Source organism: Streptomyces antnestii, from assembly GCF_004005495.1.
Classification (GTDB): Bacteria; Actinomycetota; Actinomycetes; order Streptomycetales; family Streptomycetaceae; genus Streptomyces; species Streptomyces antnestii.
Genome location: NZ_RZYA01000031.1, coordinates 56,791 through 98,499 on the forward strand (window position 1 = coordinate 56,791; position 41,709 = coordinate 98,499).

Sequence of the window (41,709 nt, forward strand, 5' to 3'; positions counted from 1 at the left end):
CCCCCGTCGGTCTGTACCGCAAGCTGGCCGACGAACGCCCCGGCACGTTCCTCCTGGAGTCCGCGGAGAACGGCCGCTCGTGGTCTCGTTACTCCTTCGTCGGCGTCCGCTCCGCCGGCACCCTCACCACCCGCGACGGCGAGGCGCACTGGCTCGGCACGCCGCCCGTCGGCGTCCCCACGGACGGCGACCCGCTCGCCGCCCTGCGTGCCACCATCGACACCCTCCACACCCCGCGCTACGAGGGACTGCCCCCGTTCACCGGCGGCATGGTCGGCTACCTCGGCTACGACATCGTGCGCAGGCTCGAAAAGATCGGGCCCGGCGAGCGCGACGACCTCAAGCTCCCCGAGCTGACGATGCTGCTCACCAGCGACCTCGCCGTCCTCGACCACTGGGACGGCTCCGTCCTGCTGATCGCCAACGCGATCAACCACAACGACCTCGACACCGGCGTCGACGAGGCGTACGCCGATGCCGTGGCCCGCCTCGACGCGATGGAGGCCGACCTCTCCCGGCCCGTCGTCCAGCCGCCGGCCGCGCTGCCGCCCTCGGAACTCCCCGAGTTCACCGCTCTGTGGGGCGGCAAGGACTACCAGGACGCCGTCGAGGACATCAAGGAGCGCATCCGGGCGGGCGAGGCCTTCCAGGTCGTCCCCTCCCAGCGCTTCGAGACGCCGTGCACGGCCAGCGCGCTCGACGTCTACCGGGTCCTGCGCGCCACCAACCCGTCCCCGTACATGTACCTCTTCCGCTTCGAGGGCTTCGACGTCGTCGGCTCGTCGCCGGAGGCGCTGGTCAAGGTCGAGGACGGGCGCGCCATGGTGCACCCCATCGCCGGTACGCGGCCGCGCGGCGCGACGCCGCAGGAGGACCAGGCGCTCGCCGACGAGCTCATGGCCGACCCCAAGGAGCGCGCCGAGCACCTGATGCTCGTCGACCTCGGCCGCAACGACCTCGGCCGCGTCTGCGAACCGGGCTCCGTCGAGGTCGTCGACTTCATGTCCGTCGAGCGGTACTCGCACGTCATGCACATCGTGTCGACCGTCACCGGACGCGTCGCCGCGGGCACCACCGCGTACGACGTGCTCACCGCCTGCTTCCCCGCGGGCACCCTCTCCGGCGCGCCCAAGCCCCGCGCGATGCAGATCATCGACGAGCTCGAACCGTCGCGCCGCGGCCTGTACGGCGGCTGTGTCGGATATCTCGACTTCGCCGGCGACTCCGACACGGCCATCGCCATCCGCACCGCGCTGCTGCGCGAAGGCACCGCGTACGTGCAGGCCGGAGCGGGTGTCGTCGCCGACTCCGACCCCGTCGCGGAGGACACCGAGTGCCGTAACAAGGCGGCCGCGGTACTGCGCGCCGTGCACACCGCCAACCGGATGCACGACGCCTGACGGCGTGGGGGATAGTGGGGAGGTGACTTCCGCAGTGCCATCCCCCCGTACCGAAGCCCAGGCCGCGTCCCGGGAGGCGACCGCCGCGCGCAGCGGCCGCCGCAGCCTCGCCGCCGCGCTCCTGTCCGGCGCCCTCGGCGCGGCGGTGGCCCTGCTCTCCTCACGGCAGGAGTGGGCCTCCGGGTCCGCGACCGTGCCCGGCGGCAGCTTCCCCCTGACCGCCACGGGCAGTGACGTCACCGGGGTGCCCGCGGCCCTCGCCATAGTGGGCCTCGCGGCGCTCGTCGCCGTCTTCGCGGTCCGCCGCGCCGGGCGCACGCTCGTCGCCGGTCTCCTCGCGCTCAGCGGCGCGGGCACCGTCGCCGCCGCCGTGCTCGGCGCCGCCGACAGCGCCGCCCTCGACGAGAAGGCCGCCCAGGTCTCCGGCAACACCGCCGCCACCATCGGTGAGCTCGGCCACACCGTCTGGCCGTACGTCGGTGCCTTGGGCGGCGCGCTCATCCTGGTGGCCGGCCTGCTCGCCCTGCGCTACGGCGGCTCCTGGCCCTCGATGGGCGGACGCTACGAGCGCGACGGCACCCCGCGTCCCCGCAAGGCCCGCCCCGTCGACCCGGAGCGCCCCGAGGAGCTGTGGAAGGCCCTCGACCGCGGCGAGGACCCGACGCACGAGGACTGACCGCACCCCGGACGCGGGACCCACAGGGTGCCCGACCCCGGGTTCTTCGCTTTTCCGCGAGTGCGGGACAATGGGGGAGAGCGTCCGGCTCAGACCCGGCGCGGGGCCGCGCAGGGTACGGGGCCGAGCAACAGCCACGCATTGAGCAACGAGGAGCAACGCACAGTGGACAGCAGCCACGGACACACCCCGGCCGCCTGGACGGGTGTCATCATCGCCTTCATCGGTTTCTGCGTCGCGGGCGCCTTCATGGTGATGGCGAACCCGGTCGGTTTCTGGGCGGGTATGGCCCTGCTGGCGCTGTCCGCCGTCGTCGGCGGCGCCATGAGCGCGGCGGGCCTCGGCAAGCCGAAGGCGCAGTCGCTGCCGGCCGTCGCCCCGGAGGCCGTCGCCTCCGAGGTCTGAGCCTCGTCAGCCTCACCCACGTCGCGAAAGGCGGCCCCGGCACCTGGTGCCCGGGCCGCCTTTCGCGCGTTCCGGCCGACGGGCGCGGCCCGCGCCACCGGTGCACAATCCAAAGGTGAACGCCGAAACGGAACCGGCCGGCCTCAGCACCGGCACGCGCGGCGCCGCGCGGCGGCTCGCCGTCCCGCTCGGCGTCCTCGCGGCGGTCGCCGCGGCCTTCGCCTACGTCGGCTCGGTCGACCCGAACGAACCGGGCCACTACCCGGTGTGCCCGCTGCTCCACTACACGGGGATCTACTGCCCCGGCTGCGGCGGGCTGCGCAGCGCCCACGCCGTCGTGCACGGCGACCTCACGGCCGCCCTGGGCGACAACGCGCTCGCTGTCGCGGGCTATGTCGTCTTCGCCGCGCTGTGGGTCGTGTGGGCCGTACGGGTGGCACGCGGACAGCCGTTCCGGGTCGCTCTCGGACGGCCCCAGCTGCGGGCCCTTGGCGCCGCGGTCCTTGTCTTCACCGTTGTCCGGAACCTGCCCACCGGTGGCTGGCTCCATCCTTGATCAACAGTAAGTGTCCAGGTAGTGGGACCGGCGTCAACCGGATGCGGAGCCTGAGCCCTCCTCCGGATATCATCGCTGTGACCAGAGGATTGCCCGCTGTGGCAATCAGCTTCCACCGCTCCACCGTCAGGAAGGGGGCCGCTCGCGTGAGTGTGCTCGACGAGATCATCGACGGAGTCCGTGCCGACCTCGCGGAGCGGCAGGCGAACGTCAGCCTCGACGAGCTCAAGGAACGCGCGGCCAAGGCGCCGGCTGCCAAGGACGGCGTCGCCGCCCTGCGCGGCGACGGCGTCAAGGTGATCTGCGAGGTCAAGCGTTCGAGCCCGTCGAAGGGTGCGCTCGCCGCGATCGCCGACCCCGCGGGACTTGCCGCCGACTACGAGGCGGGCGGCGCCGCCGTCATCTCCGTACTGACCGAGCAGCGCCGTTTCGGCGGCTCGCTCGCCGACCTGGAGGCCGTGCGCGCCAAGGTCGACATCCCCATCCTGCGCAAGGACTTCATCGTCACCTCGTACCAGCTGTGGGAGGCGCGGGCCTACGGCGCCGACCTCGCCCTGCTGATCGTGGCCGCCCTGGAGCAGCCCGCCCTGGAGTCGCTCATCGAGCGCGCCCAGTCCATCGGGCTCACGCCGCTCGTCGAGGTGCACGACGAGGAAGAGGTCGAGCGTGCCGTCGATGCGGGCGCCCGCATCATCGGCGTGAACGCGCGCAACCTCAAGACGCTCAAGGTCGACCGCGACACGTTCCAGCAGGTCGCCCCCGAGATCCCCGACCACATCGTCAAGATCGCCGAGTCGGGCGTCCGGGGCCCCCACGACCTCATCGCGTACGCCAACGCGGGCGCGGACGCCGTGCTCGTCGGCGAGTCCCTGGTGACCGGCCGCGACCCGCGCACCGCGGTCTCCGACCTGGTCGCCGCGGGCGCCCACCCGGCCCTGCGACACGGCCGGAGCTGACCCACCCCATGCCCATCGCATCCCGCCTCGCACCCGGTTGCCGCCCCCGCGGCTGCCGGGCCCCGGCGCGACGCGTGCGGGGCAGGCGGGTGCGCTACCACATCGGTGCGGAGCCGGGTCAGATCCCTGGGATGCGATGGCAGGGGCGCCCTTCATAGGCGCCCGAGGTGAGAGCGCCCCGTAAGGGGCGCGGGGAACTGCGCGATCAGCCGCAATCTGCGGCGAGTCGCACACGTTCCGCACCACCTACGGCGCGTAGGCATACTCACCATCAGCCCACACGCCATCACCCGCGAGGTACATCCGCTATGCCCAGCGACTACTTCATCCCCGACCCCGAGGGTCAAATCCCCAGCGCCGAAGGCTACTTCGGCGCGTTCGGCGGCAAGTTCATCCCGGAGGCCCTCGTCGCGGCAGTCGACGAGGTCGCCGTCGAGTACGACAAGGCCAAGAGCGACCCGGCGTTCGCCGCCGAGCTCGACGACCTGCTCGTCAACTACACGGGACGCCCCAGCTCCCTCACCGAGGTGCCCCGGTTCGCCGAGCACGCCGGCGGCGCCCGGATCTTCCTCAAGCGGGAAGACCTGAACCACACCGGCTCGCACAAGATCAACAACGTGCTGGGCCAGGCGCTGCTCACCAAGCGCATGGGCAAGACCCGCGTGATCGCCGAGACCGGTGCGGGCCAGCACGGCGTCGCGACCGCCACCGCCTGCGCGCTCTTCGGCCTCGAATGCACCATCTACATGGGCGAGATCGACACCGAGCGCCAGGCGCTCAACGTCGCGCGCATGCGGATGCTCGGCGCCGAGGTCGTCGCCGTGAAGTCCGGCAGCCGCACCCTCAAGGACGCCATCAACGAGGCGTTCCGCGACTGGGTCGCCAACGTCGACCGCACGCACTACCTCTTCGGGACCGTCGCAGGCCCGCACCCCTTCCCGGCCATGGTGCGCGACTTCCACCGCGTCATCGGCGTCGAGGCCCGCCGCCAGATCCTGGAGCGCGCCGGACGCCTGCCCGACGCGGCCGTCGCGTGCGTGGGCGGTGGCTCGAACGCCATCGGCCTCTTCCACGCCTTCATCCCGGACAGCGGCGTACGCCTCATCGGCTGCGAGCCCGCCGGACACGGCATCGAGACCGGCGAGCACGCCGCGACGCTGACCGCGGGCGAGCCCGGCATCCTGCACGGCTCCCGCTCGTACGTCCTCCAGGACGACGAGGGCCAGATCACCGAGCCGTACTCGATCTCGGCGGGCCTCGACTACCCGGGCATCGGCCCCGAGCACGCCTACCTCAAGGACAGCGGCCGCGGCGAGTACCGCGCGGTCACCGACGACGCCGCCATGCAGGCCCTGCGCCTGCTCTCGCGCACCGAGGGCATCATCCCGGCCATCGAGAGCGCCCACGCGCTCGCCGGAGCCATCGAGGTCGGCAAGGAACTCGGCAAGGACGGGCTGATGATCGTCAACCTGTCGGGCCGTGGCGACAAGGACATGGACACGGCCGCACGTTACTTCGGCCTGTACGACACCGACGCCGCCGTCGCGGCGGACGAGGCCGGGACCGGCGCGGAGATCGAGGGGGACGTCAAGTGAGCGGCAACGTCGAGCTGTTGAACGAAACCCTCGCCGGGGCCCGCGCCGAGGGCCGGGCCGCCCTCGTCGCCTACCTGCCGGCCGGGTTCCCGACCGTGGACGGCGGCATCGAGGCGGTCAAGGCCGCCTTCGACGGCGGCGCCGACGTGGTCGAGGTGGGCCTGCCGCACTCCGACCCCGTCCTCGACGGCCCGGTCATCCAGACCGCCGACGACATCGCCCTGCGCGGCGGCGTCCGGATCAAGGACGTCATGCGCACGGTCCGCGAGGCCCACGCGGCGACCGGCAAGCCCGTCCTCGTCATGACGTACTGGAACCCCATCGACCGCTACGGCATCGAGCGGTTCACCGCCGAGCTCGCCGAGGCGGGCGGCGCGGGCTGCATCCTGCCCGACCTGCCCGTCCAGGAGTCGGCGGTCTGGCGCGAGCACGCCGACAAGCACGGTCTCGCGACCGTCTTCGTCGTCGCCCCCAGCAGCCAGGACGCGCGCCTCGCGACGATCACCGCGGCCGGCTCGGGCTTCGTGTACGCGGCCTCCCTCATGGGCGTCACCGGCACCCGTGAGTCGGTCGGCGAGCAGGCCCAGGACCTGGTGCGCCGCACCCGCGCCACCACGGACCTGCCGGTCTGCGTCGGCCTCGGCGTCTCGAACGCGAAGCAGGCCGCCGAGGTCGCCGGCTTCGCCGACGGCGTCATCGTCGGCTCGGCGTTCGTGAAGCTGATGCTCGACGCCGACGACGAGGCCGCCGGTCTCGCCGCCGTACGGGCCCTGGCGGGCGACCTCGCGGCCGGGGTGCGCGCCCACGTGTCATAACCCAGCGCTCCATCACCCTTATGGGTGGACCTGGGACCGGGGAGGCACGCTGGTGCCTCCCCGGTTCGTTTGGCGGGTGTGAGCGAGAAGAACCGTGACGGTAAGCGCAGTGCCCGCGAGCGGCTGGCCCAGGAGCGCGAGAAGCAGAGAGCCAAGGACCGGCGCCGCCGGGGCCTGATCGTGGGGGGCGCCGTCGTCGGCGTCCTCGCGCTTGCCGCCGTGATCGGGGTGATCGCAGCGAATTCCGGTGGCGAGAAGAACACGGCGTCGGGCCCGGTCACCGCCCCCCAGGGCGCGGTCGGCAAGGACAGCCTCGCGATCCCGGTCGGCAAGGACGGCGCGAAGTCGACGCTCACGGTGTGGGAGGACTTCCGCTGCCCCGCCTGCAAGGCCTTCGAGGACGGCTACCGCACGACCATCCACCAGCTGACCGCCTCGGGAAAGCTCAAGGTCGAGTACCACCTGGCCACCCTCATCGACAAGAACCTGCGCGGCAGCGGCTCCCTGCGCGCGGCGAACGCGGCGGCCTGCGCCCAGGACGCCGGGAAGTTCACGCCGTACCACGACGTCCTCTACGAGAACCAGCCGCCGGAGACGAACGACGCCTACGCGGACAACACCAAGCTGATCGCGCTGGCCGGCAAGGTGAGCGGCCTCGTCACACCCGGCTTCCGCACGTGTGTCAACGACGGAAGCCATGACAGCTGGGTCAAGAAGTCGAACGACGCGTTCCAGGCCGGCGGCTTCCAGGGCACCCCGACGGTGCTCCTGAACGGGAAGAACGTGTACGCGAACCAGAGCAACCCGCTGACCCCGGCGAAGCTGAAGCAGATGGTGGAGGCGGCCGGCACACAGTAGGCGCGGCAAGGGACGGGGGAGGCGCGGCATGGGACGGGGAGACGTGGCAAGGAACGGCAGAGACGTGGCAAGGGACGGGGGCGCCTCGTCGGGCGCCTCGTTATGGACCCGTAGCCGGGCTGATTGCCGCCTCCGCGGCCCGGCGCGGTAGCGTCGACCTTGCCATGACTCTTGCCTTCATCCCCAGCCCGTCGCACGGAGTGATCCACCTCGGAATCATCCCGCTGCGTTTCTACGCGTTCTGCATCATCATCGGCGTCTTCGTGGCCGTCTGGCTCGGCAACAAGCGCTGGATCGCCCGCGGTGGGCGCGCCGGCACGGTTGCCGACATCGCGGTCTGGGCCGTGCCGTTCGGCCTCGTCGGCGGCCGGCTCTACCACGTGATCACGGACTACGAGCTGTACTTCAGCGAGGGCCGTGACTGGGTGGACGCCTTCAAGATCTGGGAGGGCGGCCTCGGGATCTGGGGGGCCATCGCACTCGGCGCGGTGGGGGCGTGGATCGGCTGCCGCAGGCGCGGCATCCCGCTGCCCGCCTACGCCGACGCCATCGCGCCCGCCATCGCCTTCGCCCAGGCCATCGGCCGCTGGGGCAACTGGTTCAACCAGGAGCTGTACGGCAAGCCCACCGACCTGCCGTGGGCCCTGAAGATCACGTCGTCGGCGGACGGTCGCGTACCGGGCACCTACCACCCGACGTTCCTGTACGAGTCCCTGTGGTGCATCGGCGTCGCGCTGCTCGTCATCTGGGCCGACCGCAGGTTCAAGCTCGGGCACGGACGGGCGTTCGCCCTGTACGTCGCCGCGTACTGCGTGGGCCGCTTCTGGATCGAGTACATGCGGGTCGACGACGCGCACCACATCCTCGGTCTGCGGCTCAACGACTGGACCGCGATGGCTGTCTTCCTGCTCGCGGTGATCTACATCGTGATCTCGGCGAAGACGCGGCCCGGGCGCGAAGCGATCGTGGAGCCGGGCGCCGACGACGACACCGGCCCGACGGGCACGGACAAGGACAAGGCCGGGGACAAGGCCGGGGCCTCGGACGTCGAGGGCGCGACCGTGGGTGACTCCGGCGCCGAGAAGGCTGTCGAGCCCGAGGGCGCGGCCGGGGCCGGGGCCGGGGCCGATGAGGGTGCCGCAGGTCCCGGCGGGGCCGGGGACGCCGCCGGCGATGTCGGGGTCGAGGACGAGAGCAAGGACGAGGCTGGGGCGAAGAAGGCCGGTAAGAGCTAGTCGGCCTCGCCACGCGTACGCCGAAGGGGCGCCGGATCGATACGATCCGGCGCCCCTTCGCTGTGTCCCGCTCGCTCACGTCTCGCGGCGCGCCGCCAGGGCCAGGACCCGGCGCGCGTCGGAGACGATCGCCGCGTCGACGAAGCGGCCGTCGGGCAGAGCGAGGGCCCCGGCCTCCGTGGCGGCCGCTCCCACCACCTCCCGCGCCGCCTCCACCTCCGCCGCCGTCGGCAGGAACGCCGCCTCGATCACCCGGAGCTGGCGGGGGTGGATCGCCATGCGGCCGAAGAAGCCGAGCGCACGGCCCCGCGCACAGGAGTGGGCGAGGCCCGCCGTGTCGCGGACGTCCGGGTAGACCGACTGCGGTGGCGGAGGCAGCGCCGCGGCGCGCGCGGCTACCACCGCCCGCCCCCGTGGCCACGCGAGCCCCTCCTCGTTCGCCACGCCCAGCTCGGCCCGCAGATCGGCCTCCCCGAGCGCGATGCCCCGCACCCCGGGATGCCGGGCGATGTCGTACGCCCGCTCGAGGCCGAGTGCCGACTCCAGGAGCGCGTACAGGGGCGGCACCTCGACCGACCAGTCCGCGACACGGTCCAGGTCGGCGGGGCCGTGGACCTTGGGCAGGCGCAGGGCGCCGAGGCCGGGGAGCGGGGTGAGCCGCCCGACCTCGGACACGGCGAGCGGGGTGTTCAGCGCGTTGACCCGCACATGCACCGGCACCGGGTGCTTGTCGGCGAGGAGCTCGACGGTCGCGTCGAGGGCGTACGCCTTGCGGGCGGGGGCGACCGCGTCCTCCAGGTCGATCAGGACCACGTCCGCGCCCGAGTCCAGTGCCTTCGCCACCACCTCAGGGCGGTCACCGGGGACGTACAGCCAGGTCAGGAACGTCTCGTAGGACTGGGCCGTCACAGTGCGCCCGCCTCGCGCAGGGCCGTGATGTCGGACGGGGACAGGCCCAGATCCGTCAGGATCTCCTCGGTGTCGGCGCCGTGGGCGCGGCCCGCCCACCGGATGGCTCCAGGCGTCTCGGACAGGCGGAACAGGACGTTCTGCATCCTGACCGTGCCCAGGTCGGGGTCCGGCACCTCGGTGATCGAGCCGAGGGCCCGGTACTGCTCGTCCTCCATCACGTCCCGGATGTCGTAGACCGGGGCGATGGCCGCCTCCGCCTTCTCGAACGCCGCGAGGACGTCGTCCCGCGTGTGCCGGGCGATCCACGAGCCGACCGCCGCGTCCAGCTCGTCGGCGTGGCCCGCCCGGCCCGCACCCGTCGCGAACCACTCCTCGTCCACGACGTCCGCCCGGCCCACCAGGCACATCACGCGCTCCGCGATCGAGCGGGCGGACGTGGACACCGCCACCCACTTGCCGTCGCTCGTGCGGTACGTGTTGCGCGGGGCGTTGTTCGTGGAGCGGTTGCCCGTGCGCTCCTGTACGAAGCCGAGCTGGTCGTACCAGGTGGGCTGGGCGCCGAGGACCGTCAGCATCGGCTCGATGATCGCCATGTCGACGACCTGGCCCCGGCCCGTCCGCTCGCGGCCCTGGAGCGCGGCCATCACCGCGTACGAGGTCGAGAGCGCGGCGATCGAGTCGGCGAGGCCGAACGGCGGGAGGGTCGGCGGGCCCTCGGGCTCGCCCGTGATCGCCGCGAAGCCGCTCATGGCCTCGGCGAGCGTGCCGAACCCGGGGCGCCGCGAGTACGGTCCGAACTGGCCGAAGCCGGTCACGCGGGTGAGGACCAGGCGCGGGTTCGCGGCGCTCAGCTCCTCCCAGCCGAGGTTCCACTTCTCCAGGGTGCCGGGGCGGAAGTTCTCGATCAGGACGTCGGCGTCCGCGGCCAGGCGGAGGAGGATCTCGCGGCCGCCCGGCGTGGACAGATCGAGGGTGAGGGTCCGCTTGTTGCGGCCGAGGAGCTTCCACCACAGGCCGACGCCGTCCTTCGACGGGCCGTGACCCCGGGACGGGTCCGGCGTACGGGGGTGCTCCACCTTGATCACGTCGGCGCCGAAGTCGCCCAGCATGGTGGCGGCCAGCGGACCGGCGAAGAGGGTGGCCAGGTCCAGGACGCGCAGGCCCTCCAGGGGGCCCTTCGTGGGGGCGGCGAGGGGGGTGGTGAGGGGGGTGTCGAGGGGGGAGGGGGCGGGCTGGTGGTCGTGCCGAGGGGTCGTCATGTGCGGGCCTCCAGGGTGAGCCGGGCCAGGTCGTCGAAGCCGATTCCGTTGAAGTCGGCGACCGAGGTCGCGAGGCGGTTCTTGAGCGGGGCCGTCCAGCGGGCGTCGATCGCTTCCGGGGAGCCGGCGAGGAGTCCGGCGATCGAACCAGCCGTCGCGCCGTTCGAGTCGGTGTCCCAACCACCCGACACCGCACGGCAGATGGACCCCGTGAAGTCCCCGTCCGCGTGGGTGAGGGCGGCCGCGAGGAGCGCCGCGTTGGGCAGGACGTGCACCCAGTGGTGGTCGGGGGCGTAGCGGGCGTGGAGCGTGTCGACGACCGACGCGAAGCCTGCCGGGGTGCCGGTGGGCTCGGCGCGGGCCGTTTCGATGCCGAAGCGGATCGCCCGGGCGTAGCGGGAGTGGGGCGGGATGACGGAGAGGCCTGTTTGGAGGGCGGTGTGGATGGTGGGGGTGGGGGTGAGGTTGGGGGTGCTCGGGGTGGTCGGGGTGGGTGGGGGCGCCGCGGCTTGGGCGAGGGTGGCCGCGATGAACATCGCGCCGTAGACGCCGTTCGCCGTGTGCGTCAACCTCGCGTCCCTGTGGGCCAGTTCGGCCGCCCTCGCCGGGTCGCCCGGGTTCGTCCAGCCGTAGACGTCCGCCCGGATCTGGGCGCCGATCCACTCGCGGAACGGGTTGTGGCGCACGGCCGTCTCCGGAGGCTCGATCCCGTCGAGCAGATTGCGGTACGCGATGCGCTCCGCGGTGAATGTGCGGCCTGCCGGCAGCTCGTCCAGCCAGAGTCGCGCCACGTCGGCCGTGGTGAACGCGGTGCCGTGACGGCGGAGGAGGAGCAGGCCCAGGAGCGGGTAGTTGAGGTCGTCGTCCTCGGGCATGCCGTCGATGTTCTCGGCGAGCGACGTCGTGCGGGAACGGCGGTTCCACGGGTGGCGGGCCGCGACGTCGGGCGGCAGGCCGCGCTCCGTGAACCACGTGTGCAGGGGCCAGTTGCCGGTTGCACGGGCGATCTCTCTGATGCCGGTGAGGGGGATCTTCTCTACGGGTTTGCCCAGGAGGCAGCCGGCGGCTCTGCCCAGCCAGGATGCGTGCAGGGCGTTTGTGGCGCCTGGACGGGCTGGGTGGTGGGGGGACAGGGGTGTGGGGCGGCTTGGCGTGAGTTCTCTGATCTCGGGCAGGGAGGTTGGCTCAAGTGCTGTCAAAGAGCTGGGAGTTGTGGCCAGTTCGTCCAGCAGGCATCTCGCCAGTTCGCGCAGCTCAGGGTTCTGAAGTGGCGCCGACGCTCCCGCCAGGGGAGGGGGCGCGTGGCCGCCCGCCTTGCGCCAGCGGCGTGCCACCCCGCTCGTGTCCCGGCCGTCCAGGGTCGCCTGGCGCAGCTCGTGGCCGACCAGGTCCTCGGGCTGGACCCAGGTGAGTCGCAGCATCAGGTTCCCGCGTTCTCGGTCAAGCTCGCGTTCTCGGTCAGGGCCGCGAACGCTGATTCGTGGGACCGGCGGCGCGCCACGTCCAGGGCGAACACCTCACGGGTCACACGGGCCAGCGACGCCGCCGGTGTGTGCAGGTCGAGCCTGCTGGCCCGGGCCACCTCCGTGCTCCACTCCCGCGGCACCGCCGACTCGCCGTACAGCGCGCCCACGATCGCGCCGCTCATCGTCGCGATCGAGTCGCAGTCACGGCCGTAGTTGACCGCGCCCAGGACCGTGTGCCGGAAGTCGCCCCGGCCCACGAGCAGCATCCCGAGCGCGATCGGCAGCTCCTCGATGGCGTGCAGCCGGGACGGGCGGCGCGCCCCGAGCGACGGCCGGCGGTACTCCGGCCCGACCGTGTCGAAGGGTTCGACCGCCTCGCGGAGCGGTGCCAGCGCGTTCTCGAACTCCGTGTGTTTAGCGGCCACTTCGCAGACCGCCTCGATCGCCGACCTCGTGCCGTCCTTCGCGAGAGCGAGCGCTTCCTCGACCACCGACTCCGGCGTCGCGCCGGGCTTGAACGCCGCTGCCACCGCCGCCGCGAAGACGGCTGCCGCCTCTCTGCCGTACGAGGACTGGTGGGCGCCCGCCACGTCCAGCGCCTCCGCGTACGCCCTGCCCGGGTCGGCCGCGTTCACCGCTCCGACCGGAGCCATGTACATCGCCGCCCCGCAGTTCACGATGTTGCCCACGCCCGCCTCTCGCGGGTCGACATGGCCGTAGTGGATGCGTGCCACGATCCACTTCTCCGCGAGGAAGATCCGCTGGAGCGGGAGCGCCTCCTCCTCCAGCTCCGGGATCCAACGGGTGTTCGTCATCAGGTCCGGGACCATGTGGTCGGCGATCGCGTACGCGTCCAGGTGGTCCCGTACCCGCTCGTAGACCCGGACCAGCGCGTGCGTCATCAACGTGTCGTCGGTGACGTGGCCGTCGCCCTTGTGGTACGGAGCGATCGGACGCGCCGTACGCCAGTCGCCCTTGTGGAACGGCTCCACGATGCCGCGGACGCGGCCGCCGTGGCGCTCCACGATCGCCTCCGGCGTCCAGCCCTCGACCGGGCCGCCGAGCGCGTCGCCCACCGCCGCGCCGATCAGGGTTCCTGTGGTGCGATCCTCGAGGGAGAGCATTGTGGGGGTGGTCATCACGGGCCTTTCGGTGTCGTTGCTGCCCTGGTCAGGTCTGCTGCGAGAGCCACGAGGTCCGTCCCGGCGAGGCGGGGCAGTGCGCAGCCCGCGAGAATGCGGCAGGCGTCCCGCCAGCTGGCCGGGAGCGCGTCCGCCCCGCCGATCGCGCCGGTCAGCGCGCCCGCCAGCGCCGGGGCGGAGTCCGCCACACGCGAGAGACAGGCCGCCGTCGGTACCGCCTCCGTCACGTCGCCCCCGGCCGCGGTCGCCACGGCCAGGGCCACCGGGACCGTTTCCGCCGCCGCGATGCCGTAGCTGTAGACGTGGTCGACGATCTCGTGCTCCAGGACCGGGACCAGGGCGAACGCGTTGCCCGGCAGGCCTGGACGGGCCGCTGCCGCCCTGCGCGCCAGGTCCACCGCGTGCAGCGCGTTGCGGCGGATCTCCGTGCCCTCGGGGAGCTGGGCCAGTGCGGCGTCCACGCAGATGTCCACCGCGGCGCCGGTGAGCGCCGTCGCCACCGCCGCCGCCATGGCCCGCGCGCCGTGCACCCCGTCGCCGTCCTGCGTGTAGCGGGCGTCGAACTCGGCCAGTTCCGCGGCCAGTTCGGGTTCCCCGGGGTGGGCCACCGCCAGGACCGTGGCCCGGACGCAGGCCGCGTCGTCGAAGTAGTGCGGGTTGTCGTGGCCCGTGGCCGGGGGGCTCAGGCCCGCCGCCAGGTTGCCCAGGCCCGCGCGCACGGAGATACGGGCCCGCAGGGGCATGCGGGCCGACTCGACCTCGTCCACACGGGCCGTCGCCACGGCTACTTCGGCGGCGAGGGCGTTCCAGGCCTGGGCCAGTTCCGTGCGGATGTCGTTGTGGCTGGGTGGGGTCCGGTTCGCTTCGAGGAGGGCGCCTGCGGTGAACGCCGCCCATTCCGCGTCGTCCGACGGGCCCAGGCGGAGTGGGTCCGGGGGCTGGTTGAGGGCGATCGGTACGGGGAGTGTGGTCGTCGCGTTCTGCTCCGCGAACGTGTCGAGTTCCCGGGTGAGGCGGCGGGTCCAGTCGGGGAGGCGGGCGGCGCGGTGTCGTCCCGAGGGCCAGCCTGCGGCGTCGCCTGCGGCGATGCCCAGGAGTAGGCCCTCGATTCGGCGGGGGGTGCGGGTTTGGGTGGGGGGTTCGGTGGGGGTGGTTGTGGGGGTGACTGTGGTCATGCTGCGCCTTTCGGGGGCCTCGGTCTCGCGTCGGGGTTCGTGGGTGGGTGCGGGGCCGCGCCGGTATGTCCGTCCTCGCCCTCTGGGGTGCCGTGGGCGTTCCGTGGGCGCCACTGTGCTTACCGGCTGCGGGCGGACATACCGGCCCGGCCCCTCCCGTCCGCTCGCGGCTGCGGGTGGGTTCGTGGGGGTGCGGCCTTGACCCCGGGTTCGTTGGCGGCTGTGGGGTTGAGAGGTTGGGGGGTGGGGGGGAGCCGCCCGTGCCCCCGGGGTTGTGGGTGGGCGCGGGGGTGTGGGCGGCTCTGGGGTTGTGTGGGGTGTCATGGGGGGCCCTCCGGGGTGGGGAGCGTGGGGGTCAGGGTGTTGGCGATGTCCAGGATGTGACGGCCCGTCATCGAAGGGAGGCAGCTGCCTCGCACCGGGCCGATGGCCGTCGCCCAGTCGGCGGGGATCGCCTCTTCGCCGCGCAGCGCGCCCGACAGCGCGCCCGCCACCGCTGCCGTCGTGTCCGCGTCGCGGCCCATGTTGACCGCCATCAGGACTGACTCTCTGAACTCGCCCCGCGCCGCGGCGAACGCGCCGAACGCCAGTCCCACCGCCTCGGGGGCCAGGTCCGTCCACGGGTAGCCGCCGATCACCACCGCTCTGCGCACCTCCCGTTCCATCGAGAGCTGCGTGCCTTCCGGATCCCGGCGGGCGCTGCGGGCCGCCGCCACCGCGCGGTGCAGGGAGCGCGCCGTCCAGGAGTCCTCGGGGACCACGGACAGGGCCGCCTGCACTACCGCGTCCGGGTTGTGGCTCACCATCGCGGCCGCCACCCCGGCGGCCACCGCGCGGCCGCCGAGGATGCCCTCCCCGTCGTGCGACACCGTGCCGTCGACCGCGACGAGGCGGGCCGCCTCCGCCGGGCGGCCCGCCGCGTGGACCCCGAACGGGGCCGCGCGCATGGCGAGTCCGTCGCTCCACGCGTGGCGGTGCTGCGCCGAGATGGGTGCCGCGAGGCCCCGGCGGAGGTTCTCGAGCGTGCCCCGTTCGCTGAAGCCCGCGCCCCGGAAGGGCCCTTCGTCGAGGTCGGCGATCCAGGTGTGCCAGGCCGCCTCCACGTGTTCCACGGTGAGCGCCGAGCCGTGGGCGGCGAGCAGGAGGCCCGAGAAGATCGCGTACTCGGTGTCGTCCGTGCCGGCCGGGTCCGGCGAGACGAACCCCTCGATGCGGCCCCATCTCTCGCGGATCTGGGACGGCTTCATGTTCTCGGCCGGTGCGCCCAGCGCGTCGCCCACGGCGAGGCCGAGCAGGGCGCCCCGGGCGCGGTCCCGCAGGGAGATCGCCGCCGGCGGCTGGCGGTGCGGGACCGTGCCGAGCCTGCGGGGGCCGTCCGCGCCGCCGGCCGACGGGTCGGGGTCGAGGCTGACGCTCATGCGGACCTCTTGGTGGTCTGGGGCTGCCCGCTGCGCGGGTGGGCGCGTGATGTTTCCCCGGTCCGTCAACGCTCAGATCCTGTGATCCATCTCTCGGGTGACGGCGACAGCTGTTCGAGGCGGGGGGCAAAGCGGTCGAAAGCCCTGGTAAGTACGGCCTTCCTTGCTGGCGGGGGCCCCGATCCGTGCGTACTTTCGACGGTGTTGAGGGGGGAGTCGGCGCCCGCGGAAAGCGTGTGCGGCATCGGCTCCGCATGAGAGGAGCACTGGGCGGATGTCCATCATCGAGACCGAAGCGACGCTGCACGACGCACACCGCGACAACCACACGCACCGCGATGTGAACGGCGGCTGGCTGCGCCCCGCCGTGTTCGGCGCGATGGACGGGCTCGTCTCGAACCTGGCCCTGATGACCGGTGTGGCCGGCGGTGCCGTGTCGCAGCAGACGATCATCATCACCGGGCTCTCCGGACTCGCCGCCGGCGCCTTCTCCATGGCCGCCGGCGAGTACACCTCCGTCGCCTCCCAGCGCGAGCTGGTCGAGGCCGAACTCGACGTAGAGCGGCGGGAGTTGAGGAAGCACCCGGCGGACGAGGAGCGGGAGCTCGCCGAGCTGTACGTCTCCCGTGGGGTCGAGCCCGAGCTCGCCCGGGAAGTCGCCCGGCAGCTCTCGCAGGATCCCGAGCAGGCCCTTGAGATCCACGCGCGCGAGGAGCTCGGCATCGATCCGGGTGATCTGCCGTCGCCGACTGTTGCCGCCGTGTCTTCGTTCGGGTCGTTCGCGCTTGGCGCGCTGCTTCCGCTGTTGCCCTATCTGTTGGGTGCCAGTGCTCTGTGGCCTGCCGTGCTGCTCGCGCTCGTCGGTTTGTTTGGTTGTGGCGCGGTCGTGGCCAAGGTGACCGCGCGGTCCTGGTGGTTCAGCGGCGTGCGCCAGCTGGCTCTCGGTGGTGCCGCGGCGGGTGTGACGTATCTCCTGGGCAGCCTGTTCGGCACGGCCGTAGGATGACGACCCGGTGATGGCTATACAGGTCTCTGTATAAGTAGCCGTTACATCGCGGTTTCGAGTGCTTGACCGCGGGGCATGAGCCGTAAGCGCTGCGGGCAATGACGCTCGCCTCGCTCATGGACCCGCGGACATCGATCTGGCCGTGAAGGTCTCCTAAGTCGCTGCTGTTCCCTCAAGGGGAGCGGCGCTCACCGCCACCGCGGTGTCCGCATGTTGGAATGCAGTATCCGGTTCCCGAGATCCGCTCCATCATGTAACCTGCACGAAATTTTGCACCCCCAGCAGAGGGCCAACGTCGTCCCTCGGCAGATGTCATATGCCGCTTACGACGACGGGAGAGCCGATGCGCACGCCGCGCCAGCCGTCCCAGCACTCCATGATCAAGCCGTACATGGATGCTCGCCCTGCCGCCCAGGGCATGTACGACCCCCGCAACGAGCACGACGCCTGTGGCGTCGGCTTCGTGGCCACCCTCACCGGCGAGGCGAGCCACGCGCTGGTCGAACAGGCGCTCACGGTTCTGCGCAACCTGGAGCACCGAGGTGCCACCGGTTCCGAGCCCGACTCGGGTGACGGAGCGGGCATCCTGTCCCAGGTTCCGGACGCCTTCCTGCGTGAGGCGGTCTCCTTCGACCTGCCCGACGCCGGTGCGTACGCGGTCGGTATCGCCTTCCTGCCCGTGGACGACAGCGCTGCCGCTGTCTCGCAGATCGAGACGATCGCCGGTGAAGAGGGCCTCACCGTCCTCGGATGGCGTGAGGTGCCGGTCGCTCCGGAGCTTCTCGGTGCCACCGCCCGTTCGACCATGCCCGCCTTCCGGCAGATCTTCGTCGCGGATGCCGACGGTGTGGCCAGCGACATCGCTCTCGACCGCAAGGCGTTCGTGCTGCGCAAGCGCTCCGAGCGCGAGGCCGGCGTCTACTTCCCGTCGCTGTCCGCCCGGACCATCGTCTACAAGGGCATGCTGACCACCGGGCAGCTGGAGCCTTTCTTCCCCGACCTGTCGGACCGGCGATTCGCATCCGCGATCGCTCTCGTCCACTCGCGGTTCTCCACGAACACCTTCCCGAGCTGGCCGCTCGCGCACCCGTACCGCTTCGTCGCGCACAACGGTGAGATCAACACCGTCAAGGGCAACCGGAACTGGATGAAGGCGCGCGAGTCGCAGCTCGCCTCCGGATTGTTCGGATCTGAGGATCTGTCGCGGCTCTTTCCCGTCTGTACGCCCGATGCCTCGGACTCGGCGTCCTTCGACGAGGTGCTGGAACTGCTGCACCTCGGCGGGCGTTCCCTGCCGCACAGCGTCCTGATGATGATCCCGGAGGCCTGGGAGAACCACGCCTCCATGGCGGCCGACCGCCGCGCCTTCTACCAGTTCCACTCCACGATGATGGAGCCCTGGGACGGACCGGCCTGTGTCACCTTCACGGACGGTACGCAGGTGGGTGCCGTTCTCGACCGCAACGGTCTGCGCCCCGGCCGCTACTGGGTCACCGACGAGGGCCTCGTCGTCCTCGGCTCCGAGGTCGGCGTCCTCGACATCGACCCCGCGAAGGTCGTCCGCAAGGGCCGCCTCCAGCCCGGCAAGATGTTCCTCGTCGACACGGCCGAGCACCGCATCATCGAGGACGACGAGATCAAGGCCGGCCTGGCCGCCGAGCAGCCCTACGCGGAGTGGCTGGAGGCCGGCGAGATCGAGCTCTCCGACCTTCCCGAGCGCGAGCACATCGTGCACACCCACGCCTCGGTCACCCGCCGCCAGCAGACCTTCGGCTACACCGAGGAAGAGCTGCGCGTCATCCTCACGCCGATGGCCAAGACCGGCGGCGAGCCGCTCGGCTCCATGGGCACGGACTCGCCGATCGCGGCGCTCTCCGCCCGCCCGCGGCTGATCTTCGACTACTTCACCCAGCTGTTCGCGCAGGTCACGAACCCGCCACTGGACGCCATCCGCGAGGAGCTCGTCACTTCGCTGCGCTCCTCCCTCGGCCCGCAGGGCAACCTGCTCGACCCGAGCGCCGCCTCCTGCCGTTCGGTCACCCTGCCCTTCCCGGTGATCGACAACGACGAGCTGGCCAAGCTCATCCACATCAACGCCGATGGCGACATGCCGGGGATGAAGGCCGTGACGCTGTCCGGCCTCTACCGGGTGAGCGGTGGCGGGGACGCCCTCGCCGCCCGTATCGACGAGATCTGCGCCGAGGCCGACGCCGCCATCGAGGCCGGCGCCCGCCTGATCGTCCTGTCGGACCGGCACTCCGACGCCGAGCACGCGCCGATCCCGTCGCTGCTGCTCACCGCGGCCGTCCACCACCACCTCATCCGTACGAAGCAGCGCACCGAGGTGGGCCTGCTCGTCGAGGCGGGCGATGTGCGCGAGGTCCACCACGTGGCCCTCCTCATCGGCTTCGGCGCCGCCGCCGTCAACCCGTACCTGGCCATGGAGTCCGTCGAGGACCTCGTCCGCGCCGGTACGTTCCTGCCGGGTGTCGAGGCCGAGCAGGCCATCCGCAACCTGATCTACGCCCTCGGCAAGGGCGTTCTCAAGGTCATGTCGAAGATGGGCATCTCGACCGTCGCGTCCTACCGCGGCGCCCAGGTCTTCGAGGCCGTCGGTCTCGACGAGGCCTTCGTCGAGAAGTACTTCAACGGCACGGCCACCAAGATCGGTGGTGCCGGTCTTGACGTGATCGCCCAGGAGGTCGCCGCGCGTCACGCCAAGGCGTACCCGGCCTCCGGCATCGCGCCGGCGCACCGCGCCCTGGACATCGGCGGCGAGTACCAGTGGCGCCGCGAGGGCGAGCCGCACCTGTTCGACCCGGAGACGGTCTTCCGCCTCCAGCACGCCACGCGCAACCGCCGCTACGACATCTTCAAGAAGTACACGGGCCGCGTGAACGAGCAGTCCGAGCGGCTCATGACGCTGCGTGGCCTGTTCGGCTTCAAGTCGGACCGGGAAGCGATCTCCATCGACGAGGTCGAGCCCGTCAGCGAGATCGTCAAGCGTTTCTCCACCGGCGCCATGTCGTACGGCTCCATCTCCAAGGAGGCGCACGAGACCCTCGCCATCGCCATGAACCAGCTGGGCGCCAAGTCCAACACGGGTGAGGGCGGCGAGGACGCCGACCGGCTTTACGACCCGGCGCGCCGGTCGAGCATCAAGCAGGTCGCCTCCGGCCGTTTCGGTGTGACGAGTGAGTACCTCGTCAACGCCGACGACATCCAGATCAAGATGGCCCAGGGCGCCAAGCCCGGCGAGGGCGGCCAGCTGCCCGGCCACAAGGTCTACCCGTGGGTCGCGAAGACCCGTCACTCGACGCCGGGTGTCGGTCTCATCTCGCCGCCGCCGCACCACGACATCTACTCCATCGAGGATCTGGCCCAGCTGATCCACGACCTGAAGAACGCGAACCCGCAGGCGCGGATTCACGTGAAGCTGGTGTCGGAGGTCGGTGTCGGCACCGTCGCCGCGGGTGTCTCCAAGGCGCACGCCGACGTCGTGCTCATCTCGGGTCACGACGGTGGTACGGGTGCATCGCCGCTGACGAGCCTCAAGCACGCGGGTGGTCCGTGGGAGCTGGGCCTTGCGGAGACGCAGCAGACCTTGCTGCTCAACGGCCTGCGCGACCGCATCGTCGTCCAGACCGACGGTCAGCTCAAGACCGGCCGTGACGTGATCATCGCCGCGCTGCTCGGCGCCGAGGAGTTCGGTTTCGCGACCGCGCCGCTCGTCGTCTCCGGCTGCGTCATGATGCGCGTCTGCCACCTCGACACCTGCCCGGTCGGCATCGCCACGCAGAACCCGGTCCTGCGCGACCGCTTCTCCGGCAAGGCCGAGTTCGTCGTCAACTTCTTCGAGTTCATCGCCGAGGAGGTGCGGGAGCTGCTCGCCGAGCTGGGCTTCCGCACCATCGAGGAGGCCGTCGGCCACGCCGAACTCCTCGACACCGAGCGGGCCGTGGACCACTGGAAGGCCCAGGGCCTCGACCTCGAGCCCCTCTTCTACGTCCCCGAGCTGCCCGAGGGCGCCGTGCGCCACCAGGTGATCACTCAGGACCACGGCCTGGAGAAGGCCCTGGACAACGAGCTGATCAAGCTGGCCGCCGACGCGCTCGCCGCGAACGCGCAGGCCGACGCCCAGCCGGTGCGCGCCCAGGTCGCGATCCGCAACATCAACCGCACGGTCGGCACCATGCTCGGCCACGAGGTGACGAAGAAGTTCGGTGGCGCGGGCCTGCCCGACGACACCATCGACATCACCTTCACCGGTTCGGCCGGTCAGTCCTTCGGCGCCTTCGTGCCGCGCGGTGTGACGCTGCGCCTGGAAGGCGACGCCAACGACTATGTCGGCAAGGGCCTGTCCGGTGGCCGCATCGTGGTCCGCCCGGACCGCGGCGCCGACCACCTCGCCGAGTACTCGACGATCGCCGGCAACACCATCGCGTACGGCGCGACGGGCGGCGAGCTGTTCCTGCGCGGCCGCACCGGCGAGCGCTTCTGCGTCCGCAACTCGGGTGCCACGGTGGTCTCGGAGGGCGTGGGCGACCACGGCTGCGAGTACATGACCGGTGGCCGCGCGGTCGTCCTCGGCGAGACCGGACGCAACTTCGCGGCCGGCATGTCCGGCGGCATCGCGTACGTCATCGACCTGGACCGCGACAACGTCAACTCCGGGAACCTCGGCGCGATCGAGGTCCTGGACGAGAGCGACAAGCAGTGGCTGCACGACGCCGTGCGCCGCCACCAGGAGGAGACGGGCTCGACCGTCGCCGGGAAGCTCCTCGCCGAGTGGTCCGTGTCCGTGGACCGCTTCAGCAAGATCATCCCCAGTACGTACAAGGCAGTGCTCGCCGCCAAGGACGCCGCCGAGCGAGCCGGACTCTCCGAGTCCGAGACCACCGAGAAGATGATGGAGGCGGCGACCAATGGCTGATCCCAAGGGCTTTCTCAACCATGGCCGCGAGGTCGCGCAGACCCGCCCGGTCGGCGAGCGGGTGCGGGACTGGAACGAGGTCTACGTTCCCGGTTCCCTGCTCCCCATCATCAGCAAGCAGGCGTCCCGCTGCATGGACTGCGGCATCCCGTTCTGCCACAACGGCTGTCCGCTCGGGAACCTGATCCCCGAGTGGAACGACTACGCGTACCGCGAGGACTGGTCGGCCGCGCAGGAGCGGCTGCACGCGACGAACAACTTCCCGGAGTTCACGGGCCGTCTGTGCCCCGCCCCGTGTGAGTCGGCGTGTGTGCTCGGCATCAACCAGCCGGCCGTCACCATCAAGAACGTCGAGGTCTCGATCATCGACCAGGCGTGGGACCGCGGCGACGTCGCGCCCCAGGCCCCGGAGCGCCTGTCCGGCAAGACCGTCGCCGTCATCGGCTCGGGCCCGGCCGGACTCGCCGCCGCCCAGCAGCTGACGCGGGCCGGTCACACGGTCGCCGTCTACGAGCGCGCCGACCGCATCGGCGGCCTGCTCCGCTACGGCATCCCCGAGTTCAAGATGGAGAAGCGCCACATCAACCGCCGCATCGAGCAGATGCGCGCGGAGGGCACCAAGTTCCGTACGGGCGTGGAGATCGGCCGCGACATCGACGCCGCGAAGCTGCGCAAGCGCTACGACGCCGTGGTCATCGCCGCCGGTGCCACGACCGCCCGCGACCTGCCGGTCCCCGGCCGTGAGCTCAAGGGCGTCTACCAGGCGATGGAGTACCTGCCCCTGGCCAACAAGGTCCAGGAGGGCGACTACGTCACCACGCCCGTCTCCGCCGAGGGCAAGCACGTCGTCGTCATCGGCGGCGGCGACACCGGCGCGGACTGCGTGGGCACCGCCCACCGCCAGGGCGCGGCCTCGGTCACGCAGCTGGAGATCATGCCGCGCCCGGGCGAGGACAGGAACGCGGGCCAGCCCTGGCCGACGTTCCCCATGCTCTACAAGGTCACCTCCGCGCACGAGGAGGGCGGCGAGCGCGTCTACTCCGTCTCGACCACCCACTTCGAGGGCGACGAGGACGGCAACGTCCAGTTCCTGCACCTCGTCGAGGTGGAGTTCGTCGAGGGCAAGCTGACGCAGAAGCCGGGCACGGAGCGCAAGATCCCCGCCCAGCTCGTCACCCTCGCGATGGGCTTCACCGGCACGGACCGCGAGAACGGCCTGGTCGAGCAGTTCGCCCTGGACCTCGACGAGCGCGGGAACGTGGCGCGCGACGACGAGTTCCAGACCAACGTCCCCGGAGTCTTCGTCGCCGGTGACGCGGGCCGCGGCCAGTCCCTCATCGTGTGGGCCATCGCGGAGGGCCGCTCGGCCGCCCGCGGGGTCGACCGCTTCCTGACCGGTGCCAGCGAACTGCCGGCCCCGATCCGCCCCACGGACCGTTCCCTCACCGTCTGACGGTCCCCATGGATGTCCCGCACAACGGCGTGCGGAACTGAACACGGCGCCCGCCCCAACTGTCCCCGACCGGACGACTGGGCGGGCGCCGTGACATGTCCGGTCAGCTGTGGAAGCCGATGTACCCGTTGCCGTCACGGTCGTTCGCGGACTTGGTGTACGCGTGGGTGTCCGCGTGGGAGCCGGACGGCTTGTAGAGGTAGATCGTGTCGCCGCTGTTGTTCCAGAGGAAGTTGCAGTTGTCGCGGTAGACCACGTTCTTCGCGTCGGAGTCCGTGCCGTGGCCGCCGCGCAGTCGCACGTAGTCGCCGGGCTGCAGGCTGTGGCTCGCGGTGAACGTGAACGTGTTGCCGGTGGCGTCCTTGACCACGTAACCCTTGAGGTTGATCGTCGCGGACGCGGAGTAGTTCTTGATCGTCACGTACTCCTGCGCGGTGTTGCCGCCCGAGCAGCGGTTGTCGTCGGGGCCCGGCGCGTCGTACTGGACCCCGCGGATCTTCAGCGCCGAGCTGTACTCGGTGGCGTACGCGGGGGCCGCTCCCAGCAGGGTCACGGCGGTCAGCGCGGAGACGGACAGCGCGGAGGCGGCGGCCAAGGTGGGGCGTATCTTCATGTGTTGTCCTCTTTTGAGTTGATGGTGCACACGCGAGCGTCGCGAGTTCGACACGTCATCTTCACAGACGCGGCGGTGTCCGCGGGGCTGAATCGGGGTGAATCACGGCGCCCGGAACGTCTCCCCGTACACCTTCCACTGCAGCGGCGTCTTCAGTGTCATGTTGTTGTCGTAGAGGAACTGGCGCTGGGCCGTGTCGATGCGGGTCGTGTCGCGGTTCGGGTTCTTCGCCTTCATCGCCTTGCGGCGGATGTCGAGGAAGATGTCGAGGTACGTCTTCTCCTTGCCGCCCTGTGCGGGGGTGTCGGCCTCCTTGACCGCCGACTCGCGCAGGCCGTAGAAGCCGCTCGGGTCCGTGCCGGGGCCGTGCAGGACCATCGCGTCGTAGTAGATGAACTGGCCGAGCGTGCCCAGGCCGTCGAGCTTCGCGAGGCGTACCGCCGGGTCGAAGTAGACGCGGTCACGCTCGGAGTTCTGGGCGGCGCGGAACGCCGGGTCGGCCGCCTCCTTCTTCCAGGCCGTGCTGAAGCCGGGGTCGAGGCCCTGGTGGGAGCCGGTGCCGTCGACCTTGCGCAGCGCGGGGAGGTAGCGGGCGAGGCCGTTGTCCGGGTGGGCCTTCGTGTACCGCTCGACGAGCGTGAGCAGGTCGTGCGTGCCCGTGCAGAAGCCGACGATCCCGGCCGTGTAGCCCTGGCCGTCGCCGATGTCCTCGATGTAGCCGTACTGGCCGCGCCAGTCGAGCGTCGAGTTCTCCGCGCTCGCCAGGATCTCCTGGGCGAGTTCCTTCTTCGCGGGAGCGGCGAGGCCCGGGGGCAGGTCGGCGACGGCTTCGTCGTCGGCCTTCTCCTCCGCGGCGGCCTTGGCGTCCGCCTCGGACGGCTGCGACGCGGACGACCTGTGCGAGCCCTTGCCGTCGTGGGCAGGCGTGAGGAGGAACACCGCGACCGTGGCGGCCGGTGCCACGGCCAGGAGAAGGCAGCCTGCGCGTTTCATGCGGGTCAGATTAGGCTCAACCAGGGGGTTCCTACGGCTGTTTGAGCACCGTCAGCGCCACGAGCAGCAGCAACAGCGCCCCGCACGCGGCGCCCTGCACGAGGGCGCGGCGCTCGCGTGGCGCATACGCGAGGGCGAGTGTCACGGCGCCGCCCGTCAGCAGCCCGCCCAAGTGGCCCTGCCAGGACGCGAACCCGGCCGAGATCAGCATCCACACCAGGAAGTACGCCATGAACCGGTTCACGCCGCTCATGTCCGCGCCCAGGCGTCGTGCCGTCACGTAGTACGCGGCGCCGAGCCCGAAGATCGCGCCCGACGCACCGACCGTGAGGGTGTCCGGGGCGATCAGGTACACGAGGACCGAGCTGCCGAAGGCCGACAGGAGGTACAGGGCGAGATAGCGGACCCGGCCCAGCTGCGTCTCGACAATGCGGCCCAGATTCCACAGCGACCACATGTTCACCGCGACGTGCAGGACCCCGAAGACGCCCTCGGTGGGCGGCAGATGGAGGAAGGCGCCGGTCAGCATCCGGTACCACTCGCCGGCCGCCACCCCCTCCGCGTGAAAGGCGTCCGGGAAGCCGCCCACGTACCGGTAGTGCCCGCCGTCCGGCCCGATGAGCCCGGCCCCCAGCATCCCGAACCGGTCCGCGATGCCCGGGCGCACCGCCTCGGCCAGATAGACCGCGATGTTCAGGCCGATCAGGACGTAGGTGACGAGAGGGACCGTCGACACCCGTCCGCCGAAGACCGTGCGGGCCTGGCGGATCGAGCGGGATCCTTCCCTCACGCAGTCCGGGCAGTGGAAGCCGACGGCCGCCTCCCTCATGCAGTCGGGGCAGATCGGCCGCGCGCAGCGGGTGCAGCCGACGTACGTCTCCACCTTCGGGTGGCGGTAGCACGTGGTGACCTCGGGGGTCGTGGCGGACGGGGACTCGGCTTCCACGGCCGGCTCCTCAGGGGTTCGAGGGGAGGGACAGAGCCGGTGGGGTCGGCGGCGAACAAAATAGCGAACGCCGCCGGCGCGAGGACCCCGGGGTACCCGTCACCCCGTGGTCGAGCCCCCGTCCACCGTGAACTCCGTGCCCGTGATGTACGAGGACGCGTCCGACGCCAGGAACAGGACCAGCTCGCCGACCTCCTCGGGGCGGCCGATGCGGCCGAGCGGCAGATGCGACCAGTCCTTGCCGGAGACCCCCGCGATCATCGGGGTGTCGATGGCGCCCGGGTGCACCGAGTTCACGCGGATCCCGTAGCCCGCCAGGTCGAGCGCCGAGGACCGGGTCAGGCCGCGCAGGCCGAACTTCGTGGAGCCGTACGCCGCGTGGGAGGGGATGCCGATCAGGCCTGCCGTCGACGAGATGTTGACGATCGACCCGCCGCCCGCCTCCTTCATCGCGGGCACGACGGCCTGGATGCCGAGGAACGGGCCGAGGAGATTGACCCGGATCAGCTGCTCGAAGTTCTCCAGGGTCTCCTGCTCGACGGGTGCGGTGCGCCACAGCGCCGCGTTGTTGACCAGTGCGTCGATCCGCCCGAAGGCATCGAGCGTGGCACCGACGACCTCCGCCCAGCTGCCGGGGTCCGACACGTCGTGCCGCACGAACAGCCCTTGTTCTCCAAGGGACTTGGCGACCTCGCCGCCGTCCTCCTCCCGTATGTCCGTGACCACGACCCGCGCGCCGGCCGCCGCGGCGAGAGCGGCCTCCGCCGCGCCCTGGCCGCGCCCCGCACCCGTGATGACGACGACCTTGCCGTCCAGTGACACCGTCACTTCGCCTCCAGAGCCCTGAAGTGGGGGATGACCTTCTCGCCCCACTGGCGGATGGTCTCCATGCATGCCTCCTGAGGGACCGTGCCCATCTGGATCAGGCACATCACCTCGTCCACACCGATCTCGCGGAGCCGCTCGACGTAACCGATCGCCGTCTCGGCCGAGCCGTAGGCGTGCTCGGCGTTGAAGGTGCCGGTGTCGACCGGGCGGGCCGGGATGTTGGCCTCGTGCAGTCTGGCGACCAGTTCCTCGCGGTCCTTGGCCATCGCCGCCACGTGGTCCTCGTCCTCCGCGTACGCCGTGGGTGCGGGGGAGTTGCCGTACCAGTGCGCGATCGACTCGGCGAAGAAGCGCTGGCCGCGCGTGCCGAGGCGCAGGGCGAGGTCCGCGTCGTCCAGGACGATCGTCGGGCAGAGCGCCGAGAGGTGGTCGTTGGCCTTGTCCGACACGAAGCGCTCGCCGGTGCGGGTCGCGATGGCCTCGTCGTAGACCTTGCGCATGGTGCGTACGTCGTCGGCGCCGGCGAAGCCCATCACCAGGGCGCCGATGCCGAGTTCGGCCGCGAGCTTGAGGGTGTCGTGCTTGGAGCAGGCCATGAAGAGCGGCGGGTGCGGGCCCTGGACCGGGCGCGGCAGGATCGCGCCGGGGCCGATGTCGAGGGAGCCGTGCCACTCGAACTCGTCCTCACGCCAGGCCGACGAGAGGATCCGCAGGGCCTCCTCCATCTGCGGATAGGTGTCGTCGGGGTCGACCCCGTACATCCGCATCTCCTGCTTCGTCGCGCCGCGCCCCGCGCCGATGTCGACGCGTCCGTCGCTCAGTACGTCGAGCATCGCGGCCCGTTCGGCGACCCGGACCGGGTGCTGGTAGCCGAAGGGCATCGTGACGACGCCGTGCCCGATGCGGATGCGGGACGTCCTGGCCGCGACCCAGGTCAGGAAGATCTCGGAGGCGCTCATGTGCGCGTACTGGGTGAGGGAGTGGTGCTCGACCGCCCATACCCGGTCGAAGCCCATCTCCTCGGCGTAGACGGCCTGTTCGACGCAGTCCTTGATGACCCGGCGCTCGTTCTCGGGTGTCGGGTCGGCGAGCTGCGCCTCGAAGATCATGGAGAACTTCACGTGGGGATCCTCCCGGTCCTCCCGCTGATGTTTCTAATAGAAATACTTCTAGCAGGCATAGGTGGGGCGGGGGAAGGGGCTACGTAGACTGCGTGCGTGGCGAAGAAGAAGGCGGTAGACGACGCGGACGGCGCGGAGCGCCCCGCACTCCCGGCGACCAGCTGGGCGGTGCTCGGACTGCTCTCCTTCGGCGAGGAGCTGTCCGGCTACGACCTCAAGAAGTGGTCGGACTGGTCCCTGCGGTTCTTCTACTGGAGCCCGTCGTTCAGTCAGATCTACAGCGAGCTGAAGCGGCTGGAGCAGGCTGGTTACGCGACCTCGCGGATGGTCGCGCAGGAGACCGGCACCCGCGACAAGCGGGTCTACCGGATCACCGGGGAGGGCATGGAGGCCGTGCGGACCTGGGCCCGCGAGGCGCCCGTGGACCCGCCCGTCCTCAAGCACGGGCCCATGCTGCGGCTCTGGCTCGGGCACCTGCTCGAGATCCAGCAGATGCGTGAAGTGCTCGCCCGGCACCGGGAGTTCGCCGAGACGATGCGGCAGCGCGCGGAGGAGGACATGGAGGGCGCGAAGGCCAACGAGGCGTGGAGCTATCCGACGCTCACCCTCAAGTGGGCCGAGCGGTACTACGCCTCGGAGCGCGACCTCGCCGAGGCCATGCTCGCGGACATCGAGGAGCTGGAGCGCGGCAAACGGCCGTAGGGGGCGTCTGGCAATCCCCCGCGGCGTCGCGACACCCGGCACGCACTCCCCCACTCTCGGCTCCGCTCGAGCGGGGGGACCCCCATGCGGCGTTGCCGAAACGTCCGAGTAGCTCCTCCCCCACTCTCGGCTTCGCTCGAGCGGGGGACCCCCATCTAGGACGCTGCGGCGCCTTGCGATCGCACGCACCGGATGCCGCTCCTTGCTCCACGGGGAATTGTCAGACGCCCCCAGGCGCGCCGGAAGTAGAGCAGTGGCCCGGTGTCGCGGTGTGCGGTCAGGGAGGTGACCCGGCCGAGTGCGATGGCGTGGTCGCCGCCGTCGAGCACGTCGGTGAGCTCGCACTCGATCGTGGCGAGCGCCCCGTCGAGCAGCGGCGCCCCGTTGCCGCCCGGCCGCCACGGCGTGCCCGCGAACTTGTCGCCGCCGCTCACCGCGAAGCGCCGGCACAGCTCCCGCTGGTCCTCGGCGAGGACGTTGACCGCGAACCGGCCGGCCGCCCTGATCCGCGGCCAGGTCGTCGAGGTGTGGGCCGGACAGAAGCAGACCAGGGGCGGGTCGAGCGAGACCGACGAGAAGGACTGCACGGCCATGCCGGCGGGGCGGCCGTCCGGTCCGAGGGCGGTGATCACCGCGACCCCCGTGCAGAATCCGGCGAGGGCGGACTTCAGGTCCTCGGGTGAGGTGGAGGGGTGGGTGGGGATCGGCATCGAGGCCTCCAAGAATGCGCCTACCAGGTATATGCCTAACCGAAACACCTGTGATTGGATACCGGCCACGCTCGTACGTCAAGCAGCCCTGATCGCAGGGAGGGTTCGTGACCAGCCACACCCCACCGCGCACACTCGCCCAGCTCCCCGACTTCGCCGCCGCCGCGTACGGCGACCGGGAGGCCCTCGCCGACGGCGAGGTCCGCTGGAGCTTCACGCGGCTGCGCGACGAGATCGCCGCCGCCGCGCGCGGTGCCGTGGCCCACGGTATACGCCCCGGCACCCGCGTCGCGATCTGGGCGGCCAACAGCCGCCAGTGGATCCTCGCCGCACTCGGCGCGGTCGGCGCCGGCGCGGTCCTCGTCCCCGTCAACACCCGCTACAAGGCGGCGGAGGCGGCCGACATCATCCGCCGCAGCGGCGCCGAGGTCCTCTTCACGGAACGCGGCTTCCTCGGCACCGACTACGTCCACGCCCTGCGCGCGAGCGGCGAGGACCTGGGCGCCCTGCGCTCCACCGTCGTGCTCCGGGGCGACGCGCACGGTGACGTCCTCGCCTGGGAGGCGTACCTCGAGGCGGGCGAAGGGGTCACCGGCACCGAACTCCTCGCCCGCGCCGCCACCGTCGGCCCCGACGACATCGGCGACATCCTCTACACCTCCGGCACCACGGGCCGCTCCAAGGGCGTGATGACCAGCCACGCCCAGACGATCCGCCTCTACCAGGAGTGGTCGCGCCAGGTCACCCTGCGCACCGGCGACCGCTACCTCCTGGTCAACCCCTTCTTCCACACCTTCGGCTACAAGGCCGGCATCGTCGCCTGCCTCCTGAGCGGCGTCACCATGCTGCCCGAGGAGGTCTACGACACCGACCGCGTCCTGGAGCGCATCGCCGCCGAACGCGTCACCTGTCTGATGGGCCCGCCCACCGTCTTCCACGGCCTGATCCACCACCCCCGCCGCCGCGAGGCCGACCTCTCCGCCCTTCGGCTCGCCGGAACCGGCGCCTCCGTCGTCCCGACCGAGCTCGTCGAGCAGATCCGCACCGAACTCGGCGCCCCCGACGTGTTCAACGCGTACGGCCTCACGGAATCCGGCGGCGTCGTCTCCGTCTGCCCCACGGACGCCGACGCGTGGACCGTCGCGCACACCGTGGGCCGCCCGCTGCCCGGCACCGAGGTCCGCATCGTCTCCCCGCTCGGCGACACCCTGCCCACCGGCGAACCCGGCGAGGTCCAGGTGCGCGGCCACCACGTGATGCGCGGCTACCTCGACGACCCCGCCGCGACCCGCGAGGCCGTCACCGAGGACGGCTGGCTGCGCACCGGAGACATCGGCAACCTCGACGAGCGCGGCTTCCTCGCCATCACCGACCGGCTCAAGGACATGTACGTCGTGGGCGGGTTCAACGCCTATCCGGCCGAGGTCGAGAACACCCTGCTCGGACACGATCTGATCGCCGACGCCGCCGTCGTCGGCGCCCCCGACGCCCGGCTCGGCGAGGTCGGCGTCGCCTTCGTCGTCGTGTCCGGGCCCGTCACAGAGGAGGAGCTCACCGCCTGGACGCGGGAGCGCCTCGCCAACTTCAAGGTGCCGCGCCGCTTCGTGGCCGTCGAGGAGTTGCCCCGCAACGCGGGCGGCAAGCTCCTCAAGGGCGAGCTGCGGCGCGCGGCGAGAGAGGGAACGCCATGAGATTCACCCCCGAACAGGACGAACTGCGCTCCGCCGTACGGGCCGTGCTCGCCCGGCACGAGGGCGCCGCCGCGTGGGGCCCGCTCACCGAGGGTGTCGGGGTGACGGGGCTCGGGATCCCCGAGGAGTACGGGGGCTTCGGCGGCGGCACCGTCGACACGTACGTCGTGATGGAGGAGCTGGGGCGGGTCCTCAGCCCGGTGCCCTACCTCGGCTCCGCCGTCCTCGCCGCGCAGGCCCTGGTCGCGGCCGGTGACGCGGGGGCCTGCGCCGAACTGCTGCCCGCGCTCGCCGACGGGTCCGCCGTGGGGGCGCTCGCGTGGGCCGAGGGCGGCAGCTGGGAGCCGGACGCGATCCGGGCCCGGGTGCGCGGGGGACTGCTCACCGGGGTGAAGGAGCACGTCCTGACCGGGGCCGGACGCCCGGACACCCTGCTCGTGCTCGCCCACGGCGACGACGGACTCGGTCTTTACCAAGTCCCGTGCGCGGAGGTCGAGTTCACTCTCCTGTCCACCATGGACCAGAGCCGCCCGCAGGCCCGCGTCGTCCTCGACCGGGCACCCGCCCGGCTCCTCGCCGCCGACGGTGACCGGATCCTGGCGCGCGTCCGTGACCTCGCCACCGCCGCGCTCGCCGCCGAACAGACAGGCGCCGCCGCGCAGGCCCTCGCCGACACCGTCCAGTACGCCAGGGACCGGGTGCAGTTCGGGCGGCCCATCGGCTCCTTCCAGGCCGTCAAGCACCGCGTCGCCGAGCTGCACGTCCAGGTCGAGTACGCCCGCTCGCTGGCGCTCGCCGCCGCCCACGCCGATGCGGAGCCCTCACTCGCGGCGGCCGCCGGGTCCGCCTGCTCGGAGGCGTACGCCAAGGTCGCGGGCGAGATGATCCAGCTGCACGGCGGCATCGGCATCACCTGGGAACACCCGGCGCACCGGCACTTCAAGCGGGCACACGCGGCGCGCCAGTGGTTCGGCACCCCCGCCGCCCACCGGCGGCGCCTCGCCGACCGGCTCGGCCTCGTGCCGGTGGCGTAATCTCGGCACGGCGGTCGTCGTCGACGCCGGCTCGTTGCGTGCCGGGGCGCGTCCGCCGAAGGCCGCGGACAACGAAAAAGAGGGCCGCGGACAACGAAAACGAGGATCCTGGCATGACCGTACGACTGCTTCCCGCCGCCGACCGCGTGGCGGTCGCCTGGAAGAACGGCGGGGGGACGACGCGGGAGATCGCGGCCGAGCCGCCCGGGGCGGACATGGCCGCCTTCCGCTGGCGGGTGAGCATCGCGGACGTCGGCGGCGACGGACCGTTCTCCGTGTTCCCCGGCGTCGACCGGACGCTGACCCTGGTCGAGGGCGCCGGGATGGAGCTCGTGGTGGACGGCGAGGACCGCACCGTCGACGAGCGGTACGTGCCGCAGGACTTCCGCGGCGACGTCCCCACCGACTGCCGGCTCATCGACGGGCCGGTCGTCGACTTCAACGTGATGTGGCGCAGGGACGCCCCCGGCACACCCCCGTCGGTGGCCGTCGTCCGCGGCCGCCTGACCGTCACCGGCCCGGCCATGGTCGTCGTGCTCGACGACGGGGGCGCGGACATCGGCGGGCACGCGCTCGGCCGGTACGACGCCGCACTGGTGACCGACGAGGCCACCGCGCTGCACGCCAGGGGCCGCACGGCCCTGATCACCTTCGCTTAGTCCGGAAGGGCGCGCCGGAAAGGCGCGCCCTGCCCGGTCAGGCGTCCAGTACCTTCGCCCGGCACGCCGCCGGGGTGCCCCAGGCGTCCCGCAGGGGCCGGGCCTTGCGCAGCCACAGGGACAGGTCCAGTTCCTCGGTGTAGCCGATCGCCCCGTGGAGCTGGAGGGCCGCCCGCGCCGCCGCGTACGCCGCCTCGCCCGCCGTCACCTTCGCCGCCGCGATGTCCTCGGGCGCCAGGGACAGGGCCGCCCCGAACAGCAGCGGCCGCGCGAACTCCAGGCCGACGAGCGCGTCCGCGAGCCGGTGCTTCACCGCCTGGAAGGACCCGATGACCGTCCCGAACTGGGCGCGCTGCTTGGCGTACTCGACGGTCCGGTGCAGCAGCGCAAGGCCCACGCCGAGGGACTGCGCGGCGGTCAGGAACGTCGCAAGATCCGCCGCCCGCGCCGCCGCCTCCCGCACCTCGGGGCCGCGGGCGATGAGCGTGCCGCCCGCCGCGGGGGAGTGGAGGCGGCGCGCCGGGTCGGCGGACGGTACGAGCGGGCCGTGGCCGGACGCGAGGCGCAGCTCGTCACCCGTGACGACGAACACCGCGTCGGCGGCGTCCGCGTCGAGCACGTACGAGCCGTCCACGCCCAGGGACACCAGGGCGTCCCCGGCGGCGATCTGCGGCAGCCACTCCTTGGCGGCGTCGGGCAGACCGGCCAGGAGCCGGGCGACGGCGGCCGTCTCCACGACCGGCCCCGGTACCCCGTGACGCCCCAACTCCGTGTAGGCCACGGCCAGTTCCACCGGCAGCAGGCCCGCCCCGTCGTACTGCTCCGGCACGGCGAGGGCGAACACGCCCGTCTCGCCGAGCCGCGTCCACAGGGCCCGGCCGGGGCCGTGGTCGCCGGACGACCAGGCGCGCACCGTGCCGGGGGTGCCCGCGGCCGTCAGGAGCCGGTCCAGGGTGCGGCCGAACTCGGTCTGTTCCGCGTCGAGGAGGAACCTCATCAGCGCCGTCCCTTCGGCAGGCCGAGCAGCCGCTCGGCGATGATGTCGCGCTGGATCTCGTTCGTCCCCGCGTAGATCGGCCCCGCGAGCGAGAAGACGTACCCCTCGCCCCACCCGCCCTCGTCGGCCAGCTCGCCGTCCGCGCCCAGCAGGTCGAGCGCCGTCTCGTGCAGCGCGATGTCGTACTCCGACCAGAACACCTTGTTCAGACTGGACTCGGCGCCGATCGTCTCGCCCGCCGCGAACCGTGACGCGTTGCCGTACGTGAACAGCTGGTAGGCGCGCGCCCCGATCAGCGCGTCGGCGACGCGGTCACGCGTGCCCGGGTCCTCGCCGCGCTCCCGCCACAGCCGGACGAGCCGGTCGGCGGCGGCGAGGAAGCGGCCGGGGGAGCGCAGGGTGAGCCCCCGCTCGTTCCCCGTCGTCGACATGGCGATCCGCCAGCCGTTGCCCGGCTCACCGATGACGTCCTCGTCGGGGACGAAGACACGGTCCAGGAACAGCTCGGCGAACGCCGGCTTCCCGTCGAGCCGGCCGATGGGCCGCACGGTCACGCCGGGCGCCTTCAGGTCGAACATCAGGTAGGTCAGGCCGTGGTGCGGCTTCGCGGCGTCCGGATCCGTACGGAAGATGCCGAAGGCCCGGTCGGCGAACGCGGCCCGCGACGACCAGGTCTTCTGCCCCGAAAGCAGCCAGCCGCCCTCGGTGCGCTCCGCCCGCGACCTCAGCGACGCCAGGTCGGAACCCGCCTCCGGCTCCGACCAGGCCTGCGCCCAGATCGTCTCGCCGCTCGCCATGGACGGCAGCACCCGGGCCCGCTGCTCCGGGGTGCCGTGGTCGAAGAGGGTCGGCGCGAGCAGGTTGATGCCGTTCTGCGAGACGCGGCCCGGGGCGCCCGCCGCGTAGTACTCCTCCTCGAAGACCAGCCACCTGAAGATGTCGACGCCCCGGCCGCCGTACTCCTCGGGCCAGGACACCATCGACCAGCGGCCGGCGTGCAGCTCCGCCTCCCACGCGCGGTGCGCCGCGAAGCCCTCCTCCGTCTCCAGGGACGGCAGCGGCTCGGCCGGGACGTGCGCGGCGAGCCAGGCGCGGGCCTCGGCGCGCAGCGCGTCCTCGCCGGGCGTGAAGTCGAGGTCCATCAGGCGTTCGCCTCCTTCATCGCGCGGACGTCCAGGCCGCCGAGGGAGTCCTTCGCCGTCTCCGCGTTGTGCGCGTGGGCGAGGTGGTGCAGGCCGAAGACGGAGTCCATGCCCGTGTGCAGGCCCTGGAGGTCCTCCGCCTGGTTCACCGCACGCTTGGTGAGGGCGAGCCCGAGCCGGGGCATCTCGGCGATCCGCAGGGCCAACTCGTCCGTCGCCCCGGCGAGTTCGGTGCGTGGCACGACGCGATTGACCATGCCCACCTCGTGCGCCCGCCGCGCGCTCATCCGGTCGCCGGTGAACAGGAACTCCTTGGCGACGCGCGGCGGCATCACCCACGGGTGCGCGAAGTACTCGACGCCGGGGATCCCCATGCGTACGACGGGATCCGCGAAGAACGCGTCGTCGGAGGCCACGATCAGGTCGCAGACCCACGCGAGCATGAGGCCGCCCGCCACACACGCCCCGTGGACCGAGGCGATCACCGGCTTCGGCAGCTCGCGCCAGCGCCGGCACATGCCGAGGTACACCTCCGACTCGCGGGCGAACCGGGACTCGGCGCCCTGCTTGTCCGAGTGGTCCCACCAGAGTCCGGCCCGCCGCTCGAAGGGCAGATGCGCGTCCCGCTCGGGGGTGCCGATGTCGTGCCCCGCCGAGAAGTGGTCACCCGCCCCGGCCAGGACCACGACCTTGACCTCGGAGTCGTCGGCCGCGCGGTAGAAAGCGGCGTCCAGGGCGTAGGTCATCGCCGAGTTCTGCGCGTTGCGGTAGCGCGGCCGGTTCATCGTCACGTACGCGACCGGGCCCCGGCGCTCGTACAGGACGGGTTCGGGCGCTTCGGCGCCGGTCGGGGCGGCTTCGGGGCTGTCGTGGGCTGCGGGCATCGGAAACATCCTTCCCTAACAAGTGTTTGGTAGGTTAACGTACGTCCATGAGCAGCGTCGAGGAGTTTCGCGCCGAGATCCGGGCCTGGCTCGCGGACCATCTCGTGGGGGAGTTCGCCGAGTTGAAGGGCCGCGGCGGGCCGGGGCGTGAGCACGAGGAGTTCGAGGGGCGGCTCGCCTGGGAGCGCCACATGGCGGCGCACGGCTGGACCTGCGTCGGCTGGCCCGTCGAGCACGGCGGCCGCGGCGCGAGCCTGGAGGAGCAGATCGCCTTCCACGAGGAGTACGCGCTCGCGGACGCGCCCGCCCGGGTCAACCACATCGGCGAGCAGCTCCTCGGCCCGACCCTCATCGCCTTCGGCACTCAGGAGCAGAAGAAGCGCTTCCTGCCGCCGATCGTCGCCGTCGAGGAGCTGTGGTGCCAGGGCTACAGCGAGCCCGACGCGGGCTCCGACCTGGCGAACGTCCGCACGCGGGCGGCCCTGTCGGAGGACGGGACCGAGTGGGTCGTCGACGGCCAGAAGATCTGGACGTCGCTCGCCCACGAGTCGCAGTGGTGCTTCGTCGTCGCCCGCACACAGCCCGGCTCGCAGCGGCACGCGGGCCTGTCGTACCTGCTCGTACCCCTGAAGCAGTCAGGTGTCGAGGTGCGGCCCATCGTGCAGCTCACCGGCACCAGCGAGTTCAACGAGGTGTTCTTCGACGGCGCCCGCACCGACGCGGCCCACATCGTCGGCGCGCCCGGCGACGGCTGGCGGATCGCGATGGCCACCCTCGGCTTCGAGCGCGGCGTCTCCACCCTCGGCCAGCAGGTCGGCTTCCGCCGCGAATGGGACGGCCTCGCGGCCCTGGCCAGGAAGAACGGCGCGATCGCCGACCCCCTGATCCGCGACCGGCTCGTCCAGGCCTGGATCGACCTCGAAGCCATGGCGGCCTCCGCCCGGCGCGGCGTCGACCCCTCCGTCGGCAAGCTGTACTGGGCGAAATGGCACCGCGACCTCGGCGAGCTCGCCATGGACGTGTGCGGCGCCGCGTCCACGATCGCCGCCGGCGATCCGTACGAACTCGACGACTGGCAGCGGCTGTTCCTCTTCTCCCGCGCCGACACCATCTACGCCGGATCCGACGAGATCCAGAAGAACATCGTCGCCGAGCGCCTGCTCGGCCTGCCCAAGGAGGCGCGGGTATGAGCACGAAGCCCGAGTACGAGCCGGCCCACGGCCTGCTCAAGGGACGTACGGCCGTCATCACCGCGGCCGCCGGAGCCGGCATCGGCGGGGCGACCGCACGCAGGTTCCTGGAGGAGGGCGCCCGCGTCGTCATCAGCGACGCGCACGCCCGCCGCCTCAAGGAGAGCGAACAGGCGCTCGCCGAGGAGTTCGGCGCAGCGAACGTCGCCTCGCTGCCCTGCGACGTCACCGACGAGGAGCAGGTCGCCGCCCTGTTCGCGCTCGCCGCCGAGACGCACGGCGGCCTCGACATCGTGGTCAACAACGCCGGCCTCGGCGGCACTTCGGACCTCGTCGACATGACCGACGAGGCGTGGTCCCGCGTCCTCGACGTCACCCTCAACGGCACCTTCCGGTGCACACGGGCCGCCCTGCGCGCCTTCCGCGACACCGGCCGCCGAGGCGTCGTCGTCAACAACGCGTCCGTCATCGGCTGGCGCGCCCAGGCCGGACAGGCCCACTACGCCGCCGCGAAGGCCGGCGTCATGGCCCTCACCCGCTGCGCCGCGATCGAGGCCGCCGAGTACGGCGTCCGGGTCAACGCGGTCTCGCCCAGCCTCGCCATGCACCCCCACCTCGTGAAGGTCACCTCCGCCGAACTCCTCGCCGAGCTCACCGAGAAGGAGGCCTTCGGCCGGTACGCCGAGCCCTGGGAGGTCGCCAACGTGATCGTGTTCCTCGCGTCCGGCTACTCCTCGTACATGACCGGCGAGGTCGTCTCCGTCAGCAGCCAGCATGCCTAGGCGATGCCCCGGCGCCGCACCGGTGAGGACCACAATGGACCCGTGCCTACCAAGAAGAAGCCCCAGGTGACCGCCTCCCCCGAGCGCCGCCGCGAACTCCTCGACACCGCCGCCGAGGTCTTCGCCGCCCAGGGCTACAACGCCACCACCGTCCGCAAGATCGCCGACCACGCGGGCATGCTCGCGGGCAGCCTCTACTACCACTTCGACTCCAAGGAGTCGATGCTCGAGGAGATCCTGCGGACCTTCCTCGACGAGCTCTGGCACGGATACGACTCCGTGCTCGACTCCCGACTCGGCCCCAGGGAAACCCTGGAGGCCCTCGTCACCGAGTCCTTCCGGGAGATCGACCGGCACCGCGCCGCCGTCGCCATCTACCAGAAGGAGTCCAAACACCTCGCGGTCCAGGAGCGTTTCGAGTTTCTCGCCGACTCGCAGGCCAAGTTCGAGAAGGCGTGGCTCTCCACCCTGGAGCGCGGCGTCGCCGCCGAGGTGTTCCGGGCCGACCTCGACATCCGGCTCACCTACCGGTTCGTCCGCGACACCGTGTGGGTCGCCGCGTCCTGGTACCGCCCCGGCGGACAGCACAGCCCCGAGGAGATCGCCCGCCAGTACCTGTCGATGGTCCTGGACGGCATCGCCGTACGCGTCACCCAACCCTGAAGGGAATCCCGTCATGGCCGAGGCCTACATAGTCGAAGCGGTTCGCACCCCCGTCGGACGGCGCAAGGGAGGCCTTGGCGCCGCCCACCCCGCCGACCTCGGCGCGCACGTCCTCAAGGAGCTCGTCGCGCGCTCCGGCATCGACCCCGCCACCGTCGAGGACGTCGTCTTCGGCTGCCTCGACACGGTCGGGCCGCAGGCCGGCGACATCGCGCGGACGGCCTGGCTGGCCGCCGGGCTGCCCGAGGAGGTGCCCGGCGTCACCATCGACCGGCAGTGCGGCTCGTCCCAGCAGGCCGTGCACTTCGCGGCCCAGGGCGTCCTGTCCGGCACCCAGGACCTCGTCGTCGCCGGCGGCACCCAGAACATGACGCAGATCCCCATCGCCTTCGCCTCACGCCAGGCCGCCGAACCCCTCGGCCTCACCGAGGGCCCCTATGCGGGCAGCGAGGGCTGGCGCGCCCGCTACGGCGACCAGCCGGTCAACCAGTTCCACGGCGCCGAACTCATCGCCAAGAAGTGGGGCATCACCCGCCGCGACCAGGAGGAGTGGGCCCTGCGCTCGCACCAGCGGGCCCTGCGCGCCATCGACGAGGGCCGCTTCACCCGCGAGACCGTCGCCTACGGGGACGTCACCGTCGACGAGGGTCCCCGCCGCGACACCACCCTGGAGAAGATGGCCGGCCTCAAGACCGTCGTCGAAGGCGGCACGATCACCGCGGCCTGCTCCTCTCAGGTCTCCGACGGCGCCGCCGCGATGCTCCTCGCCTCCGAGCGCGCCGTCCGCGAGTACGGCCTCACCCCGCGCGCCCGCGTCCACCACCTCTCCGTGCGCGGCGAGGACCCCATCCGCATGCTCTCCGCGCCCATCCCCGCGACGGCGTACGCGCTGAAGAAGAGCGGCATGTCCATGGACGACATCGACCTCGTCGAGATCAACGAGGCCTTCGCCCCCGTCGTCCTCGCCTGGCTCAAGGAGACCGGCACCGACCCGGACAAGGTCAACGTGAACGGCGGCGCGATCGCGCTCGGCCACCCCCTCGGCGCCACCGGCGTGAAGCTCATGACCACCCTGCTGCACGAGCTGGAGCGCACAGGCGGCCGCTACGGGCTCCAGACCATGTGCGAGGGCGGGGGCCAGGCGAACGTCACCATCATCGAGCGTCTGTAGTGGGCAGGAGCACATCGAGGTTCCGCCGAAGGTCGTGCTAAGGTCGATGACGTTGCAGTTTTGGTACCCATAGACTTTATGTGCGCCTGACGGGAATGTTCCTCAGGCGCATTATTGTTTTCCGGCCGGTCCTTAGGGCCAACTCCGGATGGGGCTCATTGGTGCGACTGGAGATTCGTAAGGCTCGGATTTCCGTACCGCCCCAGTAAAGGAGATTGTTATGGCCACCGGAACCGTGAAGTGGTTCAACTCGGAAAAGGGCTTCGGCTTCATCGAGCAGGACGGCGGCGGCGCCGACGTCTTCGCCCACTACTCGAACATCGCCACCCAGGGCTTCCGTGAGCTCCAGGAGGGCCAGAAGGTGACGTTCGACGTCACGCAGGGCCAGAAGGGCCCCCAGGCGGAGAACATCCTCCCCGCCTGAAACACCGCTTGATCCCACGGATCACGCACCCCACGGCCGGGGTCCGCACCGCGAAGGTGCGGGCCCCGGCCCGTGCTGTCCCCAGGCCGGCGGCTCCTTGAGGGGTTCCCCACCCCCGTGTCGATGGCCACCGGCTCCCGGCCGCCCAGGCCCAGGAAGGCATGCCCGCATGGCTAACCCCGCACGTCCGCCCCGCCCGTCCCGTAACCGGTCCGCGTCCCCCTCGGGAACCGCGGGCGGAAGGAACTCCCGGGGTGGCAGGTCAGGCGGAAAGGGCCGCGCCCCCGAGCGCAGGCCCACGCCGCCGCAGGAATTCACGATGCCGGAGAACACGACGCCCGCGCTGCCCGCGGCCGCCACGTTCGCCGAGCTCGACATGCCGGCCGGCCTCCTGAAGACGCTCGGCGAGCAGGGCGTCACCGAGCCGTTCCCCATCCAGGGCGCCACCCTCCCCAACTCCCTCGCGGGACGCGACCTCCTCGGCCGTGGCCGCACCGGCTCGGGCAAGACCCTCGCGTTCGGCCTGCCGCTGCTCGCCCGCACCGCCGGCCGCAAGGCGGAGCCGCGCATGCCGCTCGCCCTCGTCCTGGTACCGACGCGCGAGCTCGCCCAGCAGGTCACCGACGCCCTCACCCCGTACGCGGGCGCCGTGCGGCTCCGGCTGACCACCGTCGTCGGCGGTATGTCGATCGGCCGACAGGCGAGCTCCCTGCGCCGCGGCGCCGACGTCGTCGTGGCGACGCCCGGACGCCTCAAGGACCTCATCGAGCGCGGCGACTGCGACCTGTCCGAGGTGCGGATCACCGTCCTCGACGAGGCCGACCAGATGGCCGATATGGGCTTCATGCCGCAGGTCACGGCGCTCCTCAAGCAGGTCGCCCCCGGCGGTCAGACCATGCTGTTCTCGGCGACCCTCGACCGGAACGTGGACCGGCTGGTCCGGCAGTTCCTGACCGACCCGGTCGTCCACTCCGTGGACCCGTCGGCCGGCGCCGTGACCACGATGGAGCACCACGTCCTGCACGTGCTCGACGAGACCGACAAGAAGGCCGTCACCGCGCGCATCGCCGCCCGGGAAGGCCGCGTGATCCTCTTCGTCGACACCAAGCGCTCCGCCGACCGGCTCGCCAAGCGGCTCCTGTCCAGCGGAGTCCTCGCGGCGCCGCTGCACGGCGGACGCTCGCAGCCGCAGCGCAACCGCACGCTCGAACAGTTCAAGGACGGCCGGGTCACGGCTCTCGTCGCCACGAACGTCGCCGCCCGCGGCATACACGTCGACGACCTCGGCCTCGTCGTGAACGTCGACCCGCCGACCGAGCACAAGGACTACCTGCACCGCGGCGGCCGCACCGCCCGCGCGGGCGAGTCCGGCAGCGTCGTCACGCTGGTCCTGCCCGAGCAGAAGCGCGACGTCACGCGCCTGATGCGCGACGCCGGCATCCACCCGCAGAACACGCAGGTCAAGTCCACCGACGAAGAGCTCGTCCGCATCACCGGCGCGCGCGAGCCCTCCGGCGTCCCCGCCGTCATCGAGGTCCCGGAGCCGATCGCTCCGGCGGCCACCGGAACCCGCAGGCCGCGACGCGGCCGGGGTGGCGGCGGACGCGGCCAGGGTGCGGGCCAGGGCGCGGGCCAGGCAGGGCGTGCCCAGGGCGGGCGCGCGCAGGCCGGGCGCGGCGAGGGCGGCGGCCAGGGCGGTGGCCGTGGCCAGGCCGTCCAGGGCGGTCGCTCCCAGGGAGCGGCCGGTGGCCGTGGCGGACGCGGCCAGGGCGGTCCCGGGCGGACGTCGTGGACGAGGAGTGGTTCGCGACGGGTGCGGTGACGGCGGCGGTGCCCGCGGTGGCGGCGGCGAGCAGGGTGCGTCTGGAAAGGCTCATGTGGCTCGTGGCTCCTTGGATT

38 protein-coding genes (1 of these 38 only partly in view) are annotated in these 41,709 nt (G+C 71.7%); 23 read left to right on the top strand and 15 right to left on the bottom strand.

Translation table 11 applies throughout. The annotated features are described in order from the left end of the window. From EOT10_RS38445 to lgt, 10 genes are all read left to right on the top strand, one after another. Positions 1–1,400, top strand: partial view of an anthranilate synthase component I gene (locus EOT10_RS38445; protein WP_127833026.1) — the 3' portion only. It extends 82 nt beyond the left edge of the window; 1,400 of the gene's 1,482 nt are visible here — the last part of the coding sequence; the start codon falls outside the window, past its left edge; the stop codon is at positions 1,398–1,400. Positions 1,401–1,422: 22 nt separating this feature from the next. Beyond that, entirely contained in the window at positions 1,423–2,076 is a 654-nt protein-coding gene (locus EOT10_RS38450; protein ID WP_127833027.1) for a TIGR02234 family membrane protein, read from the top strand. 165 nt (positions 2,077–2,241) lie between these two features. Beyond that, positions 2,242–2,481, top strand: coding sequence for an HGxxPAAW family protein (locus EOT10_RS38455; RefSeq protein ID WP_127833028.1), 240 nt, complete (start codon positions 2,242–2,244; stop codon positions 2,479–2,481). A gap of 115 nt (positions 2,482–2,596) precedes the next feature. After that, positions 2,597–3,037: a DUF2752 domain-containing protein gene (locus EOT10_RS38460; protein WP_127833029.1), complete on the top strand. Its 441-nt coding sequence runs from the start codon at positions 2,597–2,599 to the stop codon at positions 3,035–3,037. 146 nt (positions 3,038–3,183) lie between these two features. Further along, entirely contained in the window at positions 3,184–3,993 is an 810-nt protein-coding gene (gene trpC / locus EOT10_RS38465) for an indole-3-glycerol phosphate synthase TrpC (protein WP_127833030.1), read from the top strand. Between the two features lie 8 nt (positions 3,994–4,001). After that, entirely contained in the window at positions 4,002–4,151 is a 150-nt protein-coding gene (gene trpM, locus EOT10_RS43330; RefSeq protein WP_431313367.1) for a tryptophan biosynthesis modulator TrpM, read from the top strand. Positions 4,152–4,301: 150 nt separating this feature from the next. Beyond that, positions 4,302–5,588: a tryptophan synthase subunit beta gene (trpB, locus tag EOT10_RS38470; RefSeq protein WP_127833031.1), complete on the top strand. Its 1,287-nt coding sequence runs from the start codon at positions 4,302–4,304 to the stop codon at positions 5,586–5,588. After that, positions 5,585–6,403: a tryptophan synthase subunit alpha gene (trpA, locus tag EOT10_RS38475; protein WP_127833032.1), complete on the top strand. Its 819-nt coding sequence runs from the start codon at positions 5,585–5,587 to the stop codon at positions 6,401–6,403. Before trpB ends, trpA begins: the two co-directional genes overlap by 4 nt. A gap of 78 nt (positions 6,404–6,481) precedes the next feature. Next, positions 6,482–7,261 (top strand): DsbA family protein, encoded by a 780-nt coding sequence (locus tag EOT10_RS38480; protein WP_127833033.1) that lies wholly within the window; start codon positions 6,482–6,484, stop codon positions 7,259–7,261. A gap of 164 nt (positions 7,262–7,425) precedes the next feature. Continuing rightward, a complete protein-coding gene (gene lgt, locus EOT10_RS38485; protein WP_127833034.1) occupies positions 7,426–8,496 on the top strand; it encodes a prolipoprotein diacylglyceryl transferase in 1,071 nt (356 codons plus the stop codon). A gap of 75 nt (positions 8,497–8,571) precedes the next feature. Here the strand turns inward: lgt and EOT10_RS38490 are convergent, their stop codons facing one another. From EOT10_RS38490 to EOT10_RS38515, 6 genes are all read right to left on the bottom strand, one after another. Continuing rightward, on the bottom strand, positions 8,572–9,405 hold the full coding sequence (locus EOT10_RS38490; RefSeq protein ID WP_127833035.1) for an HpcH/HpaI aldolase/citrate lyase family protein: 834 nt from the start codon (positions 9,403–9,405) through the stop codon (positions 8,572–8,574). Beyond that, positions 9,402–10,667 (bottom strand): CaiB/BaiF CoA transferase family protein, encoded by a 1,266-nt coding sequence (locus EOT10_RS38495; protein ID WP_127833036.1) that lies wholly within the window; start codon positions 10,665–10,667, stop codon positions 9,402–9,404. The genes EOT10_RS38490 and EOT10_RS38495 overlap by 4 nt, the downstream gene beginning before the upstream one ends. After that, positions 10,664–12,088, bottom strand: coding sequence for an ADP-ribosylglycohydrolase family protein (locus EOT10_RS38500; protein WP_127833037.1), 1,425 nt, complete (start codon positions 12,086–12,088; stop codon positions 10,664–10,666). Before EOT10_RS38500 ends, EOT10_RS38495 begins: the two co-directional genes overlap by 4 nt. Further along, complete coding sequence (locus EOT10_RS38505; RefSeq protein WP_127833038.1) at positions 12,088–13,272, bottom strand: ADP-ribosylglycohydrolase family protein; 1,185 nt, start codon at positions 13,270–13,272, stop codon at positions 12,088–12,090. The genes EOT10_RS38500 and EOT10_RS38505 overlap by 1 nt, the downstream gene beginning before the upstream one ends. Continuing rightward, positions 13,272–14,450 (bottom strand): ADP-ribosylglycohydrolase family protein, encoded by a 1,179-nt coding sequence (locus EOT10_RS38510; protein ID WP_127833039.1) that lies wholly within the window; start codon positions 14,448–14,450, stop codon positions 13,272–13,274. The genes EOT10_RS38505 and EOT10_RS38510 overlap by 1 nt, the downstream gene beginning before the upstream one ends. A 320-nt stretch (positions 14,451–14,770) precedes the next feature. After that, the gene (locus EOT10_RS38515) at positions 14,771–15,868 is read right to left on the bottom strand and encodes an ADP-ribosylglycohydrolase family protein (protein ID WP_127833040.1); all 1,098 of its coding nucleotides are present in this window, start codon (positions 15,866–15,868) and stop codon (positions 14,771–14,773) included. A gap of 274 nt (positions 15,869–16,142) precedes the next feature. On the opposite strand from EOT10_RS38515, the gene EOT10_RS38520 reads away from it, so the two are divergent. From EOT10_RS38520 to EOT10_RS38530, 3 genes are all read left to right on the top strand, one after another. Continuing rightward, positions 16,143–16,874: a VIT1/CCC1 transporter family protein gene (locus EOT10_RS38520; RefSeq protein WP_127833041.1), complete on the top strand. Its 732-nt coding sequence runs from the start codon at positions 16,143–16,145 to the stop codon at positions 16,872–16,874. 343 nt (positions 16,875–17,217) lie between these two features. Further along, positions 17,218–21,807, top strand: coding sequence for a glutamate synthase large subunit (gene gltB, locus EOT10_RS38525; RefSeq protein WP_127833042.1), 4,590 nt, complete (start codon positions 17,218–17,220; stop codon positions 21,805–21,807). Further along, on the top strand, positions 21,800–23,260 hold the full coding sequence (locus EOT10_RS38530; RefSeq protein WP_127833043.1) for a glutamate synthase subunit beta: 1,461 nt from the start codon (positions 21,800–21,802) through the stop codon (positions 23,258–23,260). Before gltB ends, EOT10_RS38530 begins: the two co-directional genes overlap by 8 nt. A 103-nt stretch (positions 23,261–23,363) precedes the next feature. On the opposite strand, the gene EOT10_RS38535 is transcribed toward EOT10_RS38530, so the two are convergent. From EOT10_RS38535 to EOT10_RS38555, 5 genes are all read right to left on the bottom strand, one after another. Continuing rightward, a complete protein-coding gene (locus tag EOT10_RS38535) occupies positions 23,364–23,873 on the bottom strand; it encodes a lamin tail domain-containing protein (RefSeq protein ID WP_127833044.1) in 510 nt (169 codons plus the stop codon). A 102-nt stretch (positions 23,874–23,975) separates the two neighbouring features. Then, positions 23,976–24,866 (bottom strand): chitosanase, encoded by an 891-nt coding sequence (locus EOT10_RS38540; RefSeq protein ID WP_127833045.1) that lies wholly within the window; start codon positions 24,864–24,866, stop codon positions 23,976–23,978. A 31-nt stretch (positions 24,867–24,897) separates the two neighbouring features. Then, positions 24,898–25,812, bottom strand: a complete 915-nt coding sequence (locus EOT10_RS38545; protein WP_127833046.1) for a rhomboid family intramembrane serine protease — start codon at positions 25,810–25,812, stop codon at positions 24,898–24,900. 99 nt (positions 25,813–25,911) lie between these two features. Continuing rightward, positions 25,912–26,634, bottom strand: a complete 723-nt coding sequence (locus EOT10_RS38550) for a glucose 1-dehydrogenase (RefSeq protein ID WP_223281465.1) — start codon at positions 26,632–26,634, stop codon at positions 25,912–25,914. A gap of 2 nt (positions 26,635–26,636) precedes the next feature. Then, positions 26,637–27,761 carry an LLM class flavin-dependent oxidoreductase gene (locus EOT10_RS38555; protein WP_127833048.1) on the bottom strand — a complete coding sequence of 375 codons (1,125 nt, stop codon included), beginning with the start codon at positions 27,759–27,761 and terminating at the stop codon, positions 26,637–26,639. A 96-nt stretch (positions 27,762–27,857) separates the two neighbouring features. Here EOT10_RS38555 and EOT10_RS38560 point away from each other — a divergent pair, with 96 nt between their 5' ends. Continuing rightward, positions 27,858–28,463, top strand: a complete 606-nt coding sequence (locus EOT10_RS38560) for a PadR family transcriptional regulator (RefSeq protein WP_127833049.1) — start codon at positions 27,858–27,860, stop codon at positions 28,461–28,463. A gap of 155 nt (positions 28,464–28,618) precedes the next feature. Here EOT10_RS38560 and EOT10_RS38565 read toward each other — a convergent pair whose 3' ends face one another. After that, positions 28,619–29,173, bottom strand: a complete 555-nt coding sequence (locus EOT10_RS38565) for a flavin reductase family protein (protein WP_127833050.1) — start codon at positions 29,171–29,173, stop codon at positions 28,619–28,621. Positions 29,174–29,280: 107 nt separating this feature from the next. Here EOT10_RS38565 and EOT10_RS38570 point away from each other — a divergent pair, with 107 nt between their 5' ends. The 3 genes from EOT10_RS38570 (at position 29,281) to EOT10_RS38580 (ending at position 32,557) form a co-directional block, all read left to right on the top strand. Continuing rightward, entirely contained in the window at positions 29,281–30,864 is a 1,584-nt protein-coding gene (locus EOT10_RS38570) for a FadD3 family acyl-CoA ligase (RefSeq protein ID WP_127833051.1), read from the top strand. Then, on the top strand, positions 30,861–31,898 hold the full coding sequence (locus tag EOT10_RS38575; RefSeq protein WP_127833052.1) for an acyl-CoA dehydrogenase family protein: 1,038 nt from the start codon (positions 30,861–30,863) through the stop codon (positions 31,896–31,898). Before EOT10_RS38570 ends, EOT10_RS38575 begins: the two co-directional genes overlap by 4 nt. A gap of 113 nt (positions 31,899–32,011) precedes the next feature. Next, the gene (locus EOT10_RS38580; protein WP_127833053.1) at positions 32,012–32,557 is read left to right on the top strand and encodes a HutD/Ves family protein; all 546 of its coding nucleotides are present in this window, start codon (positions 32,012–32,014) and stop codon (positions 32,555–32,557) included. A gap of 37 nt (positions 32,558–32,594) precedes the next feature. Here the strand turns inward: EOT10_RS38580 and EOT10_RS38585 are convergent, their stop codons facing one another. The 3 genes from EOT10_RS38585 to EOT10_RS38595 are packed head-to-tail and all read right to left on the bottom strand — an operon-like array spanning position 32,595 to position 35,580. After that, the gene (locus tag EOT10_RS38585) at positions 32,595–33,554 is read right to left on the bottom strand and encodes an acyl-CoA dehydrogenase family protein (RefSeq protein ID WP_127833054.1); all 960 of its coding nucleotides are present in this window, start codon (positions 33,552–33,554) and stop codon (positions 32,595–32,597) included. Further along, entirely contained in the window at positions 33,554–34,696 is a 1,143-nt protein-coding gene (locus EOT10_RS38590) for an acyl-CoA dehydrogenase family protein (RefSeq protein WP_127833055.1), read from the bottom strand. The genes EOT10_RS38585 and EOT10_RS38590 overlap by 1 nt, the downstream gene beginning before the upstream one ends. Continuing rightward, a complete protein-coding gene (locus EOT10_RS38595; protein WP_127833056.1) occupies positions 34,696–35,580 on the bottom strand; it encodes an enoyl-CoA hydratase in 885 nt (294 codons plus the stop codon). The genes EOT10_RS38590 and EOT10_RS38595 overlap by 1 nt, the downstream gene beginning before the upstream one ends. 47 nt (positions 35,581–35,627) lie before the next feature. Between EOT10_RS38595 and EOT10_RS38600 the strand changes: the two genes are divergently transcribed. From EOT10_RS38600 to EOT10_RS38625, 6 genes are all read left to right on the top strand, one after another. Next, positions 35,628–36,770 (top strand): acyl-CoA dehydrogenase family protein, encoded by a 1,143-nt coding sequence (locus EOT10_RS38600; RefSeq protein ID WP_127833057.1) that lies wholly within the window; start codon positions 35,628–35,630, stop codon positions 36,768–36,770. Continuing rightward, on the top strand, positions 36,767–37,552 hold the full coding sequence (locus EOT10_RS38605; protein ID WP_127833058.1) for an SDR family oxidoreductase: 786 nt from the start codon (positions 36,767–36,769) through the stop codon (positions 37,550–37,552). Before EOT10_RS38600 ends, EOT10_RS38605 begins: the two co-directional genes overlap by 4 nt. A 42-nt stretch (positions 37,553–37,594) precedes the next feature. Continuing rightward, positions 37,595–38,215 (top strand): TetR/AcrR family transcriptional regulator, encoded by a 621-nt coding sequence (locus tag EOT10_RS38610; protein ID WP_127833059.1) that lies wholly within the window; start codon positions 37,595–37,597, stop codon positions 38,213–38,215. Between the two features lie 13 nt (positions 38,216–38,228). Further along, entirely contained in the window at positions 38,229–39,386 is a 1,158-nt protein-coding gene (locus tag EOT10_RS38615) for an acetyl-CoA C-acetyltransferase (protein WP_127833060.1), read from the top strand. 220 nt (positions 39,387–39,606) lie between these two features. Next, positions 39,607–39,810, top strand: coding sequence for a cold-shock protein (locus EOT10_RS38620; RefSeq protein ID WP_042152846.1), 204 nt, complete (start codon positions 39,607–39,609; stop codon positions 39,808–39,810). 169 nt (positions 39,811–39,979) lie between these two features. After that, the gene (locus tag EOT10_RS38625) at positions 39,980–41,632 is read left to right on the top strand and encodes a DEAD/DEAH box helicase (protein ID WP_127833061.1); all 1,653 of its coding nucleotides are present in this window, start codon (positions 39,980–39,982) and stop codon (positions 41,630–41,632) included. Positions 41,633–41,709: the final 77 nt, after the last annotated feature.

Bases quoted from the DNA above. Each gene is read 5' to 3' on its own strand.
- EOT10_RS38515 (WP_127833040.1), bottom strand. From the start codon at position 15,868: ATGAGCGTCAGCCTCGACCCCGACCCGTCGGCCGGCGGCGCGGACGGC.
- EOT10_RS38530 (WP_127833043.1), top strand. From the start codon at position 21,800: ATGGCTGATCCCAAGGGCTTTCTCAACCATGGCCGCGAGGTCGCGCAG.
- EOT10_RS38565 (WP_127833050.1), bottom strand. From the start codon at position 29,173: ATGCCGATCCCCACCCACCCCTCCACCTCACCCGAGGACCTGAAGTCC.
- EOT10_RS38605 (WP_127833058.1), top strand. From the start codon at position 36,767: ATGAGCACGAAGCCCGAGTACGAGCCGGCCCACGGCCTGCTCAAGGGA.
- EOT10_RS38505 (WP_127833038.1), bottom strand. From the start codon at position 13,272: ATGACCACCCCCACAATGCTCTCCCTCGAGGATCGCACCACAGGAACC.
- EOT10_RS38540 (WP_127833045.1), bottom strand. From the start codon at position 24,866: ATGAAACGCGCAGGCTGCCTTCTCCTGGCCGTGGCACCGGCCGCCACG.
- EOT10_RS38535 (WP_127833044.1), bottom strand. From the start codon at position 23,873: ATGAAGATACGCCCCACCTTGGCCGCCGCCTCCGCGCTGTCCGTCTCC.
- EOT10_RS38620 (WP_042152846.1), top strand. From the start codon at position 39,607: ATGGCCACCGGAACCGTGAAGTGGTTCAACTCGGAAAAGGGCTTCGGC.
- EOT10_RS38580 (WP_127833053.1), top strand. From the start codon at position 32,012: ATGACCGTACGACTGCTTCCCGCCGCCGACCGCGTGGCGGTCGCCTGG.
- lgt (WP_127833034.1), top strand. From the start codon at position 7,426: ATGACTCTTGCCTTCATCCCCAGCCCGTCGCACGGAGTGATCCACCTC.
- trpB (WP_127833031.1), top strand. From the start codon at position 4,302: ATGCCCAGCGACTACTTCATCCCCGACCCCGAGGGTCAAATCCCCAGC.
- EOT10_RS38590 (WP_127833055.1), bottom strand. From the start codon at position 34,696: ATGGACCTCGACTTCACGCCCGGCGAGGACGCGCTGCGCGCCGAGGCC.
- EOT10_RS38575 (WP_127833052.1), top strand. From the start codon at position 30,861: ATGAGATTCACCCCCGAACAGGACGAACTGCGCTCCGCCGTACGGGCC.
- gltB (WP_127833042.1), top strand. From the start codon at position 17,218: ATGCGCACGCCGCGCCAGCCGTCCCAGCACTCCATGATCAAGCCGTAC.
- EOT10_RS38585 (WP_127833054.1), bottom strand. From the start codon at position 33,554: ATGAGGTTCCTCCTCGACGCGGAACAGACCGAGTTCGGCCGCACCCTG.
- EOT10_RS38615 (WP_127833060.1), top strand. From the start codon at position 38,229: ATGGCCGAGGCCTACATAGTCGAAGCGGTTCGCACCCCCGTCGGACGG.
- EOT10_RS38595 (WP_127833056.1), bottom strand. From the start codon at position 35,580: ATGCCCGCAGCCCACGACAGCCCCGAAGCCGCCCCGACCGGCGCCGAA.
- EOT10_RS38625 (WP_127833061.1), top strand. From the start codon at position 39,980: ATGGCTAACCCCGCACGTCCGCCCCGCCCGTCCCGTAACCGGTCCGCG.
- EOT10_RS38495 (WP_127833036.1), bottom strand. From the start codon at position 10,667: ATGACGACCCCTCGGCACGACCACCAGCCCGCCCCCTCCCCCCTCGAC.
- trpM (WP_431313367.1), top strand. From the start codon at position 4,002: ATGCCCATCGCATCCCGCCTCGCACCCGGTTGCCGCCCCCGCGGCTGC.
- EOT10_RS38600 (WP_127833057.1), top strand. From the start codon at position 35,628: ATGAGCAGCGTCGAGGAGTTTCGCGCCGAGATCCGGGCCTGGCTCGCG.
- EOT10_RS38510 (WP_127833039.1), bottom strand. From the start codon at position 14,450: ATGACCACAGTCACCCCCACAACCACCCCCACCGAACCCCCCACCCAA.
- EOT10_RS38500 (WP_127833037.1), bottom strand. From the start codon at position 12,088: ATGCTGCGACTCACCTGGGTCCAGCCCGAGGACCTGGTCGGCCACGAG.
- EOT10_RS38520 (WP_127833041.1), top strand. From the start codon at position 16,143: ATGTCCATCATCGAGACCGAAGCGACGCTGCACGACGCACACCGCGAC.